Origin of the sequence: Alkalicoccus chagannorensis DSM 18086 (assembly GCF_000429725.1) — a bacterium.
In the GTDB taxonomy this organism is placed as follows: Bacteria; Bacillota; Bacilli; order Bacillales; family Salisediminibacteriaceae; genus Alkalicoccus; species Alkalicoccus chagannorensis.
On record NZ_AUCK01000025.1, the window covers coordinates 1 to 57,671 of the forward strand.

Below are 57,671 nucleotides of genomic sequence, written 5' to 3' on the forward strand. Positions count from 1 at the left end.
CCTCCGGTTTTGTTATGACTTGGTCGTTCTAGCTTAACCTGAAGGTATCCTTTTTTTATCGAGAAATCAAGACCGTACGGTCTTTATCATGGGTTGATCGTGAAAAGACAAGAGACGCCTGCGGGAAAAGCAAGGGCTGAAGATCCACCGCCGCTGTTTTTGCGGCGGTTAGCTGAAGCCTTGCCCGCGGCAAGCGATTGGCATTGGAAGGATCAATCCCCCTCGTACAGAAAGCCCTTACCAAAAAATGGTAAGGGCTTCTTTTGATTCTGGTTTTGTCCCAGCCTCTTCTGTATTCGTTCTCCTCAAGAGAGACGGCGTGCGCGGCTCGAGATCTTTCCTGTAGGAGGAGTGACTGTCGAACCGCCGGATCAGGAAGCGGCTTCTTTTTCGTTGTCTTCCTCGTTTTCTGCTTCCTCTTCCGGTTCGATTCCGACCCCATCCTCTGGTGCATCTGCGTGGAACCCTTCGTCGTCCAGCTCGAACTGCTGGACTTTTTCTTTCATGTCACTGGAGAGGCGGCTCAGCTGATTGGAAGACGCGGCCACTTCCTGCATGGAGGCCGTCTGTTCTTCTGCCGAAGCGGCAACCGTCTGGGTGTTTTCCGCATTCGTTTCCGCTTCCTGTGTGATCGTATCAGCAGCATGCTGGACTGCCTCCGCATGTTCCAGGCTCTCGTTCAGGACAACGGCGGCTTCGCCTGTACGGCTGGAGACGTGGTTCACCTGCTCTGCAATGGCGTGAAAGGAAGTTCCGGCTTCGTCCACGAGCGACACGCCGGTTTTGACGGAGGTACTCCCTTCTTTCATCGACACGAGCGCGTGATCAATTTCCTCCTGGATGTCGTGGATCATTTTCTCAATGTCCCCGGCAGCAGAACCCGACTGTTCTGCCAGGCGTCGGACTTCATCTGCAACGACGGCGAACCCTTTGCCGCTTTCACCAGCACGGGCGGCCTCAATAGCTGCGTTCAAGGCGAGCAGATTCGTCTGATCGGAGATGTCGGTGATGAGGGAGACAATCCCGCCGATTTTAGCGGATTTTTCATGCAGGGACGAGATGCGTGCCTCGGTTCTGCCGGTCTGGTCATCAATCGACTGCATGTGGTTCACGGTCCGCTGAATGATGTCCTGTCCTTGTGAAGCCTTGTCCCTGGCAGCTTCGGCTGCAGCACCGGCATCTTCGACAGCCTGCACCGCCTTCTGCATGGAACTGCTCAGCGCATGGGAGGCATGCTGGGTATGCTGCGCTGTACGGAGCTGTGTATCCGTTCCCTCTGCGACATCCTGGATGGCACTTGAGATCTGTTCCGACGCACTGCTCGTCTGGTCCGCACTTTGATGAAGGTGGGAAGAGGATTCGTTCAGTTCGTCGGACAGATGGTGGACATCCGTTACAAGTGATCGCAGACTGACGGTCATGTCATTCATTGCTGCAGTCAGCTGACCGATCTCTCCGTTTTCGGTCATGCCTTTGTTCGTATACGTCAAATCACCGCTGCTGATGCGTTCCGCCTGGTGGACGGTCTGCATGAGGGCCTGATTGACCCGGCGGCTGAACAGCCAGAAAAGCAGCATGCCGACAGCCGCAGCGGTTAGAAATGTGAGGACGAAGACGAGCCTGACCTGGTCAATGGACTGAAGCGCCTGTGCCCCTGCGGCATCCGCTTCCTCTGATAGAATCGTTTCCAGTGCCAGAATTTCATTGTATGTACTCTCCTGCAGGTCGTTCATCACCTGCACCTCGGATTCGGATTGCACCGTACTCTCTGTAAAACGCCGGGCCAGTTCATCAAACGTGTCCTTTTGCGCGGCGATGTCCTCGAGAAGGTCCTGCTGTTCGTCCGTGGTGATGTGTCCGGCAACGGCCTCAATATTCTCATCCAGGCGGGCATCCTGTTCCAGGTACGTTTCCTCATCAAAGTCACCAGTCAGCAGCGAGTCGCTGACGAGGATATACTGCGAGCGGAACAGCGCTCCGGTATCCGTGACGAGCACCGCCTGTTCTCCGCGGATATTCTGCTCTTCAATGTCCGAAGTGGTACTGATCAGTTCGGTGAATACGTAGGCAAGTCCTGCTGTAAACAGAAGCAGCACGACGGCAAACACGGCCATCATCTTTGCCCGGATTCCGGCCTTCCTCCAATACGTCATTCCTGGTTCCCCCCTTTGCCGCAGATAAGACCAACGACTTGTTTTTTCGTGAAACGAATGATTCTTTCTTATCATATCGAATCCTTTCCGTCCCTGCAAAGCTTTTTTTCTGCGTCGGAAAACCTATGCGCCTCTTCGTCACACGTCCGCGAGCTGCAAAGAAGCACGGGCTGATGGGCCATGATAAATATGAAGGTGGATGGAGGGTCGGCGGCTGCACAGCCAGCAAGGGCTGCTGTCAATAGGTAGCGGGTACGTTGATGACGGACTCGTGCACCCCTGTCCTCCTCGACAGGAGGTGGACAGGGGGGCGGATAGGAGAGCGTACGAGGATCCCACATGCCGGTGCCGCAGGAGGAGGCCGTTACGTAGGCGGGTTATCTTTGTTGTCGTGATAGGTGCTCAGCCGATGCAGTGTTTCTGAAAGGGCATACGGGCGCATGAAATAAAATCCCTGCATTTCATCGCATCCCCAGGAACGCAGCATGTGGTGCTCCCGCTGCTGTTCAATCCCTTCGGCGGTCACGCGGAGGCCGAGCTCATGCGCGAGCTGGATGGTGCTGCGGACGATTTTAGCATCTGCTTCGACGCCGGCCATCCGCTGGATAAACGAACGGTCGATTTTTAATTCATGGACTGGCAGAGAACTTAAATAACTCAAAGAGGAATAGCCGGTACCAAAGTCATCGATGGCGATCCTTACGCCGAGCGCCTCCAGTTCAAACAGCCGCTCTGTACTCGATGTATCGATGTCCGCTGCGACCGATTCGGTTATTTCCAGCTTCAAATACCATGGGTTCAGCCCGGTTGTTTCCAGGGTGCGCTTGATCATCTCGACGAGCCCGTGCTGATAAAACTGGCGGACCGATAAATTCACAGACACCTGCACCTTGTTATACCCTGCCTCATGTATTTTTTGCACATCGAGGCAGGCACGCTCGAGTACCCACTCGCCGATGGGAATGATCAGACCCGTAATTTCAGCCATGGGGATAAAGTCGCCGGGAGAGATCATCCCGAGTTCCCGGTGTTCCCAGCGCAGCAGGGCTTCTACCCCGATCACGTGCTCGCCGCATGCACTGAACTGAGGCTGGTAGTAGAGGCAGAACTCTTCGTTCTTCAGCGCGGTCTGCAGGTTGTTTTCAAGCATGAGCGTCTCATAGGAGCGCCGGTCCATTGAAGCATGAAACAGGACGGCCTGGTGGTTTTTTTCTTCTTTTCCGGCAGCCATCGCCATATCCGCCCGACTGATGAGTGTATCCAGGTCCGGCCCGTCCTGTGGAGAGCAGGAGATACCGATACTTAACGTCACGATCAGTTCCAGGTCCGATACGACGAAAGGCTGCTGGAATGCGTCCAGAATGCGTTCAGCTGTCAGCAGGGCAGCATCTTCATCGGCCTGCGGCAGGAAGACGATGAATTCAGCGCCGCTCCAGCGGGCGGCAATACTGTTGTCGGGCGTCTCTTGATTCAACCTGCCGGCAATCCGTGCAAGCAGGGCATCTCCGGTAGCCTGGCCGAAGCTGGCATTGATCTTTTTGAATCGGTTGACGTCGATAAACAGTACGGCGCTGCTCGGTTCTGGATGCTGATGGAAAAGCGGTTCCGCCTTCTCGTAGAGAAACTGCCGATTCGGCGTTTCGGTTAACGGATCGTGGTAGGCGAGATAGGAGATATACGCATCCGACTCCTGCTGAGCAGTAATATCCCGAAGGAGAATCTGCAGCACCTCCCGGCCTTCTAATGTCGTAGGAATCACCTTCATACTTACCTGACGCTCCGATCGGTCCCGGCGCTGCAGGGTGAAGCTGTACATGCTGGAAGGTACGCCTCCTGTCTCTGCCTCGTGGAGAAGACGGGCCAGGTCCAGATCCTCCGTCTGTATGTAGTCCAGCAGCCGGCGTATCTTCCTGTCCGGCAGCTGCAGCAGGCTTTCGGCGGATGGATTGGCATACTGAATCTGGTTCCGGACGACAAGCATCATGGCATCAGGGAGATTTTCCAGCAGCAGCCGGTATGTCTGCTCCCGCTGGCGGAGCCGCTGCATCTGATGAATCCGTTCCAGCTGGGCTGCAGCATGGCGGGCGAAAATGCCCATCATGATCTCCTTCGTCTCTTTATCCTCCATTGGCTGCGGATCCATCACCACCAGGATGCCCTGGGTCTCGCCGCTGTTGTCGATCAGCGGGCTGCCGATATAGGATTCGATGTTCCAGTCGGCAAGCTCCTTGTCCCGGGGGAACAAGGAGGCGGTGTTTTCGGTATAGCTGCAGAGCGTTTGTGTTTCGGTCACCCGTCTGCAGGGGGTGTGTTCCAGGTTGTATGTAAAGTTGTCGATAAAGACACCGTCGGCATAGCATACGATGGTTTCCATCGTTCCATCTTCTAAAAACTGGCCGATAAACGCGAATTTCTGGCTCATGACTTCCGCCATTTTTGTCAAAAGCTGCTCGAAAAACGTCTCTCCCTGATCGAGAGAAACGGTTTCATAAATGTCCTGGAGCATCCGCTGGGATGTTTCCGATGCAGGATGATTCGATGAATAGGCGCTCATACTGCTTTCCTCCTCTGCTGACATTCTCCGTCCTAGGTGGTCAGACCACTGACACATGATATCTTTTTTTGTATCGGTAGATGTCCGCTTGGATTTTAGCGCTTATATACAAAAATGACAAAGGGATCCATGATGTCAGTTCGTTCTATGTGCCCTGGAACAGAGGGGTCTGTTATAATAAGAGCCTCATGAAATAAGAGCGGATGACGGCAGGTCAGTACATAGAACGCGAGGGGAGATCAAACGTGGTTGATACTTGGCAGGTGGATACAATACTGCTGCTTGGGGCGCTGGTTCTTATCAGCGGCGTCCTTGCGGCGAAATTCTCGAATCGAATAGGCCTGCCCTCCCTGGTATTGTTTATTGCCGTAGGTATGCTGATTGGAAGTGACGGGCTCGGAATCGTCTACTTTGACAATCCGGAGATGGCGCAGATGGTAGGGATTGCTGCACTCGTCATTATTTTGTTTGAGGGCGGGCTGCAGACGAAGTTTTCGACGGTCCGCTCGGTTGCAGGACCGGCGTTGTCCCTTGCTACCCTCGGCGTGATTATTACGTCGGTGCTCGTCGGCGTGACGGCCCAGCTTCTTTTCGATATCACGTGGCTGCAGGCGATGCTTCTCGGAGCGATTGTCGGCTCCACGGACGCAGCGGCCGTATTTGCCGCTTTGAAAGAAAGGAATATTAAAGCCCGCATGGGAGCTGTGCTGGAAGCAGAATCAGGAACCAATGATCCGATGGCTGTTTTTCTCACGCTCGGCTTTATTGAGCTGATTCTGCTGCCGGAGACGACGATCTGGTCCTTGATTCCGTCTTTTTTCTGGCAGATGGGTGTGGGCCTGCTGATCGGACTTCTCATCGGAAAAGCAGGTTCCTTTGCCATTAATACAATCCGGCTGGACTCCGGTGGGTTATATCCTATTTTTTCTGTTGCTTTTGCGCTGCTTACGTACGGAACTGCGTCTGTCGTGGATGCGAGCGGCTTTCTCGCCGTCTACGTAGCAGCACTGGTCATCGGCAACTCGGAACTGACGTATCGGTACAGTATCTTTCAATTCAATGAAGGGTTCGCGTGGATGGCGCAGATTGTTATGTTTATCCTGCTCGGGCTGCTCGTGTTTCCTGGCGAATTGTTCCGACCGGACATCATGTTGAACGGACTGCTTCTCTCTGTCGTCATGATACTGGTCGCCCGTCCGGCAGCTGTGATGCTGTCGACCATCGGGGTGCGGATGCAGTGGCGGGAGCGGTTGTTTCTATCCTGGGCAGGTCTTCGCGGCGCGGTGCCGATCATTCTCGCTACGTTTCCGATTGTCGCAGGCGTAGAGGACAGCGAGTTCTTTTTCAACATTGTGTTCTTCATTGTCCTTACATCAGCTCTCGTCCAGGGAACGACAATTTCGCCGATCGCGACGAAACTAGGCCTGATGGGACCGAAAAAAGATACGCCGCACCATTCGATTGAATTGATTTCCATGGGCAAAGCGAATGCGGAAATGGTTCAGTTTAAAGTAGACGCCGATGCTGCTGTCGCAGGCATGAAGCTGAAAGATATCGATTTCCCTCAAAAAGCAAACATCAGTGCCATCGTCCGGGACGAGACGCTGATCACGCCATACGGGGAAACCGAGATTGATTCCGGGGATGTGCTCTACATCCTTGTCGCCTCGAAACAGGAGAAGGCGTTGAGAAAAGCATTAGAAGCCAAAAAGAAACGGTAAGGAAATGGACGTCCGGCAGATTCTCGACATCGAGAGAGCTGCCGGACTTTTCTATATTCCGGTCCATATTCACGCTAGAAGGCGGATTGCTGCAATGGAGGCTGGGACGCAGGCGCAGCCGGCTGTCTTTGCAGGAGCATGCATTGTCACTACCATCGTGTTTCCGTATACTAAGACCAGTACAGGAATGGAGGTGCTGGTATGGAAGAGCAAGGGATGGTGTATGTGTATACCGGGAACGGAAAAGGAAAAACAACCGCAGCACTCGGAAGTGCCCTCCGCAGTGCCGGGAGAGGCATGTCAGTGAAAATCCTGCAGTTCATTAAATCGCCGGAGCGGACCTACGGAGAACAAGCGGGACTTCAGGCTCTCGGAGTTGAGATGGAGCAGACAGGCATCGGGTTCACGTGGACGAAGACGCCGGAGGAGCATCGAGAGGCCCTTCGCCAAGCCTGGCCGAAAGCCCGGGACACCGTCATGAGTGGGGCTTTCGATGTTGTGGTTCTGGATGAACTGAACAACGCGCTTGCCATAGATTCGTTTGATGTCAGCGATGTGCTTCCCGTGGAAGAAGTGGTGGAGATGCTGGAAACGAAACCAGCGCACGTCCACGTAATTATAACCGGCCGCAGTGCCCACCCGTCTGTCAAGGCTGCGGCGGACCTCGTTACCGTGATGGAACCGGAGAAACACTATTATGACAGGGGGATTCCTGCGGTGAAAGGAATGGAATTTTAACATGAGGGCGCGGCCATTGATGATCCAGGGAACCCACTCGGACAGCGGCAAAAGCATACTGACCGCAGCGTTATGCCGGATTTTTGCAGAGGATGGATTCAGGACAGCGCCTTTCAAATCACAAAACATGGCGCTCAACGCCTATGTCACAGAAGATGGGAAAGAGATCGGACGGTCTCAGGGAATGCAGGCGGACGCAGCCCGTATTCGAGCGGATGTGCGCATGAATCCGATTCTGCTCAAACCAGCCGGAAACCAGCGTTCGCAGGTGGTTGTCCGTGGCACAGCCCTCTCGACGATGGAAGCCGCGGCTTACCGGGAAGATTTTTATGAGAAAGGAAAACAGGTGATTCAGGACGCCTATGAGTCGCTTGCTTCCGATGTGGATCGGATCGTACTGGAAGGGGCGGGAAGTCCGGTAGAGGTCAACTTGATGGAGCGCGAGCTGGTGAACATGTCGACAGCCGACATGGCGGATGCCCCGGTGCTGCTGGTCGCTGATATAGACCGGGGAGGCGTGTTTGCTTCGATTGTCGGCACGCTGGAACTTCTCCCGCCGGAACACAGACAGAGAGTGAAAGGGCTCATTATCAACAAATTCCGTGGAGATCCCGCTCTCTTCGCGGATGGAGTGTCCTGGCTGGAATCCTACACCGGCATACCGGTGCTTGGTGTCCTCCCTTTTGTGAAGGACCTCTATCTCGAGGAGGAAGATGCGCTCGGTTTAGCCTCTTATGAACGCAGGGTGGAAGGTATCGATGCGGCGATCCTGCACTACCCCTGGATATCGAACTACCATGATCTGGATCCATTCAAAGCGGAACCGGATGTCCAGATTCGTTTTGTTCAGAGACCGGAAGAACTTGGCGAGCCGGACCTGATTATCCTGCCCGGGTCCAAATCGACCATCGAAGATCTCTCCTTTCTTCATGAACGCGGACTGGTCGAGGCGTTAAAAAAGGTACCGGCGTCGACCCGGATGATCGGTATATGCGGCGGATACCAGATGCTCGGCAATACGGTCCGCGATCCGCAGATGCTCGAATCCAGCAGGAAGGAACGAGAGGGCATCGGCTTCTTCTCCACGATGGACACCGTCATGCTTCCCGAAAAACAGACGATTCGGACCACGGCAGCAGCAGCGGCCCACCCCGGCATCCGCTGGGAAGGGTACGAAATCCGCACAGGTGCAAGCACAGAGGAGGAGAAGCCGTGGCTCTGCCGGGAGGATGGAACCGTCATCGGATCCGTCCGTGGCAGGGTGTTCGGTACCTACCTGCATGATGTGTTCCACCAGGACGAGTACCGTCATCATCTTCTTGAAGACATTCGACAAGAGAAAGGGCTCCCTGCCCAGCCCCGATTTTCCTATGCATCCATAAGAGAAGCGTCGATCCAGCATCTGGCTGATACGACGAGAGAGTACTTGGATATGGCTGCCATCGAGACACTGATGACAGATGGAGGAGGAAACAATGAAAAAAACGATACCACCGTGGAGTGACGCAGCAGCAGAAGCAATGAAGCAGCGGCTGTCCCGGCTGATGAAGCCGCCGGGAAGTCTTGGGCGGCTGGAAGACGCCGCCGTAAAGCTTGCCGGCATGCAGGATAGCGTCTCGATTCAGGCAGATCCGGCAGAAGTTCTTCTTTTTGCCGGTGATCATGGCGTTGCAGCCGCAGGAGTTTCTCCCTATCCACAGCAGGTCACGACGATGATGCTGGAAAATTTCGCGGCAGGATCTGCAGCGGTGAATGTTCTGGCCGGTACGTCCGGCGTCCCCGTGACGGCCGTAGATGTCGGTTCCTCTGGAGAGCTGGTACCTGGCGTACGCGACCGCCGGATCCGCCGTGGAACGAGGAACCTCGCAGAGGAAGCAGCAATGACCATAGGGGAATGCCGGCAGGCACAGGAAGCAGGGGCGTCAGAAGTGCGCCGGCTTCAAGAAAAAGGCATCCGCCTCCTCCTGCTTGGGGAGATGGGCATTGGCAATACCACGTCGACAGCTGCACTGCTGTCTGCCTTGACCGGCCAGCCGGCTGCTGCGCTGACGGGTCCTGGAACCGGGTCCGAAGGGGAACAGCTGGAGCGGAAAAAACGCATCGCTGCGGCAGCCGCTGCCCGGGAACTGGGGAAACAGCCGGAGGAGCTGCTTGCCTCCCTCGGCGGACTGGAAACGGCTGCAGCGGCAGGGGCGGTGGAGCAGGCGGCGGCACTGCGTATACCTGTGCTGCTGGACGGGTTCATCATAACAACAGCTGCTCTCTGTGCCGTGCGGATGAACGAACGGACCGCCGACTATCTCCTGGCCGGCCACCGCTCGGCAGAACCAGGTCATGATGCCGCGCTTGCAGAGCTCGGTCTGGCCCCTCTGCTGGAGCTGGAGATGCGGCTTGGAGAAGGATCAGGCGCGGCGGCAGCCTACCCGCTGCTGCAGATGGCCGCTTCCTTGACGAAAAACATGGCGCTTTTTCCGGATGACTAGCGGGGCAGAAGGACTCTCTTTCACTGCTGCCATCACAGGGGCACGTGTCATCCCTGCTCTAGTACGGGCATCGAAAAAAGTGTCCGCAGCAGAACGGCTTCTGCCTGGGTGCTACGTCAACGATGGGGAGCGGGCGCCTCTTCCTTTTTCCGGCACGGTATATTATACTGATGGCAGCAGCAGAAAGCGTCACGCTCGTATATATAAGTAATCAGGTGCGGCTGAATCAGCCGTGAAAAGGGAAGCTGGTGCAAATCCAGCACGGACCCGCCACTGTAAATGCCGAGGATCAAGCAGCAGCAGCCACTGTGCCATGCATGGGAAGGCCGGCTTGAGCCAATGACGCATAAGTCAGGAGACCTGCCTGGTTATTGTTCAACACCTTCGGGGAATCAAGGTTGGTTGAAATGCCGGACAGAGGAGAATACTGCCTTCCTGTGCATTTTACCTTAGCGCTATTCCACCACGAGGGGGAGAGCGCTTTTTTGCTGACAAAAAAATGCAGGGGGAATAGAACATGAAGAAAATGGCGTTTAGTCTTGCTGGTGTTGTCGTACTCGCAGCCTGTGGGGCGGAAGAGAACAATGAGAACGAGAACTCCAATGAGATGAACAACGAAGCAGAACAGGCAGACGAAGAAAACAACGAGGATCAAGAGAACAATGTCAACAACGTAGACGAGGAAGAAGAGTCGAATCAGAACGACGAGAACAACCATAACGACCAGGACGAAAATAACGAAGCAGCGGACGGAGAGGAGACCGGCGAGTTCCCGATTACAGTAACGGATGACGGCGGCAACGAGGTAACCATCGACGAGGAGCCGGAATCCATCGTGACGCTGCAGCCAAGTGATACGGAAATTCTCTTCGCGTTAGGCGCGGGCGACCGTTTAGTCGGCGTCGATGAATTCAGCGACTATCCAGAAGAAGCGATGGACATTGAAACCGTTGGTGCGCAGGATATGGACGTGGAGCGTATTCTGCAGCTGGAGCCGGACATGGCGCTCGTATCCCAGTACCACCACGACAGCCACAGTGATGTTCTGGATCAGTACCGCGATGCCGGAATCGACGTGGTCGTGATCCAGAATGCGGAGTCGTTTGATGGGGTTTATGACACGATCGATATGCTCGGCAGTGTAACGGGGTCCGAAGAGGAAGCAGGAGACATCATCCAAGACATGCAGGAAACGATGGAGGAACTGGCTGCGCAGGCGGAAGACATTCCAGAAGAAGACCGCAGACGAGTCTGGGTGGAAGTAGGCCCGTCCCCTGAAATTTTCACGACCGGGCAGGGGACCTTCATGCATGAAATCATCGAAACGATCGGAGCAGAGAATGCCGCGGAAGACATGGAAGGCTGGGTCGAGATGACGGAAGAGGAGATCGTCTCCCTGCAGCCCGATACGATCATCACCACCTACGGGGACTTCGTTGAGGATCCGGTCGAAGAGGTGACAAGCCGTGATGGCTGGGACGACGTACCGGCTGTTGCCGATGAAGAGATTCACGATGTCGACAGCAACAAAGTAACACGATCCGGCCCGCGTCTGGCTGAAGGTGCCGAGATTATTGCCGAAGCCGTGTATCCGGATGTTTTCCAATAAAATTGTCTTGTGCTATGCCGGCAGTCTGCTGCTGCTGGCAGGCGTGATCACCTTCGGATTGTTCTATTCCAGCGTGGTGATTCCCGTTCCGCATATCGTCCACATCGTCGTGGAACGGCTGACAGGCGTGCAGCTTCTGGAAGAAGTACCTTCGTCCGAATACGCGATTATCTGGGATATCCGCCTGCCGAGAGTCCTGTTGGCCGCAGGCGTGGGTGCCTCGCTGGCAATCGCTGGAGCGGCTTTTCAAGGGCTGCTCCGGAACCCCCTCGCAGACCCGTATACGATCGGGGTCTCCTCGGGGGCTTCCCTCGGTGCGGTGGCAGTCATCTTTTTTCAGTTTACGATTGTCGGACTCGGTGCGTTTACGCTGCCTTTTATCAGCATTGTCTCGGGATTTCTCACATTGATGCTCGTGTTCGGGCTTGTACGGCTCAGCAGTAGAAGCATGGCCGTTGAAACGATCATTCTGGCCGGCATTATTCTGAGTGCGTTTATCGGTTCGATCATTTCCCTTATCATCTCTCTCGGCAGTCAGGAAGAGATGACCCAGATCATTTACTGGCTTTATGGCAGTGTGGCGATGCGTGGGTGGAGCTATGTCGGGCTGCTGGCTCCCTTTGTGTTCGCGGGCGGCCTGCTTCTTCTGACGCAGTACCGGGAGCTGAATGCGATGGCGTTGGGAGAAGAAGCGGCAGGGCATGTCGGCGTGCACGTGCAGCGCGGCAAGATCGTGATACTCGGAGGGGCTTCCATGCTGACCGGCGCTGCCGTCGCTGTCTCCGGTACGATCGGTTTCGTCGGTCTTGTGATTCCTCATATGGTCCGCCTGGTAACCGGACCGGATCATCAGCACGTGCTTCCGATTTCCATGATTACCGGCGCCGCGTTTCTCGTTGCAGCCGATATCATTGCCAGAACCATTATTGCACCGTCTGAACTGCCGATCGGTGTGATTACTGCTTTGATCGGCGCACCGCTGTTTGCCGTACTGTTGATTCGAAACCGGATAGGAAAGGGGAAAGCCGCATGATTGAAATCGACCGGGTAAACGGAGGCTATCAGGATGTTCCTGTTGTACATGATATTGATGTGAAGACAGAAGCAGGCACTTTTTTCGGCCTGCTGGGACCGAACGGCAGTGGGAAAACGACGTTGTTCAAGCTGATGAGCGGAGCGCTCGCCCCGATGTCCGGGGATGTCCGGCTTTCAGGAACGTCCCTGCTTCATATGACACAGCTGCAGCGGGCAAGGCGGGTCGCGGTGCTGGCACAGGAGACACACGTTTCCTTTGACTTCACTGTCGAAGAGATTGTCCGGCTCGGCCGGTATGCGTTTCAAAAAGGCGTGCTCAAGCGGATGAGCCGGGAAGATCAGGCGGCCGTGGAGGAGGCGCTGGAGGTCACGTCCACGACATCCTACCGGGACCGCCCGTTTTATCAGTTGAGCGGCGGGGAGAAACAGCGGGTACTTCTAGCCAAAGCATTCGTGCAGGAGCCGGAGCTGCTGCTGCTGGATGAACCGACCAATCATCTCGATATCCGGCACACGTTTGATATTCTGGACGTGCTGAAGCGCTGGCAGCAGGAGAAAGGCTTGACGATCTTCGCCATTCTGCATGACGTCAATATTGCAGCTCTGTACTGTGATCAAGTCGGTCTGATGCACGAAGGACGGCTGGTGGAACAGGGCACAGTGGATATTCTGCAGCGGAGAGAGCGGCTGAGCAGTATTTACGGGGTGGAAGCCTGGACGCAGCCCCATCCGGCCGTTGCCCGTCCCCAGCTTTTAATGAACCCGCCTGATATCAAGGAACGGTCGATGTCGCTGCTGGAAGACCATCAGCTGACCTGCACGGACGAGGTGATCCACCTCACTTTCCCCCGGCCGCTGCGCACGGTTTCGAATGGGGTAGCCGGGGAAGGAGTGCAGTGGATCCGTCATTTCGCTAATTTTCACGTGGATCATTACTATAACAGCATGTCGCCGAAAGAAGACGTCGAAACCTGGCTGGAAGCACTCGGGTGCAGGAAGGAACAGTCGCTCGGCATGATGACTGCGGTGCAGCTGTCGCAGGCGGAAATCTGCATGGAGACCTTGTTCGGTATTGACTTTTTGGTTATTGTCACCGCCGGTACAGGCAACGCTGTCGATATCACCAACCGTCAGCCGGAACTGGAGCCATGGCATGCCGGCACCATCAACACACTCGTCTTCTGTGATCTTCACTTGAGCGACGGCGGTTTAATGAATGCCTCGATGTCTGCTGTGGAAGCCAAAGTACGGGCACTGCAGGATGAAGGCATCATGGATCATGCTGCCGGGACCCCGGCGACCAGTACCTCGACCGACAGTCTCGTGATCGCCGCAACGCAGCAGGGAGAACGAACAGCGTATGCTGGATCCGGCACGGCTGCCGGGAAAGGCATCGGCCGGCTCGTCTATGAAACAACGCGAAAAGCCGTCCGTCGCTATAACGGAGGGAAGCCATGATGGGCGCAGCGGTACTTGTACCGGCTGCGCTTCTCGTCGATCTGCTGATCGGCGATCCGAAGCGGCTGCCGCATCCGGTGATGCTGATTGGTTCCTGCATCGGTTTTCTCGAGGCGAAATGGAATAAAGGAAGAGCGAAAAAAGCAAAAGGCCTTCTGCTCGTGCTGCTTGTGCTGAGTGTGGTATGGCTGATAACAGCAGGGATCGTCTGGGCGGCAGCGCTGCTTCATCCGGCTGCCGGCTGGACAGCCGCCGTCCTGCTCACTGCTTCCACGGTTGCGTGCCGGGGAATGAAGGAAGCGGCAGAGCGGACAGCGGTGCCGCTGGAGGAAGGGCGTCTGGAAGAGGCGCGTACTGCACTCTCTCATATCGTCGGTCGTGATACCTCCCGTCTGGATGAGGCAGAAGTTGTCCGGGGAGCTGTGGAGACGACGGCGGAAAACACCGTCGATGGTGTCACAGCTCCGCTGATGTTTGCGGCCGTGGGAGGAGCTCCGGCGGCAATGACCTATCGGGCGCTGAACACGCTGGATTCGATGATTGGTCACCCGGATGAACGGTTCAACGAATTCGGCTGGGCGGCAGCGAAGCTCGACGATGCCGCGAACTGGGTACCCGCCCGGCTGACGTTCCTGCTCATGCTGCTTCCGGCAGCGCTGCATCCGGGCTGGTCTGCCGCGCGGGCCTGGCGGGTCGTGCGTCGCGATGCGCGGAAGCATCCGAGCCCGAACAGCGGCTGGGTGGAATCGGCTGCGGCCGGGATGTTCGGCATTCAGCTCGGCGGGGTGAACTGGTATCGAGGCCGCCAGTCGGTGCGTCCGCATCAGGGGACTCCCCTGTATCCGCTGCGTCCGGCGTGGATTCATGCCGCTGTTCAGTGCATGTACGCCGTATCCATGTTGACAGCGCTGCTCGCGTTTCTGAAAGGATGGCTGTTATGAAAAAACAGACTTTGAGCCATGGAGGACAGCCTGACGTCATCCGTCGCTTTCACGGCACGAAGGAAAAGGTGATGTATGACTTCAGCGCCAACATGAATCCACTCGGTCCCCCTGCCTGGCTGTCCGAGCTGCTGACAGCAGCAGATGTTACTACGTACCCGGACCCTGGAAGTACCGAAGCTGCGGGGGCAGTCGCCGGGATGGAGCAGGTCAAAGAGGGGCAAGTGCTTATTACCAACGGAGGGGCAGAGGCGATCTTTCTTGCAGCGCGGCTCGTCATGGAAAAACCGGATCCGACGGTGCTGATTGTTGAACCTGCCTTCAGTGAATACGCAAGGGCATGCAGTCATTATCGAATGGCTGCGGCCCGGGTCTATTACAAGCAGCAGGAGTTTCCCCTCGAGGAGGTGCTCGCTGCGATGGAAGACGTAGACGCTGTTTTTTTCAGCCGGCCTCATAATCCTTCCGGTACGATGCTGCCGGCTGCTGATCTGAACCGCCTGCTCGAACAATCCAGACGGACCGGTACGTATTGTGTCGTGGATGAAGCGTTTCTTGATTTTGCCGAAGTGCCTGGAGCTTCGGCGGAAAAGCTGGCGCAGTCACCTTATGTGTTACTGCTGAAATCTTTCACGAAAATGTTCACGATTCCCGGTATCCGCACAGGCTGCCTGCTGGCATCAGAAGACATCATCTCGACCCTGCAGCAGTGGCAGCAGCCTTGGAGTGTCAATGCGTATGCGCAGGCTGCAGCGAGTGCTGCAGCAGCAGACACAGCATTCCCAGAAAAGACGAGAAGCTGGCTGACAGCAGAATTGGCGTGGCTGCATCAGGAACTTTCCAGCGATTACACGATATCCGGAACGAAAGTGAATTTTTACCTCCTTCAGGACCCCTTACTCGAAAACCATGACCCGCTGATCCGATTCTTGTTAGAGCGGGGCATTGCTCCGAGGCCGACACAAAGCTTTGCTGGGATCGAAGGAAAGGCCATCCGTCTGGCTGTTCGAAGCCGGGAAGAGAATCAAGTCCTGGTGAAGGCGCTGAAGGAATGGAGGAAGCGATGAGTATTCATTTTATCAGTGGAGGAGCAAGATCAGGGAAAAGCAGGTATGCCGAGGCATGGGCAGCATCCCTCGCTCCGTCCCCTTACTATCTGGCTACAAGCAGACCCGGGGACGCGGAAATGGCAGCGAGAATCGCTCACCATCAAACATCGCGGGGCAGCCTTTTTTATACGATTGAGGCTGCCTCCTATCCAGTCGTTCCGCTTCGGCATCTGCCTCCGCGTTCCGTCATTCTGCTTGACTGTCTGACGGTCTGGCTGGCTGGACGTCGACTCGATCAGGCAGCAGATGAAGTAAAGATGTGGCTGGCTGCGGCAGCCGGCAGGCAGCATGAGCTCTTGATTGTCAGTAACGATATCAATGAAGAGCTGCTGCCCGAATCAGAGGAGGTCCATGCCTACATGCAGACGCTGGCCTCTCTGCATCGACAGATTATTCACGAAGCAGCCTCTGTCGCACAGCTGCGCGCAGGTATTCCAACATACTGGAGGCGGGAAGCATGAGAGATGGGTGGATTCTGGCTGTGCAGTTTCTGACAAGAATACCGCTTCCGCTGCAGGCGGAGTGGCATCCGCAGAGCAGCCGCTGGGCGCTGCGGTTTTATCCGTGGATAGGGCTGTTGATCGGCGCTGTTACTGCGTTGGTGGCAGTCGCGTCTTCCGGGGTGGAAAGCTGGGTGGCTGCCCTGTTTGTGTTGACTGTCTGGTGTGGATGGAGCGGCGGACTGCACATGGACGGGGTGGCGGACACAGCCGATGCCTTCGGTGCCAATACTACGAAAGAACGTCAGTGGGAGATCATGAAGGATCCACATACCGGCGCATTCGGGGTGATGGCCCTTGTGTTCCTGTTGATGTGGAAACTCGTGCTGATCGAGCAGCTGCTCGCTGCAGGAAGCAGCCTCTGGATGCTGGTACTTATTCCAGCTGCAGCACGGGCAGCAGCCGGGGTGCTGTTGATCACCACACCATCCGGCAGACAGGAAGGACTGGCGGCAGCCTGGAAAGAGGCGCTGCAGCCTGTGGATCTTCTCTGGTTGACGCTTCCCTTTCTGCTGCTTGCTTTCTCCCTGCCGGTATCGATTCTCGCGGGCTCTTTCATTTTCTGGACGATGCTGATGCGCTACTGGATGATCCGGAGGTTCGGCGGAATCAATGGCGATCTGGCAGGGACATCGATTGAAGGAGGTGAACTATGGGGACTGATGATACTATGGAGCTTACTCTCCTCCGGCATGCTGTAACCGAAGCGAACAAAGAAAAGCGGTATGTCGGGTCAACCGATGTTCCCCTGGCAGAAGGGGCAGCCCTGGACGATGCTGCTGCAGTATTGAAAAAAGCATCGTATGATACGATGCTGACGAGTGACCGGCTCCGCTGTGTGCAGACAGCTGCCCTGCTGGAGAAGGAAGAGGCGGCCGAGGTGGATGCACGCCTGCGGGAGCTCGATTTTGGAGAATGGGAAATGAAGACTTATGAAGAACTGCAGCATCACGCAGCCTACCGCCGCTGGCTGGAGCAGCCGCTTCATCACGCCCCTCCGGGAGGAGAACATCCACAGGATCTTCTGCAGCGGACAGCAGCGCTGCTGGAAGAACGAGGCTCACCGGGGAAGCGTGTTCTGTTCGTCACCCACGGTGGGGTTATCCGCATCATGTATTATCTGCTGAAGGCCGGGAGCTCTTTCTGGGATACGCCGGCTGTACCGCGGCCGGGAAGTGCCGTGCGTATGACATTAAAGCGACAGGAGGGATCGTGGGTGTGCATGTCCTTATCGGAGGTTACTACGCAGGAAAACAATCCTACGCATTGGAATTGAACCCGGACAGCACGTTTATCGCTCCCGGGGAAGCCGGGACGACAAACGGGGCCGTGACAGGCATTGAATCGTGGATACGAGAAGGTGGTACTGCAGCGGCATTCTGGACCTGGATGGAGCAGCTGGAGCCGCAGCCGGAACTGCTTCTGCTCACTGAGACAGGCAATGGACTTGTCCCGATGGAGGCAGCAGAACGGCGGGTGCGGGATGAAATCGGACGGATCAACCAGGAAGCCGTGAAGCGGGCCGAGACCGTGGATTATATCTGGTACGGGCTGGCGGAACGGAAAAAAGGCTGAAACAAAAGGCTGCCCCGGTGTGGAGCAGCCTTGCAGGATTTTTTTACCAGTCAAAAAACAGCTTCAATACAAGCGTCGCGGCCGTGTAGCCGAACGAAGCGATCACAAACGTCGGCAGGTGAGCATCATCTTCGGAGGGCAGCTCGTTCTTGATGACGTTGAACATGATGGCGCCGGAAATGAACGCAAAAACGATGGCCAGTACAACCGCATTGTGCGGGGTCAGAATCGCAAACAAAAACCCGGTGAAGATCCCGGAAGGAAGAAGGAAGCGGCCGTACTGCCGGTATTTTTCCTCGTTTTCGCGGTACATGTCGTGGGCTACCGCCATAAAATGAAGACCGACAGCAGTGCTGTAGAAAATAAGCTGCGGCAGGGACTGATCAGCTGCAAACATAATGTAGGAAATGAGGCCGTTATACATAAAGAACAACAGGGCCTGCACGAAGAAGAACCGGTCTTTGATCGTCGCCCCTCGACGGTGACGGTACCGCTCTGCCAGTTTGTTCATGACGTAGAAAACGACAATGCCGATCAGGCCGAAAAAGTAGAGCTCGGACTCCATCGCGAGTTCAAACGCCGTCTCTCCGAACTCATCCTGTTCATGATGAAGCGAAGGCAGAATGTAAACAAAAATATACGAGACGGCAATCCCTCCGGCGAGCGACATCCAGCGGACTTTACTCAAAGAAGAACTGGAAATGATTTTATTGGCGAACACTTGAATAATAATGAAGAAGGCTACAACAATCCATACTGCCACTGACAATCCCGCCTTTAATCCCGGCTCTGTGAAAGCTCCGTGTTGTGTTGAGTGGTACAAGCATACGTGTGTATCCAGGAATCTCAAAAAAGTGATGCTGCGATACGGTTCTTTTGGGCGTATAAGGTGATATACGTTTTCATCGAAGGAGACGACGTCTAAACCTGCGGCAGGCGCCGTTCCGATCAACGCTGTTGGTCAAAAGAAAGAGACAGTGGATGCGGCAGACGCTGATGGAAGCGGCGTATACTCCTTCGTCCACTCTCTCTATCATCAATCTTCATTCAGTTTACTAAAAAAGATGGCCGATGCACAGTGCAGGCACCTTCTGATAATATTCGCTCGCCTCAGCTGGTACCGGTCGTGTAGAATAAAACTAGACGAAGAAAGCGGAAGGGAGGGACCGGGATGCTGAACTATGTGCTGCTTGTCCTGATTTTCTGGCTCATCCTTTTCGCACTGCTGAGGGCGATGGTGTTCGTCACGAAGCGACCGTGGGAGAAGGATCTGCTTTTGACTTTTTTTCAAGCCGTGATTCTGACGGTGCTGTGGCTGATCTTAGCGGCAAACGCCTGAAGGGCGACGCTGTCAGGCCGTGTGCTTTCAGCGGAAGGACGGCCCATGTTATGATGATTTGTAGAAACGGACGAAGGAAAGGAGTGCTTGTATGGCACAAAAAATGAACGTCGAGAGCTTTAATCTGGATCACACGAAGGTGGATGCACCATATATCCGCCTCGCTGGAAAAGTAGAAGGGACCGAAGATACTATCTACAAGTATGACCTCCGCTTCTGTCAGCCGAACCAGAACCACATGGATATGCCGGGGCTGCATTCCCTGGAACACATGCTGGCTGAATTCAGCCGCAATCATCACGACCGGATTGTGGATGTATCCCCGATGGGCTGTCAGACCGGGTTTTACCTCAGCATCTTCAATGATGACGACTATGAAGCGGTGCTCGACCTCGTCGAAAAGACCCTGCAGGATGTAATGGAAGCAGACGAAGTACCCGCGTGCAACGAACTGCAGTGCGGCTGGGCAGCGTCCCATTCCTTAGAAGGGGCAAAAGCCATTGCTTCTGACATGCTGTCGCACCGGCAGGAATGGACGAAGGTTTTTCAATAAACGTATCGAGGCACGTCTGTTGATTAACAAACATCATCCAAATACTATTTGTTATTTTTTCTATAAAACAACAGAAAGAGCTTCTTATTTGGAATACGGAGAGACGCTCTGCTTCCGCCGGGCGCTTTCCGGAGGGGACGGCCGGTCTGCCTCCGGCAGCCGGATCTTCGAATCGTCCTGATCCTCCCGGAGTCCCCGGCTTCGCGCCGCTCTTATTTAAAGGCTTTGTTAAAGCCTAGTGTTGTTATAACAAAAGTACGCCTGCGGCTCTTTTTTCTTCGCTTGCCCCGGCCTTCTTCGGGGGAAGCTGAAAGCTTTCTCCACGGCAGGTGAAGAAAGAAATACCGCAGCCGCTGCACCCAATACCTATTTCCCTGATAAATGGCTGATCAACAAACGTGGTATCGAGGGTTTCTATGGAGCACCTGCTGCAGCCTCGCAGGTGGATACAAGTATGCACGCGCCGGTAGGGTCTACTCTGCCGCGTGCTTGTTTATCATCCGAGCGTGACACACAAGTGACATCTGCAGACAGGCAGAGGCCTGTGCCGGCGGTTAGGGCTGGTTCCTGATGCAGGCAGAAGATCGTAAAGAGACGGACAGCAGACCTGCTTAATCACGATAAAAAGAGGGAAAGGAGAGAGAGACGAGGCGGAAGGACGTGAAGGAATGACAGCGAAGAAAAATACAGTTTTAGGTATTATCATCAGTATCATATGGTTTTTGACGGCGGATGTGACGATCGTCCAGATCGCGCTTGGCCTTTCCTTCCTCGTGCTCATTCCGCTGCTGCTGCATATTGCCGTACCGAAATGGTCGAATACTCGTCCTGAAAAACTGCTCACCTGGCTGTCTACCCGTTCGTTCATCATGGGGATTTTCGGGCTTGCCGCGATCACGTTGGACCAAGTCGTCCTATCGGTGACGGCGGCGTTCGTCTGGTTCGTGTTTACGATCTTCGTCGCCTGGTGCGGGGTCAACCGAGTCCGTCTGCGGGGGCTCTATCCTGCGGAGGAAACGATTATCGATGTCGGGCTCATTTTTCTCGGTGTCGGCGGGTTCTGGCTCGTCTTATCCGAAGGAGGCATCGACCGGCTTCTGCCGTATGATGAAGTGACGATGCAGCTGACGGCCGTCCACTATCATTATTCTGCGGCTGTTATACCTATACTTACCGGAGCCTTCGGCAGACTGCTCGTCACCGTCCGGCAGGATACGGGCCGTGCGTATCGTCTGCTGGCGATCGGAACGGCCTGCGGTTCCCCATTGATTGCTCTCGGAGTGATTCAGGGACCGCCGCTGGAACTTGTCTACGTAGGGATCTATTCCATTCTGCTCTACTGGCTCTGCATCTGGTGGCTGGTGTTTATTCCGAATATGACCGCGAGGGTGCGGATCTGCATTCTGCTTGCCTCCGCTTCGCTGATGATCTCTATGGGCGTGAGCGTGCTTTATGCCTGGGGAGCTACCTTTGGGAATCCACTTGTGAATTTGGCCGACATGTTCTTCTGGCATGGAGCGGTGAACGCGCTGGGCTTTTCTCTCTTCGGTGTACTCGGCTGGTATTTGTTCGGCTCGCTGCCAAAACGGCAGCGGATTGGGGATCAGGTGGCGGCCCCTGTAACAGAAAAACCGAAAGCAAAGGAGCACAAGTGACATGACGCAGCGATTGATTATCGGCATTTCCGGTTCCACAGGACCGATCTACGGCATCCGGCTGCTGGAAGTGCTGCAGCAGATGCCCGATATCGAGACCCACTTAATATTAAGTACGTGGGGAGAAAAAACGATTCAGATTGAAACAGACTATCGGGTCGAAGACGTAAAAAACATGGCTGACTATCTGCATCCTGCACAGAATATGGCGGCCGCCGTTTCAAGCGGCTCCTTCAAAACGGATGGCATGATCATAGCCCCGTGCAGCATGAAGACGCTGAGCGCCATGGCACATGGCTATACGGACAATTTAATTTCAAGGGCGGCCGATGTCGTGCTGAAAGAAAAGCGGCGGCTGCTCATTATGCCGCGGGAAGCGCCGCTGCACGACATTCATCTCGAGAATATGCTCAAGCTTTCCAGAATGGGGGCGGTGATTATGCCGCCGATGCCGGCGTTTTATCAAAAGCCCACTTCCATCATGGATATTGTCGATCATACGACGGCGCGGGCGTTGGATCAGTTCGACATTGATCATCAGCTTTCGTCACGGTGGCTGGAAAAATAGAGGCGGAAAAGTCCCGATCGAAGCAGGAGATCGGGACTTTTTGTATAAAGAGTACCATGAAGCAACCATTCTACTACTAGAAAGGCGGAATCACGATGTCGATCAAGGATACGCAAGCGTTGATTGAAGATATGATGCAGCGGCTTTACGAGGATGATTCTTTTCTCCCGGAGGAGTCGGGACAGACGAGAAAGCAGTTCTTTCAATCCAGTACCGAAATTCTTACCACGTCGGATAAGATTATCAAAAGCTCGATCCGCGTCTCGCGGGACAATCGGGAAATTGAACGAATTCCTGCCTATCGGGTGCAGCACAATAACATCGCCGGATTTTATAAAGGTGGTATCCGCTTCAGCGAGTTAGTGAGCGAAGAAGAAGTGGAAAATCTGGCCGTCCTGATGACGCTGAAGAACGCACTGCATGAACTGCCTTACGGTGGAGCAAAGGGCGGCGTGCTCGTGCAGCCGAAAGATTACTCCGTCCGCGAATTGAATATGATTTCCAAAAAGTATGTCCAGCGGTTTACGACGGACATCGGACCGACACACGATATTCCTGCGCCTGATATGGGAACGAATGAACAGACGATGGACTGGATGACGGGAGAGTACAAAACGATCAATCCCGGCAGGAACTATCTCGGTGCTTTCACGGGAAAGAGTGTCGCCAACGGGGGAGCAAAAGGACGCAGAGAAGCGACGGGCCGCGGCGTTTACCATTCCTATGAGTGGCTGGTGGATGACTGGGCGCGTGGGCATACGAAGGAAGAGAGCATTCCAGAAGGACCGCACCGGATGCAGGCTGCCCACCTCCGGAAGCTCGTCGAGAAGGCAGATAAGAAAGAGCCGATTCGTATAGCGGTGCAGGGATTCGGAAACGTCGGAAGTGTCGCCGCGGAAATGGCCTACCACTCGCAGAGACTGCTGCACTGCGTAACAGCGGTGAGCGACCACGGCGTCACGCTCTATCACCGCGAAGGACTGGATATCCCATCGCTTGTCTCTTACCAGCATACGCACCACCAGCTGCCCTCGACCGAAGAGGAGCTTCAGGAAGCCGGGGTCGAGGCAGAGATCTTCCGTCCGGAGCATATCGTGACGATGGATGTGAATGTGCTGATTTTTGCCGCGGTGGAAGATCAGGTCCTGGACCACAACAAAGAAGAGGTCAAAGCAGATGTTCTCGTAGAAGGAGCGAACGCACCGATTGATGGAGCAGCAGACCGCTGGCTGCATGAGAACGGCAAAGTCGTCATCCCGGATATTCTGGCGAATGCCGGAGGTGTACTCGTCTCGTACCTCGAGTGGAAACAGGACCGGATCACGCAGCTATTTACAGAAGAGGAAGTACTGGCTGATATGGAACGGCAGATGGAGCAGAGCTGTGAGAAAGTATTCGGCAGCTACTTTGGTGAAGGGCTCTCCTCGATCCGAAATACTTGCTACATCGAGGCACTGAAACGACTGTTTACGCTTCTTTACCGCCATGGCAAGTTGTTTTAACGCAGGTGCGGGGAGTCAGCATCCGGCTGGATGCATTCAATGAGGTTCCCGTCCGGATCTTCGAGCCACAGCTGCCAATTCTTCCCGATACCTCGTTTCGGCCCGGCTTTTATCGGCCAGCCGGAGGCGTCCAGCTGCTGCTTGATGCTCTCGATGTCCTCTGCAAGAAGACAGAGATGATGCGGGCCGATTTCGCCTTCGCGGCGGCGGTGCCGGACGCTGCCGCCGTGGAAGAGTTCAATATACTGCTGGGGGCCTGTGCGGATGTATTCAATCCAGGGGCTCCCATCCTCTGCCGGCACACTGAAAGCGTGATCCAGCTGCAGAACTTCGGTATAAAATTGAATGGACGCAGCCATGTCTCCGCTCGTAAAAGCCGTGTGGGCCGTTCCGATAATGCTCATAGTCGGTGTCCTCCTTTGACTGGATATACTGCCACAGACGGGCGGCGCTCCATTGGTACGGAAGCCGGAGCCCCCCTGCTGTGGGATGTCTTACATTATAGAAAACAGCAGGGCCTTCCTGCAAGGGCGTTTGCCGTAGGCAGATTCTGGGTATAAGAATTGGAGAGTATGAAAGAGAGAGGTGGAGCAGGATGGCGAAACTCAGAAAAATTGTCGTAGTCATTCAACTAGTCGTTGTAGCATGGCAGCTGATTCAGCGGCTGCGCCGATAATATCCTGAAGGAGGAATCGATGAATGAGCCGCATTGCATGTGTGATGACCAATATGTTTGAGGATTCAGAGTATACGTCCCCGCTGGAAGCGTTCGAAAAAGAGGGACATACGGTGACCGTGATTGAAAAAGAGAAAGGGAAAAAAGTGACCGGCAAAAATGGGGAAGCAGAAGTAGAAACGGATATGGGTATTGATGATGCCGATCCAGCTTCCTTTGATGCCCTGTTCATTCCTGGTGGATTCTCACCGGATATTCTGCGGGCAGATGACCGCTTTGTCGCCTTCTCCAAGCATTTTGTCCTTCATGACAAGCCGATTTTTGCTATCTGTCACGGCCCGCAGCTGCTGATTACAGCAGACGTGCTGTATGGACGGAAAATGACCGGGTTTGTTTCCATCCAGGTGGACCTGCGTCATGCAGGAGCTGTTGTGTTTGATGAAGAAGTAGTCGTCGATCACGGCCTCGTCACGAGCCGGACACCTCATGATCTGGACGCATTCAACCGCGAGAGCGTGAAGCAGCTGAAGGCCTGATCCCTCAATCTGTTCTGACGGAAACGAACGGAGCGTTCCATGAAAAGGCAGCCTTTCCAGCGGAACAAGCAGGCAGGGAGAAAGAGACGGCAGGCACGTCCGAATGAGCAAGGAGCCTGTACAAGGAAAAAAAGAAGCCGATCGGAAGACGTGTTCTTCGCTGATCGGCTTCTTTTTTCGCATGATAGGACTGTATAAGTTTTCATACAGTGTGACGGCGGCTCCATGCGCTGTTCGGGAAGAAACAAAGAACGTTTTCTTCCCTAAAAAAGCCTGCAGCGACTCCGCACGCCATTCCAACCAAAAGGCGCTTTGCGCTTTTGATCTAAACGTCAAACAACACGTACAAAAATAAGACGCTATGCCTGTCGAAGTCGCCGCCTTCTGCTCGGTCACACCAAAAAGCGTAGACCTTCCTCTTTTTTCAAGAGCGGCATAGGGTCAATCGGCCGCCGGTGACGCTTATTTTGAAGTATAGGAATATACACGTTTTCATACAGGAAGACGACGGCATCATGCGCTGCACGGAAAAACAGACGGAGGCGTGTTCCGTCCTTTTCTGCTCTGAGGGAACCGGGCAGCAGGCGTGTCCCGCCTCAGGCTCGCTCAGGAATCCGTCTGGAGGTAGTCGTTTAAGGCTCGCAGGTGAGGTGGAGCGTCTTCCGCGTCTTCCACCATCATTTCAATGAGTCTGACCCCCTCCGGTGCCGGGCGCTCCAGTACTTCCTGCAGCTCTCCTGCCCGCCGTACCGTGATTGTCTCGGCATCGGGCACGAAGGCTTCGGTGATTCTTTTATAATCCCAGGAAGGAATATCATTGTAGGCTGCATGGGGTCTGGCAGGGTGAAGGTTCCGTTCCACGCTGTAGCCGCTGTTGTTCAAGAGAACGATAGTCAGCGACAGCCCTTCCGTCTGCAGCGCACTGAGTTCCTGCACTGTCAGCTGAAAGGAACCATCGCCGATGAAGCACCAGCACCTTGTCTCCGGCGCCGCCGCTGCAGCTCCAACCGCGGCAGGGAGTGCGTAGCCGATACTCTGCCAGGATCCCTGGCTGAGCATCCGGGCTCCGGGTGGCAGCTGCACATACGGCATTCCATAGGAGAAGGAGCCGGTCTCGACGACGAGAAGGTCGTCGCTGCTGAGTGCATCTTCAATCAGAGGATAGTAGCTCGCTGCCCGCAGAGGAGCCGTTTCCTCCGGCAGGTGCCACTGCACGTGCCACTGCACGTGCCTTTCTCCCGGCGGCCGTACGACATTCTCTTTGTCGAGCAGATGGTCGAGTACCGCAGCAGCCGGAGCCCCTTCGATCCACTCGCCAAAAAGGGAAGTGTGGAAAGGCTGCAGGTCGATGCGTTTTGAATCCGGGAGGTCTGCCGTGAATTTAGCTGTATTGAAATCGGAGAGCAGCAGTCCTGCTGTAAGCAGGAGATCTGCCCCTTCCACCTGCTCCCGCACATCCTCCGGGCCGAAGCGGCCGCCGTACATGCCGATATACTGTTTATCCTGCTCGGGAAAGGCGCTCTTTCCCTGCAGGGTCTGAGCTGTTGGCAGCTGATAATGTCGGCTGAAAGCCGTGACGGCATCTTCCAGGCCGAACCGGGACGTATACATATCCACAAGCAGCACAGGGTTTTCTGCAAGGCGGAGCGATTCATGAATCCAGTCTGCGGTCTTTTCTGCATGTTTCGCCTCTATTGGAGCAGGGAAGGTCGGCTCCGGCATGTCGATCTCGGCTTTCGCTGTATCCTGAGGGATGTCGAGATAAACGGGCTGCCGCTGTTCCAGAGCCAGCTGAATGACGCGGGGAATCGTTTCGGCCGCATTCTCCGGTGTCACTTGCACAGCTTCTGCGCTTAATTCGCTGTGGATCCGCCGGAATACATCGAAATCGCCATTCATGAGCGTGTGGTGTGCCAATGCGTTCGCTTCCTGTGTGGAGGAAGGGGGAGAACCGACAACATGAATGATTGGAATGGATTCACTGGCGGCGCCGGCCATAGCATTCGCAGCACTTAAATCGCCGACGCCGAATGTCGTGAGGAGAGCGGAAGCTCCTTTGATTCTGGCATAGCCGTCTGCACTGTAGCCGGCATTCAATTCATTTCTGCTGACGATCATCCGAAGGTCGGGACGTGTTTCGAGTTCGTCAAACAGGGCGAAATTGTAGTCGCCCGGCACGCCGAAGACATCGAGGATGCCGGCATCTCTCAAGGCATCGAATAGAAGCGCCCGTACAGTGATTTTTTTCATGATCTACTCCTCCTGTCGCTGGTCTGGGTACCATCGGTTCAAGCCCTCGATCGCTTCGGGGCGCTTGTCTTCCTCCTCTGATATTGTATGCTTTCTTACACACGTTAAAAATCGCGCCAGAAGTGAAAGACTTCTGGCGCGGCGCGTTCCATCCGGAAAATGGAAGACACGTTGTTCTGGTTTATGAAGGGGCATGCTGTGCAGGCAAGGGTGTCAGGCCTTGTTCCAGTGTACCTTCATATCGACGCCTGCTGCTTTCAACGTGGTGAAAACGGGACAGCGTGCATCTGTTTTTTCCTGAAGTTCCTGAATGCGGGACTCGTCTTCACTCGTTTTTACATCAGCATGGACCGTCACGGTCTGGAAGTACGGGCGTACATCCGCCTGTCCCATCAGTCCGCGCGGATCGAGCTCTCCGTGAATATCAAAGTGGATGCTCTGCAGATCGAATTGGGTTTCTTTCGCAACCATATTAGCCACAACCGTTTCACAGCCGGCAAGAGAAGCGAGCAGGTTGCCAAGAGGGTCGGGTCCTTTATCGGCACCGCCCATGCTCGGCGGCTCGTCAATCGTCACATGATGTCCACCCTGTGTTTCCACCTGGGTTGTCATGTTTTCTGTAGAGCCGGTAACGCGGAATTCCATTTTATTTTCTGCCATCATAAAAACCTCCTGAAAAATCTCTCTCCGTCCATCTTCCCTTGAAGCACTTCCTCTAAACAAACATCGCTCTGGGCAGGGGATGGAATGTAGGGTACAATAGATATCGTTTGTGGTTTTTCTCTATACAGCGGTGTGCTGGCAGGTCCTTTAACAAGCCTGCGGTACACGCCGTTCCAAACAAAAGGAGCTCCGTGCTTTTGTTCTTTGCCGGGAAAGGAGGATGGTCTCATGTGGGAGACATTGAACGTGATCGGCACGATTGCGTTTGCAATGAGCGGCGTCAACGTTGCGCTGGAAGAGCGCTACGACTTGATGGGCGTGTATATATTAGGTTTCATTACGGCCTTCGGGGGAGGGGCAGTGAGAAATCTGTTGATTGGTGTACCGGTCGCAGAATTGTGGAATCAGGGAACCCTGTTTACGATCGCGTTTCTCGTGATGACTGGAGCCTTCCTGTTTCCGCACCTCGTCCGCTGGACCCTGCTGCGCCGCGGGGTGTTTTTTGATGCGATCGGCCTCGGTGCTTTTTCGGTGCAGGGAGCGCTGTATGCCCATTCTATGGGGCTGCCGCTCAGTGCTTCGATTGCCGCCGCCGCCCTGACGGGGACAGGAGGGGGCATGATCCGGGATGTGCTTGCCGGGCGAAAACCATTGTTTCTGCAGAAAGAAATTTATATTGCCTGGACGATCATTCCCGGCATTGTCGTCGGTATGGGCTGGGTCAGTCATCCGCTGGAACTGCTCGGGATCGTCCTTCTGGTCGTGGCCCTGCGGCTCTTTTCTGTACACTATCAGTGGTCCCTGCCGAGCCGGCTGCCTCCGAAGCAGCAGAGCTGACAACAAAACAAACCACCGCGCCGGCTGTCGGCGCGGTGGTGTCTGGGAGAGGAGCTGTCCACGGGACGGCTCCTTTTTCATTCATGATCGCGTGGCTTTTACAGGCTCATGCCATCAGGTGCGTTCGTCACGACGATGATGACTTTGCCTTCATCCAGCTTTTCTTCGAGTTCGTTGGCACGATCCTTAGAAAAACCGAGTTCTTCAAACTGGGCGCGGAGCTCATCGCCTTTCTTGCGGAAAACGTTCTTCGCTGCCGTACCGAAGTTCATGTCGTCGGTATCAACCGTGTTAGCATCTGCATTTTCCGCTACGCGGTCCGTGCGGTCGTCGTCATGAGTCAGGACATAAATGTCGTCTTCGGAAATGCTCTTTTCTTTCAATCCTGCTACGGCATCGACAACTTCCTGATCATTGTAAAACTCTTTATAAATCGGATTCATCTGGTAAAACGCCTCCTGTAGAAAATTTGGCAGCTCTGCTGTCCTATGGACGTATTTACCATCATTCAGCCATTTTCAAACCCATAAATTTATTCGGAAGCAGGAAGGTCGTCAATTAATTTTTCAGCCGCCCGTCTGTAGACGTTGCTCTGGTGAATCAGCTGGAGAATCAGCAGCACCTGCTGGACGTACGGATCGTATGCTTTCGCGTCCAGTTCGACTCCGGCAGCCTGTTCCTTCATCGCAGCCCGCGTGACTTCCGTTTTCTCTGAAGCGTCATGTGCAAAAGAGGAATAGAGGTCCCGCACACTGATATGTTCCTGTACAGCAGGGTGGGTCAGCATGTGGTGGATGTCTTTCAGGGCGAGCGCCCCTTTCAGTTCATAGATGAGGCCGATGAGCATCACGTGTTCTTTCGTATACCGCTTGTTTTTCGCAGGGGAGATCAGGCCGCCTTTGGCGTAGTTATTGATCATGGTTTTCGTCATGATCTTCTCTTTCTCGGCGCGTTTTAATTCCTGGTAGGTTAGTTCAAACAGCTGGATGACTTGATCCATATACAAATCGAGGTCCGGGAGCTGCTCCACATCAACATGGCGTTCCAGCGTCATTTCTTCTAGTTTTTTCTCGAGGGACATCATTCATTCATCTCCTTTAGTAGGAATCTGTCAGCTTGGTCTTCATGCGTACTGCTGCTTCATTATCCATTTCATGTATCACTTGCAAAAAATCGCTTCATCCTGTTATTTATAGTAGCAGAAAAAGCTGAAACATGTTACTATGTAGTTATTGAAACTACGTATGAACACAAAGGAGATACATATGAGCACACACACATTCACGAAAGAAGAAGAGGTCGTCAATTCCATTACGCATGCAGTCGGCATCGTCATCAGTATTGTCACGCTGATCCTTCTCACGGTCTATGCGGCTATGTACGGCACGACGATCCATCTTGTCAGTTTTATTCTTTTCGGTGTGACTATGCTGCTGCTCTACACCTCATCGACACTCCTGCACGCCCTGCCGAAGGGGCGTTGGAAAGACACCTTTGAAGTGATGGATCATGCTTCCATTTACTTTTTCATCGCGGGAACGTACACGCCCTTCCTGTTCATTGCTGTACAGGGACCCCTTGGCTGGACGTTGTTCGGCGTCGTCTGGGGAGCGGCACTTGCGGGTACGGTGCTGAAATTTTTCTTTGTGAAAAAATACATGTTCCTCTCGACGGCAGGATACATTGTCATCGGCTGGCAGATGGTCTTCGTATGGGATTCGATTACGGCATCGCTCTCCAGCACGGGACTTGCTTTTCTGATTACCGGCGGCATTCTGTACACGGTAGGGGCTGTCTTCTACATGTGGCGCGCATTCAAATACCACCATGCCGTCTGGCACCTCTTTGTTCTGGCAGGTACAGCGGCCCATATTATCTCCGTATCGACGCTGCTGCACATTAATTTCACGTGAAACAAACAGGCTGAAGTTCTGGTTCTTCCGGACTTCAGCCTGACGTTTGTTTTCTGGAAAAGCGGAGCAGCTTTTCTTCTTTCCTCATCGCATTAATTTCCCCGCCGATTAACAGAATAAGCGACGCAAGGTGAAACCAGAGCATGAGTGCAATGACCGTTCCGATCGTGCCATAAGTGGCGGAGAAATCCGCAAACTGATTCAGGTACATAGAGAAGGCATAGGAGAGGAGCTGCCAGCCGGCCGTCGCAGTGAGCGCTCCGATGTATACATCCCGAAAGCGGAGCCGCACGCTGGGACCGACCCAGTAAAGCAGCAGGAAGACGGAAAAGATCACAGTGGAAGTAAGGACCCATCGGAAAAGGTTCATATCGAAAATCACGAAATCCAGCGCCAGCCATTCCTGTACCTGAGATCCGATTCCCTGCAGAAAGAGGGCGAGAAGGATCACGATGAACATCCCGAGCGTCAGTCCGAGGGCAATGAACCGCTCAAACAAAAGAGAACGCTTCTCGGTCGTTTTATAAGCCAGGTTTAACGAACGCAGGATGGAATTCATTCCGAGAGACGCAGTCCATAAGGTGAACAGGGCACCAAAGGACAGCAGGCCCGGCTGATTTTGGGCTGTCAGGATGTCCCACTGGTTCTCAATCACTTCCAGCACACCGGGAGGGATGTAAATCTGCTGAAGCAGCTGGTACACCTGGGCGTAGGAAAACGGCAGGTAGGAGAGCAGGCTCACGACGACAATCAAGAAAGGAAAAATTGAGAGAAGCAGAAAATAAGCACTCTGCGCCCCGAGATGAATCAGCCCGTGCTCCTGGAAGCGGCGGAAGAATTCCTTGATTGCTCTCATGTGTGTCTCACGGCTTTTTTGATCCTCTTCAGTCCTTCTTTCACGGTATCCCTTGGACATGCGATGTTCATTCGGGCGAACCCTTTTCCACCTTCCCCAAAGCTGTGGCCGGGGTTCATCGCGACGGCCCCTTTCTCAAGCAGTGCTTTCTGGAGCTCGCTGTTAGACAACCCTGTGCCGCGGAAATCAAGCCAGAGCAGGTAGGTGGCTTCCGGCTGGAATGCTTTCACTTCCGGCAGCTCAGCCTGGAGGAAAGAATCGACAAGACGGATGTTGCCTTCCAGGTAGTGGAGCAGTTCGTTCAGCCAGTTTTCGCCATGCTCGTACGCCGCCTGCATCGCCAGAATACCGAACGTGTTCAGCGTGAAAAACCCGTTCTGCTTGTCGATTTTCTCCATCGCGGTTCTCCAGTCTTCTCTTTCCGTAATAATAGAGGAGGCCTGCAGTCCGGCAAGATTGAACGTTTTACTCGGCGCCGTAAGGGTGATGGTCTGACGGCTGATGGCTTCTGACAAGGCTGCTGCCGGCACGTGCACGTGCGGAGCAAAAACGAGATCATGATGAATCTCGTCTGCAATCAGAATCACCTCGTAACGGACGCACAATTGCCCCAGCTGCTGAAGTTCTTCTCTCGTCCATACACGGCCGACCGGATTGTGCGGAGAGCATAGAAGGAACATGCGTACCCCGGACTGAAAAGCCGTTTCGAGCTCGTTGAAATCGATGCTGTACGTCCCGTTCTCTTCGACAAGTGGACAGTCAACAACCTCCCTGTTATTATCTTTCACCATGGAGAAAAAGGGCGGGTAGACAGGGGACTGGAGGGCGATTTTATCACCGGGCTCCGTGAGAGCCTGAATTGCTTTGCCGATCGATGGCACGACCCCGTGGCTGAACTGGATCCAATCCAGGTCAACGCTCCAGTCATGACGGTGCTGCATCCAGTCACGGACAGCCTCTTTCACCCGCGTACTGATATACGTATAGCCGTACAGGCCATGGGCCGCCCGCTGTTGGATGGCCTCCATCACAGCTTCCGGAGGATGAAAATCCATATCAGCCACCCACATAGGGAGAAGCGGATGTTCGGTCTGAAAGACGTCTTTCGTTCTGTCCCACTTCACGGACAGTGTATTCGTTCGATCGATATATTCCTGAAAATAATGCATATACTCACAGCCTTCCCGCAGGTGCAACCGTCAAACGGCAGACCTGTACGATAATGGATTACAGGTTTCATTATACAGAAAGAAGGGGGAATCTGCTAAAATACGGAGGGGAAGAAGAAAAAGAGGAGAGAGGCACACCGCTGTTGTGTGCTGCTGATCCACGAAGGAGTCCTGTTTCATGTTTCGTATGTTAATCAAGCTGACGATGTTGTTGTTCGGCGTCCTCGTCGTTTACAGCATCATTCATGCGTTTTTGTTCGAGCTTATAGGGGGAATGGAGCTGATCACAGAAAGCCGGTGGAGTTCCCTGTTCTTTCTGCTGCAGATGGGAGGAATCCTCGCGTTTGTCACCATCTATTACCGCAATCGGCTCGCGCCTGCCGCTGAGGGGCAGCTGCCGGCACGTCCTCCGCTGACCGATGTATGGAAAAAGAGGCTGATCGGGCTTGGGGCTGCTGCCTTTCTCGCGTCGTATGTACTGCTGTTTCTGGCAGCTGTTCAAGGGTAACCCGGGAAGCACAGCAAAAAAACACCGCCGTCGTGGCGGTGTTTTTTGTTTCAGCGGATTCGCTGGCTGCACGCTGTTGGTCGGTGGTGAGGACGACGGTATAAGAGACCCAACCGGTACCTTTCAGGCGTACTTCCCAATGTGTTCATCAGGACCCTTGTCGTGGTCAGTCGCTGGAGCAGCTCAAAAGGCATTCTCCGCAGTTGCACTGGGTTCGTGTTGATCAGCAGGAATCTGCGTCATTTCAGCACGGGATTCGTTCACGTAGACGGGCGGAGTGATGGTTGAGCCTCTTATACTTTCGTCCTTAGTAACCTCTACCCTTTCCTGCATGGAAGTAAACATCGAAGTTGTTATTTTATTTTCCGCCGATTCGTTCCGAACTGATCGTCCTTCCTTGGTACTTGTTGTCAGATACAACGTAACGAAGCGACAACCTGCGGTGGGGGCTGAGCCGGCCTGTACGCAGGCGTACGCGCATCGTATCTACAGGAAGGGAGAAGGAACATCACGCAGGTGGACGGATGCTCTGCTGCAAACGAAAAGAGACGGAGCATTTTATATAACAGCTGGACGAAAACCCACCGGAAGAGCAGGATGCTTCCGGTGGGAGAAGGGAGTTCGTCCATGCGCCGTCATCAACGTGATGCGGTGCTTTTCGTGATTACAGGAGTGCCTCCGCAGCTGCCAGACCGGAAAGAACCGCGCTTTCGACCCTGGTGTATCCTGCCTCATCATCAGGGTAGAGAAACGCATCCCCGGCAAGGTAGAGCGGATAGCTGTCCAGCTGGTAATAAGGGGCATGATGTACGTGAAGTGCATCGGAATAACGCCATTTTTTCAGCTGCACATCATGGATGTCGGACGTCCAGATGGAAGAGACGGCCGCTTGCAACGCTTGTAAAATATCGTCATCCTCGTTTTCGAAATGAGATTTGCTCCACTCGGCGGTCATATAGACAGTCACGATTGGTTCTTCCGATATCCCTTTCTGATCGTTCGCGGCCGCTTTGGCAACACCTTCAGGCAGGCTTTGGTCCATGAGGCCATGGTCTCCGAACGCCTGCGGCTCTTTCAGGTGAAAGAGACCTGCAATGCATGGATCGTAATGAAAAGCTGCCAGGGCTGCACTCGTGTGCGTCTCTATTTCGAGAGAGGAACGCTCCAGCATCTCCAGCGTTTGAGGAACGGGGGCTGTCAGAATCGCTGCATCAGCCGTGTACAACTCCCCGTCTTCAGAAGCCAGCGTTAATCCGAAATCCTCGGATTCCACACGAATGATTTTTTCCTGCAGAATAACGCTGATGTCTTCGGCCATATGTTTCACGAGCTGATTCATCCCAAAAGAAGCACGGTAACGGGGATGGTCTTCTCCGAACCAGGGAGTGACATGCCCCTGCTTTTCCCAGTCATGCACCATGCGTTTGAACGCCTCAGACCGGGCAGTGAAAAATTGTGCCCCGTGGTCGGCTTTTCCACCGTCCATCCGCCGTGTGGCCATTCGTCCACCGACGCTGCGGCTTTTTTCAATAATAAAAGGGCGGTGACCGGCTTCTTTAAGCCGTCGAGCGGCAAACACGCCCGCGAGGCCGCCCCCAACTACTGCGATATCCATCATGTATTCCCCCTTTCCTGACCAGTACCCTGTTCTTGGCAGGAGGAAACGCCTTCAAACCATCGAAGGGAAGCCGGGAAGTTCGACGAGCCGATTCTATGAAAACCATCAGGGGACGCTGATGGTAAAGTTCGCCTGGATATGGCCTCAGCAGAGGAAACACGAGACGCCTGAGTAAGCAGTGCCCTCCCTCTGGTTGTACTCCTCAATTATTTCCCATGGGCCGGAGATGCAAGGAGCTCGCGACGAGAGAAAGCCTCAAATCATGACCTAGACAGCCTGTTTAAAATTGAGCGTGCCTGAGCAGATGCTGGTCCATTTGAACAACTTGCATGCTTGATAAGAAAGGCCCTCTCCATATTATGATGGTGAGGGCCTTTCCTTTTTATTGAGAGGAAGGCAGAGGAATCTGCCTCCTGTTAAAACCTCTGTCAGAGACAGGCGGCGTTATTCCATGTCGTCCTGATCTATCTGCCATGCCCCGTTACGACGCGGATCGCCGCCGCCGTAAATGCCGGTAACATCGCCGCCATCGTTTAAGGTCAGGCCAGTTGCTTGAATTCCCCCATAAAAGAGCGGCGAGGTATGACTGACAACCGAATACTGGTAATCCTCTCCGCGGAGACGTTCGACAGCTTCTGGAGAGATATCCTCATCTTCGACATATATAACATCATCCTCATTATAGAACCGTGGATGCTCAATGGCCTCCTGAAGGTTCATCTCTTCTCCATCTTCATTGATACCGTGCTGATATTGGAGAATGGTCTGAAGCAGCATTACAGGAATGCGGCGTCCTCCTGGAGAGCCTATTCCTAGTACAGGACGGCCTTTTTCTTCAAAAATCATCGGAGCAACGAACGTCCGCGGTCGTTTGCCAGGTTCAAAGTAGTTCGGTGATTCTTCGTTGTCACTAAAGTTATTCATTTGGTTATTCAGGAAAAATCCGTCTATATGGTAACCAGAGCCATAAAACTCCCCAAGAGAGTGAGTAGACGATACCATTCGACCATCCTGGTCAATAATGACAAAATGGGTCGTGTGCCGGGCATCGGCTGTCTCAGCAGGAGAGTCAAACAATTCTCCCGGAGCCGAAATGCCTTCGTACGACATGTTTTCCAGCAGCTCGCTGATGAAAGTGTCGTCGGTAAGAGCTGCGTGCTCTACGTCAGCAAATTCCGGATCACCGAGTGTATCAAGTCGACTGCTGTAGGTGACCTTGGCAATCTCATTGACAAGATGCATATAGCTGTGCAGGTGTTCCGGCTCATTAACCAGCTGCTGCATCGCAGTTGAATCCGAGTTGAGCTCTTCGCCTTCTGGAAGGTTTTCTTCAAGAATGGTTTCCAGATGGCCGGTTTCTTCTAACTGTTCAGCAAGCTGAAGGCCCTGTACAACGACGGCACCAGAGGAAGGGGAAGGACCGCCATAGACAGTCTGGTCTCCAATCTCAGCTTCCACGGGGTCCGTCACCTGTGTTTCATATGCGCTGAAATCTTCTTCCGTGAAGCCGAAAGCAGGATCCTCAGCAAGCGTTTCTGCCAGCTGGTCATAAAAGGCGGACGGGTCTTCCCGGATCAATTCGAAAGTCTCGGCGAGTTCTTCCTGCTCCAGCGTTTCATTCACTTCCAATGTCTGACCCTCCGGGAAGAAGCGATTAAAATCGTCCGCATCCATGTTCGCTTCCAGTCTTCGGGCAGCGTTTCCAGTCTGCTGGTAGAAGATATTACCTACGTCGAACCCTTCGCGGGCATAGTTGATAGGCGTATCAAAAAGTTCGTCCCACGGAAGCTCTCCCATTTCGCTGTGAGCTGTATGAAGTCCGTCTACCAGGCCGGGTACAGCTATCTGGTTATCTTTCAGACTGTTTCCGTTAAACAAGTCACTGCTCTCGGCTGCTGCTTCACGATAATCATAGGTCAAGGCGCCTTCCTCAGGATCATGGACCATCATCAGGCCGCCGCCGCCGATACCGGATCCGTATGGTTCTACGACGTTCAGCGTCAGCGAAACGGCTACAGCGGCATCAATCGCATTGCCGCCCTGCTCCAGGATTTCCATCCCTGCTTCAGCTGCTAGTGGGTGAGCCGAACTTACACCGTACACACCGATCGGTCCCGGAGTTTCTTCCATTTCCGTGTGCTGTTCGTTCTCGTCAGCATCTTCGTCAGGCTGATTTTCTGATTCAGGCTGCTCCGGCTCAATACTCTCCTCGTTACCTCCGACTTCAATGGTGTCTACCTGCCGATCTTCATAGGCGGAGCCGGAGTACGGATCACGAAAAGGGTCCAAGGCATTCGAGAAATAGACGTTCCATGCAATAAGCCCGACGAGCACAACGGAGGAAGCAATATGAGTCCACTTTAAATAAGGTTTGTAATTCATGAGGTCACTCCTTCATTAATCCAGAACGCCGGCGGCATCAAGGTCAATAACAAGCCGGTCGTTCTCCACATCCCAAAGATCCCGGTCCAGCTCTTTGCGCAGCGTCCGGAATATACGGTAATCATAGTACGGTTTCAAAGGACCCGCGGTTTCTCTAGGTATGGTATCTTGAATCCGCATCGGTACAAAGGAAAGCTCTCTGGATCCGTCTTCGAGAAAATCGAGTTGGGCAATAGCCGATTCTTTCGTACGTGACCATCCCTGGTCAAAGACAAAGTTGCCCAGGCTGTTGATAACAAGGGTATTGTTTCCGTCGTTCCCTTCCTCGATCGTGACGGGTTCCAATACGTGGGAGTGGTGGCCGATGATTAGGTCGGCGCCGTTATTAGCCAGGAAGTCCGCAAGCTCTTCCTGCTCTTCGTTATAGCCTACCTGGTACTCATCTCCCCAGTGGATGTGCACAGCGAGAATGTCGACGTCGTCCTGTACGTCATTCATCTGCGAGCGCAGTACTTCCAGTCCGACATATTCCGTTGTGAATACACCTGATACGGTGTCCGAGGCGCTGAATCCCTGCACAAAGACATCGGTAATCCCGACAATGCCCATCGTCGTATCATCGTCGATATCGTACGTTTTCACCTCACCGGCATTCAGCTCGTCTTCTTCAACGTTATCTTCATTTGTCGTCAGAAGGTCACCGATGCCGTGCGTATCAATCTCGTCTTCATGATCTTTAAAATGGGCAAGAGTCTGCTCAGCAGACAAACTTCCATAGTCAAGCATATGGTTGTTGGCCAGATTCACCGAGTCAAACCCTGCATCGATAAGTGCATCGATCGAGTTTGGTTCAGCGTAAAAATGAATATCTTTGTTGTAGAGTTCAGCTTCTTCAATAGCGTCCTCCGGGAGGCGGAACGTGTCAATGTCCGACTCGGAAAAACCAGCCTCCTGCAGGCCCTCTTCGCGGTAGATGGAGTTGGAAAGCTCCTCGATGTCGATATCGTCTTCCGCTATTCTCTCGTCGATTTCACTCACATCAAACTCGCCGATGACCGGGTTCTCAAAGTTTCCAGTCGTAAAATCCGAATCTTCAAAGAACGGCTCAACGTAGCGGAACACGCGGCTGATGTCTTCGCCCTGCTGGTTGGCTGCATCGAGTACGTGACGTCCCAGCAGCATATCGCCCACCATGGACATGCGGTATTCTACGTCATCCTCTCTCGTTTCTTGCGGTTCGCCGCCGGCCACAAACATGCTCCATCCGAATAGAGGGATGGACAATACGGCCAGGGTTATTAACGAATCGCGCAGGGCATGCTTTTTATGGCGCTGTTGAAACAGCTTCATTTTTTCATGAAAAGTAAATTCTCGCTTCGTCATGCTGGGTCACCCATTCTAAAATAAATGATAAACAGTAATAATGACAAAAGTGGCAAAGGCAATGATAAACGTGGAAGAGAACGTCGGCAGAATCCCCTGTTTCTGTATCGAGTTGGCGATGAGACCGGGGACGATAACCCCGATCCCCCGGAGCTCGAAGATTTCAAACCCGACAAGCGGATAGGAGAAGTCCCATGCCATTTTCAAGATGATGCCGACAGCAAGCATAGCGCCGAATTTTCTCCGGCCGTAAAGAACGGTAAATCGGCTGATCAGCTGGGTGACAACAAGGTATGTAACAATACTGATCGCAGCTACGACAAGCAGGTACATAATCTGATCAAACACGAGGGCCAGGTAGCCTGGGACAACAAGTCCAGCCGGAACAATACCGGTCTTCTCTGAATAGAGAAGGGAAAGAAGAACACCAATAACAATCGCAATATATAAGTCCGTTCCAAACAACGTATGACAGCTCCTTATTTTTCAGTTTCCGGTGACTCCGGATGAAACCGGCGCAGCACGGCGCCGGTTTGGTTGTCAGTTCTGTTCCGCGAGGGTTCTGCTTCGGCGGGGCGGGAAGGCTGCTGGCGTTTCGCTGCCAATAGCCTCCTTCATTGCCATTGCTTCGACTCCTTCGGCAATCTCTTCGCCGCCGCCGTGAATATTTCCGATACCGTACAAGATGGTTTTCGGAGGTAGCAGTTCAATGCGGCGGAGTACTTCGGAAGTGCTTTTCTTCTCTAAATTAATGAATTCTCCGGCCGGGAGGCGGCCCTCTTCATAGGCCTGCGCCACCGGACCGGCTGCGCGTCCGGTTGCAATCAGCGTATCGACTTCAAGATGCGGAAGGACTTCTTCGACAAACTGAATGGTCCGCTCCACCCGGTCGTCCCGGCAGTTCATCAGCACCGCTTTATGCTCGGCGTCGTAGTCAAGCTCCAGAATACGGTTCCAGATATTCTGCGTCGACGTTGCATCATTAGCGGCAAAGCCATTAAAGAACCAGCTCGGCTCTTCTTCCGGACCGAAAGTGTGGATGCGCATAGCTCCTGGATCGACCGGAGCGTTGACCATGCCCCGCATGGCTGTCTCCCGGTCAATATCGAGAATATCTGCCACAGCGAGGCCGATCGCAGCATTTTCGGCAAACATCATATAAGGAAACTGCTGGAGGTAGCTCTCGTCGATGCCTTCTGTCGAGAAAAAGACGGCTTCTGAATTCTTCTTGGCCGCTTCTTTCCTGAAGTAGTCTGCGTATTCATTTTCCGGAAGGACCACCCATCCGTTTTTCGGGATAGTACGGCTGAAGGCTTCCGCAATCTGATCCAGCGTCGGTCCCATGGAATCGAGGTGGTCCTCGATAATATTCGTGATGACCGTAATGTGCGGCTGGACGAAATGTTTCTCGAAGATGTATTGATATTCGGGGTTGACCGCCATACATTCAGCGGCAAACGTATCGACCCTTCGTTTGGATACGGCGTGGTTGATGATTTTCTGTTCAGATATGTTGGGACCCTGCAGGCTTCGTGTGATCGGAATCTCGTCTTCCTGATCCCAATAAAAAAGCCGCGGGGAGGTGCCGGTTGTTTTTCCGGCTGTCCGGTGACCCGCTTCTCTGGCGATTCCCATAATCAGCCGGGTGACCGTGGACTTGCCGCGGATGCCGTTAATGAGGATTCTTTTGTCAATTCGGTTGATGCTCCGCTGCATTTTTTTCCGCTCTCGTATACCTATATAGAGAACGAGCAGCCCAAGCAGGCTGACATAAACAACTTCATGCATGTTCTGATTACCTCCTGGTGGTTCGTCGGACCGGAAAAGCCGGTCATGTGTCTGTCTACTGTCTTTTGTTTCGACATAATCTGCTTTTTTCTGCGGGTACCTGCTTCATTATAACAAATCGAGCAGGAGGAAGGTATAAAAGCGCGAAACATTTTCATTATACCCTGTAACTGCTACACTGATACATGAATGTTGTCGAAAATAATGAAGCATCCTAAAAAGGGAGTACAGACATGGGACGAATTTTGTATATTACCGCCGTAAATAAGGAAAAAGAGGCCGTGGCCCGTTCAGTTCGATCGCCCGTCCACACTTGTGGATTCGGTCCGGTGCAGGCAGCCGTCCGCACAGCCTCGCTCCTCGCCGTCGAAAAACCGGATATGATTGTGAATGCCGGTATAGCCGGTGCCTACCCGGGCCGAGCGCAAATCGGCAGTACCGTACTTGCTCGTTCAAGTGTGCTGCCGGAACTCGGGGCAGAGAAAGAGGATGGTTTTCTTCCTGTGACGGAGATGGGCTTCGGACGGAACGAATGGCCGGGAGCCCTTGATTTGATAAAAGAGAAGCTGCCGTTTCAGCAGGGACAGATCCTGACAGTAATGACGGCTGCGGGAACGGAGGCAACCTGCCGGACCCGTATGGAACAATGGCCCGAAGCCGCCGCAGAGGCGATGGAAGGCGCCGGGGCCGCCGCCGCAGCAGCCGAAGCCGGCATTCCTTTTCTGGAACTGCGGACGATATCGAATACAGCAGGACCAAGATCAGAACAAGTATGGAAGCTGGATGAGGCGCTCGATGCGTTGGCGCACTCCTGCCGGCTCCTGGAGGAGGTACTACAGCCATGATGAAAAGCATCGCATTTTCCCCATGTCCAAACGATACATTTATTTTCCACGATCTCGTCCATAATCAGATTCCCGGGGTACAGGCCCCGGAAGAGATTGTGTATGCAGACATTGATAAAACGAATGGATGGGCTGCAGAGCAGACTGGGCCCGATGTCATGAAAATATCTTTCGCGGCTTTTCCTTATGCAGCAGAACATTATCAGCTGCTGCAGTGCGGAGGAGCACTCGGCAGAGGATGCGGGCCACTCCTGCTGGAGAAGGAACAGCCGGAAGAGAAAGCGTGGGGACAGAAAACCATCGCCGTGCCGAGCGAAAAATCCACCGCTTATATGCTGTTCCGCTTGTGGCAGAAGCAGCAGCAGTCCAGTCAGGCAGCGATTCAGGTGCTGCCTTTCGACGATATCATGCCGGCCGTCCGGGATGGCAGGGTGGACGCCGGGCTCGTCATTCACGAAGCCAGATTCACCTATCATCAATACGGACTCACGAAACGGGTCGACCTTGGCGAGTGGTGGGAGGCCGATACAGGCGCGCCGATTCCATTAGGAGCCATTATCGCCAAAAAGAGTGTGGATGCCGAACTGCTGGCAGCTGCAGTTCGGACGTCACTCGCGCAGGCGTGGGCAGATCCGGAAAAATCGCGGGCCTATGTGATGGAGCACGCACAGGAAATGTCCGAGCAGGTGGCCGACTCGCATATCGATTTGTATGTGAATGAATTCTCTATGGCGCTTGGATCGGAAGGGCGCTATGCGGTTGAAAACCTGCTGACAAGGGCAGCGGAAGAAGGGCTGGTCCCGGAGGTGGACTGGAATACTGTCTGGCATGGATCCCAGATTGAAAACGAGACGTAACGAGCCGGATCGCGGGAAAGAAGGATGGTTCTCCAGAGTGCCTCCAGCGTGGATTCGTCTTACAGCAGGAGCTGAGGAGCTGTCCCTGAGCGAAAAGCTGGAAGGATCAAAGAGGAAACCGTGATTTTCCCCTTTTATGGTTCGGAACGAGAACCGTCCTGTTTGTATTCCCGTATGTTGGTTCCTTTGTTCTCAGCTATAGAGGAAGCCCGGCTTCGGGCTTCTTTTTTCGTTGGGAAAACGTCGGAAGGTTTTTCGGCCGTGCGGGTGCGGACGGCCCAGCCGTTCTCATGCGGTTCGACCAGAACGTCGCGGTCCTGTAGTTCCGGAGAGGCGCTGCCATCAGAATCCGCTGATTCGATCTCACTCTGTGCCTGCTGGAGCAGCTGCTCTATCTCGTGATCGTCCGCGCTGTTGTACCATTTTTTCGCCTGCTCTGTTGCGATAGGGATGGCTTCTCCTTCCTCATAGCCTTCTTCCACCATCGTATTCGCGATGTCGACGGCTTTTTTTCGAACGGGGGTCTCGAGGTTTTTCAGAGAGCTTGGATAGTCGGTCATGTTCCACGGCATTGGTACGGCTCCTTTCCATCTTCTTTTCTATTTAACTCTTATTCCCGGTCTGATGGTGCATAAACGAGTTTATGCATGGAAGAGCAGTGGAATGAAACTAGTACATTCTATGAAAAGGGGAGATTGTATGGACCTGCAGCAAAGAGACGAGCTGACGAGCATCCTGCATGAATGTATGGAAACTTGTAATCACTGTTTTGATGCGTGCCTTCAGGAAGAAGATCCCGGGCATATGGTGAACTGCATCCGGCTGGACCGGGAATGTTCGGATTTCTGCGGCTACGTAGAACAGGCGCTGACAAGAGATACGCCGTTCGCAGAAGAGCTGCTCCGCACCTGTGCAGTTATCTGCCGGGCGTGTGCAGACGAATGCCGCCAGCATCATCACGACCACTGTCAGCGCTGCGCAGAAGTATGCGACCGTTGTGCAGCTATGTGTGAAAAGATTACAGCAGCATAAAAAACAGGTCCCGGACATCTCCGGGACCTGTTTTTTTTGGATGATAGGAATATATGGTTCTAAAATAAATGTTGGGGTAGAGGTTCATTTCCGTGGCATCTTTTCTTCCGTTTCAGGCGGACGCTTGCCAAGGGGCTTGCCCTCAACTCTCCTCTCTTTGCGAGGAGGATGTTCGGACTGCGCTTGATCCCTCTGGCGTCGCCGCCCTTCCCTCCTGAAAAGGGTTCGTTTTTGTTTTTTCTTTTCAAAGAGAATCATAGGTCCGCCATTTGAAGATCGTTTGAGCATTCCTGAGCCTAATCACCCCAACATGTGAATGAGAACTGAATATATACGGTTTTATACGGGGGTACGGCGGCGTTGTCTGCTGCGTGGGAAGCATGAAGCCCCGCGCTTTCCTCTAAGAACCTGCAGCAGCGCCGCCCGCTTGTCGGCTTATCCTACTCCTTCTGCCAGTCTGGGCGCCATTTTTTCAAAATAACGAGGGCAATCAAGGCGCCGGCAAGGGAGCTGATGAGGAAGCCGGGAACAAAAGCGAGAACGGCAGCCCCTTCGCCAAGGAAAATTCGTACGAGCGGAACAGCAGCGAGGGAGCCGAGGACGGCGGTTCCAAAGACCTCTCCCGCAGCAGCACTCCAGGTTTTCTTTTTCCAGCGGTAGGCAAGTCCCGCAAGAAGCGCACCGATCATCCCGCCCGGAAAAGCGAGCAGTGTGCCGAGACCAAGCAGGTTACGGAGCAGGCCGATCATGAAAGCGATCAAAACGGCCGGGCCAGGACCGAGCGTGACGGCAGCAATGACGTTCACGGCATGCTGCACCGGATACGCTCGAGCAACGCCGGCCGGGAACCAGATAAAGGCGGCACCGACGAGGCCGACAGCGGTGAGCATGGCCATGACCGTCAATTTTCGTGTAGACATCTTATCACCTCAAACAGCCATCAAACGCGGCAGTAGTTATGTCAAAAAGCATATCGTCTGAACCATGCAGCGTCAACTCACCAGCGGGCGGAAGGACACCGGATACAGGTCAGATACTTTCATGTGGGGCAGTAACCCTTCTTAAACGCAGGATGTTCACGCAGGGTGGCGCCGGCTCTCTCGGTAAAGACGTATACATGTTTATCACCAAAAAAGGGCGGGCACTCCAGGCAAAGGAGTACCCGCTTTCATGCAGAGTCCGGCTGCAGGCCGCCTCTTCATACATCCAAGTAGTTGACTTCCACTCGACTTTCCTGAACCTGCCCGGAAAATATCAGGAAGGGGAAGCTTCTACATCGACCAGTACTGCTGTCAGCACGAGCCGTTCCCGGTGTGTGCCGACATTCCGGTCGAACTCCCCTGTGCATGTAATCAAGTTCAGGCGCCGTTCATCCGATGGGCCGAATATCGTTTCAATCGGCGCATCATCATAAGGATATATTGCTTCGGATTCGACAGCAAAGGTCAGAATCGTGCCGTCTTCTCCTGTAACATAGATAGGATCTCCTGCTTCCAATTCGTGCAGATCGTAGAAGACAGCAGGGCCATTCATGTCATCAACATGCCCTGCAATAACAGCATTTCCCTGTGCCCCGGGAGCAGCTCCACCGGAAAACCAGCTTGTTTCCCAGCCGGTGTCCGGTACGGCCATCGCTCCATCGGGTTCAAGTCCCATGCCTTCGACCGGTGCCTCCACGTCAATGCCGGGAATAGAGATGGAGGCTGGTACCGTGCCGGAGGAGGTACTGCCTTGTACTTCGTGAACAACAGGACCGGAGTCAGAGGGGTTCTCCTGCGGCTCATCAGGAGAGCTCAGCAGGATCCGGTCCCCCCGCAGATCGGATGCAGAGGTCCCGGTAGTGAATTCTCCAGCGTTGAGCAGCGTTCCGGCGCCGGCTGCACAGCCGGCTGCGAGGAACACAACGGCGATCAGGAGAAGGTTAAGCCTGGACGCGGCTGCGGAGAAAAAAGAAGCCAACGAGTCCACCCGCCAGTAGAACCAGCGTGATTGGGAGCATCATGCCATTAGATGCCGAAGCACCGCCCATGCCTGTCTGCGGCATATCCGCCGGCATGCTGTGGGCATCGTCTGCTACGAGCACCACTTCCAGCTCATCCGCGTCAGCGCCTACTGCATAAGCCGAGTAGACGGTGTCTGCTTCAAGCGTTGTACCGGAAAGGTCCAGAACAGCATCTTCTGTACCGGCAGCCCGGATTTCCAGATCATACGTGTCCGGATCAAGATCGAGGTAATCGGTTACTGCAAAGAATTCTGCTCCTTCAAAGAGGGAGTCACCGCCGACAAGGCCGACATCCACTGCCGGTGCACCAGGGGACAAGTGACCGACTCGGATTTTCGTCATGCCGTCTTCGGTTGTGTTGTCATCTGCAAAAGCTTCCAGGCGGACGTTTTCAAGCAGATCCACCGCAGCGACGGTGTAATGCTGTCCTGCTTCTACTGTCAGGGTCTGTTCTACAACGGGATCACCTTCTCCGCCTTCACCAGCAGGGAAAACGGCGACTTCGTGATCACCGGCCGGAAGGGCGAGGTAATCTGTGATGTCCTGGAAGGCAGCGCCTTCAACAGCTGGGTCTCCATTGACGTACACATCGACTTCAGGTGCATCCGGTGAAGCATGGAGCACACGGACCATAGCGTCATCTCCATCATGACTGCCAGCAGCAGCGGCACCAGCGAAAAGACCAAATGAAAGAATAGCAACGAGCATCACAAGCAGACTTCTTTTCAGCATTCTTTACAACCCCTTTATTCTATTTTTGAAAGTTGAACAATTGTATACTTTATGTACACCTATTGTTCATGCTTTCTACTCTATTTAATACCACCATTTTTGGAAAAGAAACCTTTTTGCGCTTCTGTTTTATTTATGGAAAACTGTGTGAAGCAGACGGGAGTTGATATGCCTGGAATGTAGTCCATGTTACATGGACAGAAATGCATCCAAAGACCTTTGGAATGAAGAGGCAGAGATCGTGATGGAGGTATTTTCGTCCGGGAGCATAAGTATTCATTGCAGAAAAGCCGTAATTTCGTTAAAATAGTGAAATATCAGTCATCGGTGGAAGCACCGCTGATCCAATTGCATAATGATCGATATCTTATCAAGAGAGACGGAGGGACAGGCCCGTTGATGTCTCAGCAACCAGCCGAAGGCAAGGTGCTAATTCCTGCGGGCCCGGACCGCCTGTAAGATAAGAGAACCTACGAAAGCACTCTCTCTTCTTTATCTTGCAGCCCGGGATAAAGGAGATTTTTTATTTTATCTGGAGAAGAGGGATCGTATGACGAAACGACATCAGTTAGAAACCAGTCTCGTCCAGGCCGGCAACCGGCGGGATCACGTCACAGGAGCCGTCAATGCGCCGGTTCATTTTTCGACTGCCTACCGGCACGAAGGAATCGGTCAATCCACCGGTTTTGATTATTCACGAACAGGCAACCCGACAAGGCAGATATTAGAAGAAACGATCGCAGAGGCCGAAGGTGGAGCACGCGGACTTGCCTGTGCGTCCGGCATGGCCGCGATCCAGGTGGTTCTTTCCTTATTTGAGAGCGGGGATGAAATCATCGCGACGAGCGATTTATACGGCGGCACGTACCGCTTATTTGAAAACGGCTGGACCCGCTGGGGGCTTACGTTTCATTATGCGCACCCGCACGATCTCAACGCCTTCCGTAATGCGGTGAATGAGAATACGAAGGCGCTCTATGTAGAGACTCCGACGAACCCGCTGATGCAGGAGGCCGATCTGAAAGAGTTCGCCGCGATTGCGGAGGAATTCAATATCATGCTCATTGTTGATAACACGTTCTACACCCCGATTCTGCAGCGGCCGATTGAGGACGGGGCGGATATTGTGATTCACAGTGCATCCAAATATATTGCCGGACACAATGACGTGATCGGAGGACTGCTCGTTGCGGCGGACGCCGACATCGGCGAGAAACTCTTTTATTATCATAATAGTATCGGTGCCGTACTGGGACCGCTCGATTCCTGGCTCGTGATCCGCGGGATGAAGACGCTGCAGCTGCGGATGCAGAAACATGAAGAGAACGCAGCTGCGGTCAGCCGGTTTCTGGAAGCGCACTCCCTTGTCACCGAGGTGCTGTACCCGGGGCGCGGCGGGATGCTGTCGTTCCGAGTGCAAGAAGAGCGTATGGTCAACCCGCTTCTCCAGCGCTTATCTGTTATCTCCTTTGCGGAGAGTCTCGGCGGCGTTGAAAGCCTGATGACTTATCCCGCGACGCAGACGCACGCAGATGTTCCGGAAGAGGTCCGCATGGGACTCGGGGTAGACAATCAGCTGCTGCGTTTTTCTGTCGGCATTGAAGCCGCGGACGATATTATTAATGATTTAGAGCAGGCCCTGCATGCGGCCGCAGATGAGGAGGCATAATCCATGGAATTCTCGAAACAGACTTCGCTGCTCCATTCGAAATACAAAACGGACCCACACAACGGCGCGGTGAGCGTACCGATCCAGCATGCATCCACGTTTGACCAGCCGGACATTGATCAGTTTGGTCCATATGATTATGCAAGAGGAGGGAACCCGACTCGGGAGGCTCTCGAAGAGATTATAGCTGATCTGGAAAACGGCCGGCACGGATTTGCGTTTGCATCCGGTATGGCTGCTATTTCCAACGTGTTTATGCTCTTGTCTTCCGGAGATCATCTCGTCATCACCGATGATGTCTATGGAGGCACGTTCCGGCTGACGGACAAAGTGCTGCACCGCCAGGGGATTACGCATACGTTCGTAGATATGACGGATCCTGCTGCAGTGGAAGCGGCTATTCAGCCGAATACAAAAATGATTTACATGGAAACGCCGTCCAATCCGACGATGAAAATCACCCCTATCGATAAAATCGTGCAGCTTGCCCGCCGGCATGACTGTCTGACGGCACTGGACAACACGTTCCTGACGCCTGTCCTGCAGCGTCCGATCGACCTCGGTGTCGATATTGTCGTCCACAGTGCTACGAAATTCATCGGCGGCCACAGTGATGTAGTAGCCGGTCTGGCTGTAGTAAAAGACGATGCGCTTGCCGGGGAACTGCATTTCCTGCAGAACTGTTTCGGTTCTATTTTGGGACCGCAGGATGCATGGCTCGTCATGCGAGGCCTGAAGACCCTTCATACACGAATGGAAGCTTCTATGGCGTCTGCAGAAAAACTGGCTGAATGGCTGCTTACACGTCCGGAGGTAGAGCACGTGTACTATCCGGGTCTCGAAGGGCATGAAGGCAGAGAGGTGAATGAATTGCAGGCGGAAGGACCCGGCGCAGTGCTGTCTTTCCGCCTCAAAGACCGGGAGTCGGTGCGCCGCTTTGTTCAAAGTGTAGAGATTCCTGTGTTTGCGGTGAGTCTCGGTGCTGTTGAAACGATTCTTTCGTATCCGCCGACGATGTCGCACGCTGCGATGTCGGACGAGGAACGGGATGCGAGAGGCATTACGGACGGCATTCTCCGGCTGTCGGTCGGACTGGAGAAAACAGAAGACATCATGGAGGATTTCACCCGCGCCTTTCAGCAGGTTGCTTCTGTAAAGGAGAAGGATCAATGAGCCTAAAAGAAGCGAGAAAGAATCAGATTATCGTCGGAGACGGAGCCGTCGGGACTGTCCTGTTTCAGCGTGGTATACAAGGCTGCTTTGAGGAAATGAACCTCTCCGACCCCGAACAGATCACCTCGCTGCATGAGCAGTACGTTCGTGCCGGCTCGGACGTGATTCAGACGAATACGTATGCGGCAAATGCCGTCAAACTGGCCCGCTATCAGCTGAGCGATCATGTGAAGGAGATCAACCAGGCAGCCGTCCAGCTGGCGAAAGCCGCCGGGGCTCCCTACGTGATGGCGACGATCGGGGGAGTTGCGACGATGCACCAGGAAAAACTCCCGCTGACAGAACGCACCGCAGCGCTGATGGAACAGGCTGATGCATTGTTGGATACCGATGTGGACGGATTTCTTCTGGAAACATTCTATGACCTCGATGAACTAGGGACACTGCTCGATTACCTGCGGGAGAGAACAGATAAACTGATCGCAGCCGAAGTCACGCTCGGGGATATCGGGGTTCTTCACACCGGGATGCACGTGCAGGAGGCCCTGGCGTATCTGGAGGCACACGGGGCAGACGTCACAGGAATGAACTGCCGCATGGGCCCATACCATATTCTGCAGTCTCTGGAGGAAGTCCAGCTGCTGGAGCAGGCCGATATTTGCGTTTATCCGAATGCCAGTCTCCCGAACGTGCGGGACGGTCGTTTTTCCTATCAGTCGAACCCTTCTTATTTTGGGGATATGACACCGGCCCTCGTGGAAGAGGGGGCTTCCTGGATTGGGGGATGCTGCGGCACCACCCCCGACCATATCGCTGCTATCCGCAGAGCTGTAGATGAACATAACTTGAAGCCGGTGCGGACAAAGACGGTAAAAACGAAGGAAAAACATACTCCGCATCAGCAGAAAAAAGAAACAATCACAAAGCTGACAGAGACCAGCATAAACGAAACGTCCGTTATTGTAGAACTCGATCCGCCTAAAGCACTCTCCGGTGTTCCGGCCTTTATGGCGGGAGCGAAATCCCTAACCACAGCCGGGGCAACGGCCGTGACGCTGGCAGACAATTCGCTGGCACATTCCCGTATCGATAACCTGGCACTCGGCTCAAAAATTAAAGATGAGGGAGCCCGCCCGCTGCTGCACGTCGCCTGCCGGGACAGGAATATTATCGGCCTGCAGTCACACCTGCTCGGCCTTCACGAACTAGGGATCCGGGATATCCTCGCCATTACGGGCGATCCTGCGAAAGTCGGGGATTTTCCCGGTGCGACGTCTGTTTACGATATGTCTTCGATGGATCTGATCCGATTGATCAAGCAGCTGAACGAAGGGCAGTCCTTTTCCGGAAAAGAACTCGGGGCCAAAACGGCCTTCACTGTCGGCGCAGCATTCAATGCGAATGCCCGCAGACTCGACCGGGAAGTACAGCGGCTGGAGAAGAAAATCGAGGCAGGGGCAGATTATTTCATGAGTCAGCCCGTCTACAGCAGTGCTCGGATCGAAGAGGTTGCTGATGCAGTAAGACATCTTCCGGTGCCAGTGTATATCGGTATCATGCCGCTGGTAAGCAGCCGTAACGCGGAGTTTCTGCATCATGAGGTACCGGGAATCACACTGACGGAGGAAGTAAGGGAACAAATGCGCGGGCTCTCCGGTGACAAAGAGGCGAGTGAACAGGAAGGCATCAGGCTGGCGAAAGAACTGATTGATACCGCGATGAAGCACTTTTCTACCATTTACCTGATTACACCGTTCCTGCGCCATCATATTACGACAGAGCTCACGAGCCATATCCGTCTACAGGAACAGTCGGTGCGCAGCCGGTCACTGTAAAGGAAGAAGGGATTAGAATGAGAACATCATCATTTGAAGAAGCACTCGCTTCCCGCATTCTGCTGCTCGATGGAGCGATGGGAACCATGCTGCAGAACGCGGACCTTTCCCCGGATGATTTCGGGGGAGAGGCGCTGGATGGGTGCAACGAGTATTTAAATATCGTGTCTCCGGATGTCATCAGCCGTATTTATCATGACTACCTGGAAGCGGGTGCTGATATTATCGAAACGAACACGTTCGGTGCCACGTCGATTGTGCTGGCTGATTACGATAAGCAGGACGAAGCCTATGCCATCAACGTGAAGGCAGCCGAACTTGCCGTCAACGAGGCGGCCGCTTTCTCGACACCGGAAAGGCCGCGTTTTGTTGCCGGTGCGATGGGACCAACGACCAAATCACTGTCGGTGACAGGAGGAACCACCTTTCAGGAGCTTTCCGATACGTATTACGAGCAGGTGCTCGGTCTTATCGACGGCGGGGTGGATATCCTGCTTCTGGAGACGAGTCAGGATATGCGAAACGTGAAAGCGGCTTATACCGCGATAGAGCGTGCGCAGGAAGCACGGGGAAAAGTCATGCCGTTGATTGTGTCCGGGACGATCGAGCCAATGGGGACCACCCTCGCCGGCCAGAGCATCGAAGCTTTTTATATTTCGCTCGAGCACATGAATCCGACGGTTGTCGGCTTGAACTGTGCGACAGGACCGGAGTTCATGCAGGATCATCTCCGCTCCCTCTCGGACCTGGCTGTGTCCTATGTGCACTGCTACCCGAACGCCGGGCTGCCGGATGAAGAAGGGCATTACCACGAATCCCCGTCGATGCTGGCTAAAAAACTGGAAGGCTTTGCAGCAAAGGGGTGGCTCAATATCGTCGGCGGCTGCTGCGGTACGACCCCGGAACATATCCGGGTCATGGCAGAGACGCTTCAGGACTATCCGCCGCGCCGTCCGCAGGAAGCGCATCCGCACGTAGTATCGGGCATCGAGCCGCTCGTCTATGATGAAACGATGCGCCCGATTCTTGTAGGCGAACGTACGAACGTGATCGGGTCCAAAAAATTCAAGCGTCTGATTGCAGAAGAGAAATTTGAAGAAGCTTCCGAGATCGCGAGAGCCCAGGTGAAGCGGGGCGCCCAGGTCGTTGATGTGTGCCTGGCCGACCCGGACCGGGATGAAATGCAGGACATCACCGACTTCTTGTCCCAGGTCATCAACAAAGTCAAAGTCCCGCTCATGATTGATTCGACAGATGAGGCTGTTATCGAAGAAGCACTCACCTACTCCCAGGGGAAAGCTATTATCAATTCCATCAACCTGGAAGATGGGGAAGAGCGTTTTGAAGCGGTTGCTCCACTGGTTCGACGGTACGGAGCAGCAGTTGTCGTCGGTACGATCGATGAGGAAGGGATGGGTGTCACTGCGCAGCGGAAGCTCGATATAGCCAGGCGCTCGTTTGAACTGCTCACAGGAAAGTACGGCATACCAGCCAAAGACATCATCTTTGATCCGCTGGTGTTTCCGATCGGTACTGGGGACGAACAATACATCGGATCTGCGGAAGCGACCATTCACGGCATCCGTATGATCAAACAGGATATGCCCGACTGTCTGACGATTCTCGGCGTCAGCAATGTCTCGTTCGGGCTTCCGCCGCTCGGACGGGAAGTTCTGAACGCCGCCTTTACGTATCACTGCACGAATGCCGGGCTGGACTACGCCATTGTTAATACAGAGAAGCTGGAGCGGTACGGCTCCGTTTCAGACGAAGAAAAAGCCCTCGCGGACCGGCTTCTTTTCGACACGAACGATGCGACGCTGGCCGAATTTACGGCGTTCTACCGGAAGAAAAAACCGAAGGCAGAGCAGGCTGGCGAACATCTGACATTGGAAGAGCGGCTTGCAGGCTATATAGTCGAAGGAACGAAGGAAGGCTTATACGAGGACCTGGATCAGGCGCTGGAAGCATATGACGAACCGCTGTCCATTATCAACGGGCCGCTCATGGCCGGCATGGACCGTGTCGGAAAACTCTTCAATGACAATGAACTCATCGTAGCAGAAGTATTGCAGAGCGCTGAGGCCATGAAGGCAGCGGTAGCGCATCTGGAACCACACATGGAAGAGCAGGAAGATGACCGCGGCAAAGGGAAAGTCATCCTCGCTACGGTAAAAGGCGACGTCCACGATATCGGCAAGAACCTGGTGGAAATCATACTGAAAAATAACGGATTTTCCATCGTAAATCTCGGCATTAAAGTGACGCCGAATGAATTGATCGCTGCAGTAGAGAGAGAAGATCCAGATGTGATCGGGCTGTCCGGCCTGCTCGTGAAATCGACCCAGCAGATGGTGATCACCGCCAATGACCTGCGGGAGCGGGGAATTGATATCCCGATTCTCGTCGGCGGGGCAGCGCTGACACGCCGTTTTACAGATACAAAGATCGCTGGAGAGTACGAAGGCATGGTCCTTTACGCAAAAGATGCGATGAACGGGCTGGAAATTGCGAATCAGCTTGTGCAGGAAGAGTCGCGGGAAGAACTGGCCCGCACAACAACTGCCAAACAGGAGAAGGCAAAGGAGAAAGCTGCTGCGGATCTGCAGAAAAAAGAAGCCGCTGCGGCGACAGCGGTGGCAGAACGCCCGATGTCGGACGTATCTCAGCAGGTGCTGCTGTTTACGCCGGAGGATTATCAGCCGCATATCCTGAAGGATTATAAAATGTCGCATCTCCGGCCGTATGTGAATATGCAGACGTTGTTGAGCTCGCATCTCGGCCTACAGGGGAATGTGCAGCGGAAACTCGAACGAGGAGATGAGAAAGCAGTGCAGCTGAAAGAGCGGGTGGATGCGTTTTTTGAGCGTGCTGAACGAGAGAAGCGCCTGCGTGCAGACGGGATGTATCAGTTCTTTCCTGCTCAGTCGGAAGGGGATTCCATCTATGTGTACGACCCGGTCGATCCTGCACGCGTACTGGAAACCTTTACGTTTCCACGACAGCAGAAGGAACCTTATATGTGTCTCGCTGATTTCATCAGATCCGTGGACAGCGGGGAAATGGATCATGTCGGTTTTCTCGCAGTGACTGCAGGGAAGGGCGTGCGGGATCTGGCTGAGGAAGCAAAGGAAGCAGGCAGTTACATGGACAGCCACCTCATTCAGGCGGCGGCACTGGAGCTGGCAGAAGGGTTCGCGGAACGGGTGCATCAGCTGATGCGGGATAAGTGGGGATTTTCAGACCATCCTGACTTTACGATGCAGGAGCGATTTTCAGCGAAGTATCAGGGAGTTCGTGTCTCTTTCGGCTATCCAGCGTGTCCGAATCTCGAGGACCAGGAAAAACTGTTCCGTCTGATTCAGCCGGATCAAATCGGTGTCGAGCTGACGGATGGTTTCATGATGGAGCCGGAGGCAAGCGTGACGGCGATGGTATTCGCTCATCCCGAAGGACGGTACTTCGCAGTCTGAACCGGATCAGCATCGGGCCGTACGATCGGCGGGTCGCTCTCGCCCGGAGATTCATTGTCGAAAGGCGCTGGAGCTGTCTGCTTCCAGCGCCTTTTTTACAGGATAGGAATGTATAACTTTTCATACAGGGTGACGGCGGCATCGTACGCTGCGCGGGAAGAACGTAGAACCTGTTCTTCCCTTGAAAAGCCTGCAGCGACGATGCACGCCGTTCCGACCAAAAGGCGCTCCGCGCTTTTGTTCGGTTTTCATTCACATGTTGAACAGGCTCAGGAATGCGCAGACGTTTTTCAAATAGCGCACTTAGGATTCTCTTTAAAAGAAAAGCGCTGTTAAAGGCTGGTGTTGATATAAAAAGGACGCCTGCGGCCCCTTTTTCTTCGCTTGCCGCGGAGAAATCCTTCCGCTGTCCCTTCCTTTCGTCCGGGATGATCGTCACGCTTTCTTTTTCCGCAGGCGTCTCGAAACATCGCCTTGCCTACGCTTTTTTGATAGAAAAGGGGGAGAAAGAGATCATCTTTGTCTTTTCTATTCCAAAGCAAGAACGAAGCGGAAACCGGCGGAGCTCATCCACGGCAGGCATGCCGAGTGGAAGGGAAGGATCCTTATATTAACTAGAAATAGGAATAGCGCCTTTTATTTAAAGCTGCCTTGAAAATAGAACATAGGAGTTTCATCTATCATGGTGCAGTGAGGCTGCGTGAGTGTCTCTGTTCAAGCTTGATGTTGTTATTTGATGAAAGCAGCGATAGGCGGCGACGCTCAAGGGATAAGCGCAGTCCGAACATCCTCCTCGCAACGCGAGATGAGTGGAGGGCAGCGCCCCTTGGCAAGCGTCCGCCTGAAACGGAAGAAAAGATGCCACGAACATGAACCTCTACCCCAACATTTATTTTAGAAACCCTCCTACGCTGAAGCTTCTCCTTGCGCATAAAAAAAGCGCGTCGCCGGAGGAATGTCCGTGACGCGCTGAACGTTAATGCTGCCATGTCGGCTGCCTTACATACATGCATAGATGTTCTTCGTTTCCAATGTCTGCAGGAGTGTTCAATTACAATTCGGTTGTATCCGTCAGAGGCGCTTCAATGATATAACGGTCTGGTGCAGGACCGATAAACGTAAATGGATAGCAGGTGGTAAGCGTCAAGGTTGGTTCGTCCTTGTCGACAATGACACTGCGGTCTTCTGCGTCCGTAATCCACGTTTTATCAATTTCATATTCATACTGCACGCCTTCAAACTGAATATACATCTTGTCTCCATCTTCCAAATCACCAAGTTCACGGAAGACCGTATCGCGATGACCGGAAAGAACCGTATGACGGAGGCCGTCTGGAGGAGTTGTGAAATCACCTTCGTGATAACCGACGCCCTGGTCCAGCGTCTCATCATCGGTGCCCCAGTAGATTGGATATTTCATGTCCAGCTCTGGAATCATGAGCCATCCGATATCATCGCCGTTTTCATACTCGTCGTAAGAACGCGGCTCCGGTTCCTCATTTTCAGCGCCCTGCGGATCAGCATTGTTCTCGTTATCCGCTCTGTTTTCTTCCTGGCTGCTGTCAGCTGCATTCGTGTTGTTCTCGTTGTTCATGTTCGCATGGTTATACCCGTTCTCTGCATTGTTCCCGGATTCGTTCGTGTCATCTTCCACGTCCGATACTTCTTCCCGGGCGAGTTCTTCTTCCTGCACAAAGACATCACTTTCGCTGAGGGATTCTCGTCCGGATGAACTTTCCGTTGCCCACGTATAGCCGTTCCAGCCGGCAAAAGCGAGCCCGGCTGTCAGCAGAAAAGTCGCTGCTGCTTTTCTCATCGGTGCACCTCCTGGTGAAAGACAAAAACTGCCAGTCAGGGGAGAAGGGACTCTCCCCGTTGACAGGCAGCATTGACAAAGCGGGACATGGTAACAGATTTACTTGCTCTCTGTTTTCATGTTGTTACGTTAACAGACTTTGTTTACGCAGTTGCAGTTTTCTTACGCATAAACATTACTGCACCAGCTGCGGCAAAGAGCAGGCCTAGCAGCATTGCAGTTGGATAGTTTGTTGCAGTTGCCGCCATTTCGTTACCATGGTCTTCATCATTGTTGTAGTTGTTATTATAGTCGTTATTGTGGTTGTTGTCATTGTTCCAGTCATTGTTGTTGTTGTAGTCGTCGTTATTGTTGTAGTTGTTGTTGTTGACGTTCACGTCGTTGTTGTTGTCAACGTTCATGTCGTCATTGTTGTTTAGGTCGTTGTTGTCATTGTTGTAGTTGTTGTTATTGTTGTTGTTGTTGTTGTTCATGTCGTCGTCGTTGTTCCAGTCGTCATTGTTGTTGTAGTCATTGTCATTGTCCATGTTGTCGATGTTGTTGTCGTTATTGTCGTTGTTGTCGTGCTCATCTGCCAGAGCAGAACCGAAAGAAAGGCCGAACAGCAGGAATACGCTTAGTAGTAGCATTGTTATTGATTTCATAAAAGAAATCCTCCTTTAAATTTTGTGTTCTCCATGTCCGCTGGTAATCACTTTCCCGAACAGCAGATATTGAAACGTCTAAATAGCAGAAAATGAGAGAAAATTCAAGAAACACTGTCACAACAGGAAAAAGCCGGGGGAATTTTTTTGTACATTATTCTCTCCTTCTCAAGTGACAATAGATAGCAGGGTCAGGTGGTACATAGAGAGAAAAACTTTACAGCAGGCACGCCGGCCAATCATCTAGTTATAGGCAGAAACCCGTGATAGAATAGAAGCGGCAGGCAAGAACTTTGAGTGAGAAGGAGTGTTTGTAATGGGAAAGACATTGATTTTCGGGCATAAAAGTCCGGACACAGATACGATTTGTTCCGCGCTGGTCTATGCAGATCTGAAGACGAAACTGGGAGAAAATGTGGAGGCGGTGTCCCTCGGCAGCCCAGGGGCTGAAACAACGTTTGCCCTGAATCATTTCGGCGTCGAAGCGCCTCGGCAAATCGACAAAGCCGCTCCGGAAGCGGATCAAGTTATTCTCGTGGACCACAATGAATTCCAGCAGAGTGTCGATGACATAAAAGAGGTACAGATTACCGAAGTGATCGATCATCACCGGATTGCCAACTTTGAAACAGAAGGACCGCTCTACTACCGTGCCGAGCCTGTAGGGTGCACCGCTACGATTCTGCACAAGCTGTATAAAGAGCATGGTCAGAAACCTGCTCCCGAAATGGCTGGTCTGATGGTTTCTGCGATTGTTTCGGATTCTCTTCTATTCAAATCTCCTACTTGTACTGAAGAGGATATACAAGCGGCAGAAGAGCTTGCTGAAACGGCAGGGATCCAGGTGGAGGAATATGGTCTGGAAATGTTGAAAGCCGGAGCTGACATGAGCAGCAAAACGGTAGATGAATTGCTGAGTATGGACGCAAAAGAATTCACGATGGGTTCCCACACGGTGAAGGTGGCTCAAGTCAATGTTGTGGATACGGACGATGTTCTGTCCCGCAAAGAAGAGGTTCGAAGCAGAATGCAGGAAGAAGTGAAGGCGAACGGCTATGGTCTGTTCGCACTGGCAGTGACGGACATTCTGTCTAATGACTCTGTCCTCGTTACAGCTGGTGAGCAGGAAGAAGCTGTCCATACCGCATTCAATGTCAAGCTGGAAGATCATGAAGCCGTTCTGGAAGGCGTTGTTTCCCGCAAGAAACAGATCGTCCCGCCGCTGACAAGCGCACTATCCTGATGAAACAGCTGCAGGCAGGGTGACGTGACCGCACGCGTGATTCCGTGATCGGCACCTGATCGGCACCTGAACGGAATCGACGGCCTTTCCACAGAAAGGCTGCATGGCGCCGGAGGTAAAGTATCTTCCGGCGCCATCGTTCATTTTAGTTGGCTGCACGCCGTTACGGGCAGCTGGCGCTCCGCACTTTTGTTCAAAAAATACGGATAATGGGTTTCATCCGGGTGGTGAAGGGGTAATGAAAGCTGAATCAGCTGTGAAGGAGAATGTACGTATGG

Annotated in this window: 52 protein-coding genes and 2 riboswitches (1 of these 54 running past the window's edge); of the genes, 31 read left to right on the forward strand and 21 right to left on the reverse strand. The window is 53.6% G+C overall.

Annotation, left to right across the window (positions count from 1 at the left end; all coding sequences use genetic code 11):
• Positions 1–371: 371 nt before the first annotated feature.
• Positions 372–2,153, reverse strand: a complete 1,782-nt coding sequence (locus G477_RS0111580; protein ID WP_026698087.1) for a methyl-accepting chemotaxis protein — start codon at positions 2,151–2,153, stop codon at positions 372–374.
• Positions 2,154–2,517: 364 nt separating this feature from the next.
• Positions 2,518–4,707: a sensor domain-containing phosphodiesterase gene (locus tag G477_RS0111585; protein ID WP_026698088.1), complete on the reverse strand. Its 2,190-nt coding sequence runs from the start codon at positions 4,705–4,707 to the stop codon at positions 2,518–2,520.
• Between the two features lie 245 nt (positions 4,708–4,952).
• On the opposite strand from G477_RS0111585, the gene G477_RS0111590 reads away from it, so the two are divergent.
• The 13 genes from G477_RS0111590 to G477_RS20565 all read left to right on the forward strand — a co-directional run bounded on the left by G477_RS0111590 (position 4,953) and on the right by G477_RS20565 (position 17,876).
• Positions 4,953–6,428 (forward strand): potassium/proton antiporter, encoded by a 1,476-nt coding sequence (locus G477_RS0111590; RefSeq protein WP_035211924.1) that lies wholly within the window; start codon positions 4,953–4,955, stop codon positions 6,426–6,428.
• Positions 6,429–6,629: 201 nt separating this feature from the next.
• Positions 6,630–7,166: a cob(I)yrinic acid a,c-diamide adenosyltransferase gene (gene cobO / locus G477_RS0111595; RefSeq protein WP_026698090.1), complete on the forward strand. Its 537-nt coding sequence runs from the start codon at positions 6,630–6,632 to the stop codon at positions 7,164–7,166.
• Between the two features lie 19 nt (positions 7,167–7,185).
• Positions 7,186–8,670 carry a cobyric acid synthase gene (locus G477_RS19460; protein WP_084406236.1) on the forward strand — a complete coding sequence of 495 codons (1,485 nt, stop codon included), beginning with the start codon at positions 7,186–7,188 and terminating at the stop codon, positions 8,668–8,670.
• Positions 8,642–9,649: a nicotinate-nucleotide--dimethylbenzimidazole phosphoribosyltransferase gene (gene cobT, locus G477_RS0111605; protein ID WP_035211926.1), complete on the forward strand. Its 1,008-nt coding sequence runs from the start codon at positions 8,642–8,644 to the stop codon at positions 9,647–9,649. Before G477_RS19460 ends, cobT begins: the two co-directional genes overlap by 29 nt.
• 196 nt (positions 9,650–9,845) lie before the next feature.
• A riboswitch (cobalamin riboswitch) is annotated at positions 9,846–10,031 on the forward strand.
• A gap of 135 nt (positions 10,032–10,166) precedes the next feature.
• On the forward strand, positions 10,167–11,258 hold the full coding sequence (locus tag G477_RS0111615) for an ABC transporter substrate-binding protein (protein WP_026698092.1): 1,092 nt from the start codon (positions 10,167–10,169) through the stop codon (positions 11,256–11,258).
• Complete coding sequence (locus G477_RS0111620) at positions 11,224–12,291, forward strand: FecCD family ABC transporter permease (protein WP_026698093.1); 1,068 nt, start codon at positions 11,224–11,226, stop codon at positions 12,289–12,291. The genes G477_RS0111615 and G477_RS0111620 overlap by 35 nt, the downstream gene beginning before the upstream one ends.
• Entirely contained in the window at positions 12,288–13,751 is a 1,464-nt protein-coding gene (locus G477_RS0111625) for an adenosylcobinamide amidohydrolase (protein WP_026698094.1), read from the forward strand. The genes G477_RS0111620 and G477_RS0111625 overlap by 4 nt, the downstream gene beginning before the upstream one ends.
• Positions 13,748–14,692 carry an adenosylcobinamide-phosphate synthase CbiB gene (gene cbiB / locus G477_RS0111630; RefSeq protein ID WP_084406230.1) on the forward strand — a complete coding sequence of 315 codons (945 nt, stop codon included), beginning with the start codon at positions 13,748–13,750 and terminating at the stop codon, positions 14,690–14,692. Before G477_RS0111625 ends, cbiB begins: the two co-directional genes overlap by 4 nt.
• The gene (locus G477_RS0111635) at positions 14,689–15,759 is read left to right on the forward strand and encodes an aminotransferase class I/II-fold pyridoxal phosphate-dependent enzyme (RefSeq protein WP_035211930.1); all 1,071 of its coding nucleotides are present in this window, start codon (positions 14,689–14,691) and stop codon (positions 15,757–15,759) included. Before cbiB ends, G477_RS0111635 begins: the two co-directional genes overlap by 4 nt.
• On the forward strand, positions 15,756–16,262 hold the full coding sequence (locus G477_RS0111640) for a bifunctional adenosylcobinamide kinase/adenosylcobinamide-phosphate guanylyltransferase (RefSeq protein ID WP_035211942.1): 507 nt from the start codon (positions 15,756–15,758) through the stop codon (positions 16,260–16,262). The genes G477_RS0111635 and G477_RS0111640 overlap by 4 nt, the downstream gene beginning before the upstream one ends.
• A complete protein-coding gene (gene cobS, locus G477_RS0111645) occupies positions 16,259–17,002 on the forward strand; it encodes an adenosylcobinamide-GDP ribazoletransferase (RefSeq protein WP_026698098.1) in 744 nt (247 codons plus the stop codon). The genes G477_RS0111640 and cobS overlap by 4 nt, the downstream gene beginning before the upstream one ends.
• Positions 16,954–17,577, forward strand: coding sequence for a histidine phosphatase family protein (locus G477_RS19465; protein ID WP_084406231.1), 624 nt, complete (start codon positions 16,954–16,956; stop codon positions 17,575–17,577). Before cobS ends, G477_RS19465 begins: the two co-directional genes overlap by 49 nt.
• The gene (locus tag G477_RS20565; protein ID WP_156897342.1) at positions 17,520–17,876 is read left to right on the forward strand and encodes a bifunctional adenosylcobinamide kinase/adenosylcobinamide-phosphate guanylyltransferase; all 357 of its coding nucleotides are present in this window, start codon (positions 17,520–17,522) and stop codon (positions 17,874–17,876) included. Before G477_RS19465 ends, G477_RS20565 begins: the two co-directional genes overlap by 58 nt.
• Before the next feature lie 43 nt (positions 17,877–17,919).
• Here the strand turns inward: G477_RS20565 and G477_RS0111660 are convergent, their stop codons facing one another.
• Positions 17,920–18,639, reverse strand: coding sequence for a hypothetical protein (locus tag G477_RS0111660; RefSeq protein WP_051287965.1), 720 nt, complete (start codon positions 18,637–18,639; stop codon positions 17,920–17,922).
• Positions 18,640–19,047: 408 nt separating this feature from the next.
• Here G477_RS0111660 and G477_RS21220 point away from each other — a divergent pair, with 408 nt between their 5' ends.
• The 5 genes from G477_RS21220 to G477_RS0111690 all read left to right on the forward strand — a co-directional run bounded on the left by G477_RS21220 (position 19,048) and on the right by G477_RS0111690 (position 23,493).
• The gene (locus tag G477_RS21220) at positions 19,048–19,215 is read left to right on the forward strand and encodes a hypothetical protein (protein WP_156897343.1); all 168 of its coding nucleotides are present in this window, start codon (positions 19,048–19,050) and stop codon (positions 19,213–19,215) included.
• Positions 19,216–19,306: 91 nt separating this feature from the next.
• Positions 19,307–19,768, forward strand: a complete 462-nt coding sequence (locus tag G477_RS0111670; protein WP_026698100.1) for an S-ribosylhomocysteine lyase — start codon at positions 19,307–19,309, stop codon at positions 19,766–19,768.
• A gap of 668 nt (positions 19,769–20,436) precedes the next feature.
• Positions 20,437–21,423 carry a YndJ family protein gene (locus tag G477_RS0111680; RefSeq protein WP_026698101.1) on the forward strand — a complete coding sequence of 329 codons (987 nt, stop codon included), beginning with the start codon at positions 20,437–20,439 and terminating at the stop codon, positions 21,421–21,423.
• 1 nt (position 21,424) lies between these two features.
• Positions 21,425–21,991 carry a UbiX family flavin prenyltransferase gene (locus tag G477_RS0111685; protein ID WP_026698102.1) on the forward strand — a complete coding sequence of 189 codons (567 nt, stop codon included), beginning with the start codon at positions 21,425–21,427 and terminating at the stop codon, positions 21,989–21,991.
• Between the two features lie 95 nt (positions 21,992–22,086).
• On the forward strand, positions 22,087–23,493 hold the full coding sequence (locus tag G477_RS0111690) for a Glu/Leu/Phe/Val family dehydrogenase (RefSeq protein WP_026698103.1): 1,407 nt from the start codon (positions 22,087–22,089) through the stop codon (positions 23,491–23,493).
• On the opposite strand, the gene G477_RS0111695 is transcribed toward G477_RS0111690, so the two are convergent.
• Positions 23,490–23,897, reverse strand: a complete 408-nt coding sequence (locus G477_RS0111695; protein ID WP_026698104.1) for a VOC family protein — start codon at positions 23,895–23,897, stop codon at positions 23,490–23,492. The two genes, G477_RS0111690 and G477_RS0111695, sit on opposite strands and share 4 nt — an antisense overlap.
• Positions 23,898–24,192: 295 nt before the next feature.
• On the opposite strand from G477_RS0111695, the gene G477_RS0111700 reads away from it, so the two are divergent.
• Positions 24,193–24,705 (forward strand): type 1 glutamine amidotransferase domain-containing protein, encoded by a 513-nt coding sequence (locus tag G477_RS0111700; RefSeq protein ID WP_026698105.1) that lies wholly within the window; start codon positions 24,193–24,195, stop codon positions 24,703–24,705.
• A 606-nt stretch (positions 24,706–25,311) separates the two neighbouring features.
• Here the strand turns inward: G477_RS0111700 and G477_RS0111710 are convergent.
• Entirely contained in the window at positions 25,312–26,955 is a 1,644-nt protein-coding gene (locus G477_RS0111710; RefSeq protein WP_051287967.1) for an alpha-keto acid decarboxylase family protein, read from the reverse strand.
• 213 nt (positions 26,956–27,168) lie between these two features.
• Positions 27,169–27,615, reverse strand: coding sequence for an OsmC family protein (locus tag G477_RS0111715; RefSeq protein WP_026698108.1), 447 nt, complete (start codon positions 27,613–27,615; stop codon positions 27,169–27,171).
• A 231-nt stretch (positions 27,616–27,846) separates the two neighbouring features.
• On the opposite strand from G477_RS0111715, the gene G477_RS0111720 reads away from it, so the two are divergent.
• Positions 27,847–28,455 (forward strand): trimeric intracellular cation channel family protein, encoded by a 609-nt coding sequence (locus G477_RS0111720; RefSeq protein WP_026698109.1) that lies wholly within the window; start codon positions 27,847–27,849, stop codon positions 28,453–28,455.
• A 98-nt stretch (positions 28,456–28,553) separates the two neighbouring features.
• On the opposite strand, the gene G477_RS0111725 is transcribed toward G477_RS0111720, so the two are convergent.
• On the reverse strand, positions 28,554–28,898 hold the full coding sequence (locus tag G477_RS0111725; protein WP_026698110.1) for a YflT domain-containing protein: 345 nt from the start codon (positions 28,896–28,898) through the stop codon (positions 28,554–28,556).
• A gap of 89 nt (positions 28,899–28,987) precedes the next feature.
• Entirely contained in the window at positions 28,988–29,539 is a 552-nt protein-coding gene (locus tag G477_RS0111730; protein ID WP_026698111.1) for a DUF1836 domain-containing protein, read from the reverse strand.
• Between the two features lie 181 nt (positions 29,540–29,720).
• On the opposite strand from G477_RS0111730, the gene trhA reads away from it, so the two are divergent.
• On the forward strand, positions 29,721–30,368 hold the full coding sequence (gene trhA, locus G477_RS0111735) for a PAQR family membrane homeostasis protein TrhA (protein ID WP_156897344.1): 648 nt from the start codon (positions 29,721–29,723) through the stop codon (positions 30,366–30,368).
• Between the two features lie 34 nt (positions 30,369–30,402).
• Here trhA and G477_RS19475 read toward each other — a convergent pair whose 3' ends face one another.
• Together G477_RS19475 and G477_RS0111745 are read right to left on the reverse strand one after the other, a co-directional pair.
• Positions 30,403–31,224 carry a YihY/virulence factor BrkB family protein gene (locus G477_RS19475; RefSeq protein ID WP_051287969.1) on the reverse strand — a complete coding sequence of 274 codons (822 nt, stop codon included), beginning with the start codon at positions 31,222–31,224 and terminating at the stop codon, positions 30,403–30,405.
• Entirely contained in the window at positions 31,221–32,393 is a 1,173-nt protein-coding gene (locus G477_RS0111745) for a MalY/PatB family protein (RefSeq protein ID WP_026698113.1), read from the reverse strand. The genes G477_RS19475 and G477_RS0111745 overlap by 4 nt, the downstream gene beginning before the upstream one ends.
• 178 nt (positions 32,394–32,571) lie before the next feature.
• Between G477_RS0111745 and G477_RS0111750 the strand changes: the two genes are divergently transcribed.
• Entirely contained in the window at positions 32,572–32,901 is a 330-nt protein-coding gene (locus G477_RS0111750; protein WP_026698114.1) for a hypothetical protein, read from the forward strand.
• Positions 32,902–33,565: 664 nt separating this feature from the next.
• Here G477_RS0111750 and G477_RS0111755 read toward each other — a convergent pair.
• The 5 genes from G477_RS0111755 to pgsB form a co-directional block, all read right to left on the reverse strand.
• Positions 33,566–34,516, reverse strand: coding sequence for an NAD(P)/FAD-dependent oxidoreductase (locus G477_RS0111755; RefSeq protein WP_026698115.1), 951 nt, complete (start codon positions 34,514–34,516; stop codon positions 33,566–33,568).
• 447 nt (positions 34,517–34,963) lie between these two features.
• Positions 34,964–36,901, reverse strand: coding sequence for a gamma-glutamyltransferase family protein (locus tag G477_RS0111760; RefSeq protein WP_026698116.1), 1,938 nt, complete (start codon positions 36,899–36,901; stop codon positions 34,964–34,966).
• 15 nt (positions 36,902–36,916) lie between these two features.
• On the reverse strand, positions 36,917–38,284 hold the full coding sequence (locus G477_RS0111765) for a CapA family protein (RefSeq protein ID WP_026698117.1): 1,368 nt from the start codon (positions 38,282–38,284) through the stop codon (positions 36,917–36,919).
• Between the two features lie 15 nt (positions 38,285–38,299).
• Entirely contained in the window at positions 38,300–38,749 is a 450-nt protein-coding gene (gene pgsC, locus G477_RS0111770) for a poly-gamma-glutamate biosynthesis protein PgsC (protein ID WP_026698118.1), read from the reverse strand.
• A gap of 75 nt (positions 38,750–38,824) precedes the next feature.
• Entirely contained in the window at positions 38,825–40,072 is a 1,248-nt protein-coding gene (gene pgsB, locus G477_RS0111775) for a poly-gamma-glutamate synthase PgsB (RefSeq protein ID WP_026698119.1), read from the reverse strand.
• 233 nt (positions 40,073–40,305) lie between these two features.
• Here pgsB and mqnB point away from each other — a divergent pair, with 233 nt between their 5' ends.
• A complete protein-coding gene (mqnB, locus tag G477_RS0111780; protein ID WP_026698120.1) occupies positions 40,306–40,917 on the forward strand; it encodes a futalosine hydrolase in 612 nt (203 codons plus the stop codon).
• Positions 40,917–41,774, forward strand: a complete 858-nt coding sequence (locus G477_RS19480; protein WP_035211949.1) for a 1,4-dihydroxy-6-naphtoate synthase — start codon at positions 40,917–40,919, stop codon at positions 41,772–41,774. Before mqnB ends, G477_RS19480 begins: the two co-directional genes overlap by 1 nt.
• Positions 41,775–41,908: 134 nt before the next feature.
• Here the strand turns inward: G477_RS19480 and G477_RS0111790 are convergent, their stop codons facing one another.
• Positions 41,909–42,346 carry a DUF2188 domain-containing protein gene (locus tag G477_RS0111790; protein ID WP_026698121.1) on the reverse strand — a complete coding sequence of 146 codons (438 nt, stop codon included), beginning with the start codon at positions 42,344–42,346 and terminating at the stop codon, positions 41,909–41,911.
• Positions 42,347–42,473: 127 nt separating this feature from the next.
• On the opposite strand from G477_RS0111790, the gene G477_RS0111795 reads away from it, so the two are divergent.
• Complete coding sequence (locus tag G477_RS0111795) at positions 42,474–42,806, forward strand: four-helix bundle copper-binding protein (protein ID WP_026698122.1); 333 nt, start codon at positions 42,474–42,476, stop codon at positions 42,804–42,806.
• A 440-nt stretch (positions 42,807–43,246) separates the two neighbouring features.
• On the opposite strand, the gene thiW is transcribed toward G477_RS0111795, so the two are convergent.
• The 3 genes from thiW to G477_RS0111810 form a co-directional block, all read right to left on the reverse strand.
• Positions 43,247–43,726, reverse strand: a complete 480-nt coding sequence (gene thiW, locus G477_RS0111800) for an energy coupling factor transporter S component ThiW (RefSeq protein ID WP_026698123.1) — start codon at positions 43,724–43,726, stop codon at positions 43,247–43,249.
• Positions 43,727–44,060: 334 nt separating this feature from the next.
• Positions 44,061–44,765, reverse strand: coding sequence for a class F sortase (locus G477_RS19485; RefSeq protein WP_051287971.1), 705 nt, complete (start codon positions 44,763–44,765; stop codon positions 44,061–44,063).
• The gene (locus G477_RS0111810; RefSeq protein ID WP_051287973.1) at positions 44,728–45,540 is read right to left on the reverse strand and encodes a DUF4397 domain-containing protein; all 813 of its coding nucleotides are present in this window, start codon (positions 45,538–45,540) and stop codon (positions 44,728–44,730) included. Before G477_RS0111810 ends, G477_RS19485 begins: the two co-directional genes overlap by 38 nt.
• A 364-nt stretch (positions 45,541–45,904) precedes the next feature.
• A riboswitch (SAM riboswitch) is annotated at positions 45,905–46,007 on the forward strand.
• A gap of 83 nt (positions 46,008–46,090) precedes the next feature.
• On the opposite strand from G477_RS0111810, the gene G477_RS0111815 reads away from it, so the two are divergent.
• Genes G477_RS0111815 through metH form a run of 4 tightly spaced genes read left to right on the forward strand, consistent with a single transcriptional unit; the run spans position 46,091 to position 53,690 of the window.
• Positions 46,091–47,209 carry a methionine biosynthesis PLP-dependent protein gene (locus G477_RS0111815; RefSeq protein WP_026698125.1) on the forward strand — a complete coding sequence of 373 codons (1,119 nt, stop codon included), beginning with the start codon at positions 46,091–46,093 and terminating at the stop codon, positions 47,207–47,209.
• A 3-nt stretch (positions 47,210–47,212) separates the two neighbouring features.
• On the forward strand, positions 47,213–48,382 hold the full coding sequence (metC, locus tag G477_RS19490; protein ID WP_035211933.1) for a cystathionine beta-lyase: 1,170 nt from the start codon (positions 47,213–47,215) through the stop codon (positions 48,380–48,382).
• Entirely contained in the window at positions 48,379–50,217 is a 1,839-nt protein-coding gene (locus tag G477_RS0111825) for a bifunctional homocysteine S-methyltransferase/methylenetetrahydrofolate reductase (protein ID WP_026698126.1), read from the forward strand. Before metC ends, G477_RS0111825 begins: the two co-directional genes overlap by 4 nt.
• Positions 50,218–50,234: 17 nt before the next feature.
• Entirely contained in the window at positions 50,235–53,690 is a 3,456-nt protein-coding gene (gene metH, locus G477_RS0111830; RefSeq protein ID WP_026698127.1) for a methionine synthase, read from the forward strand.
• Between the two features lie 1,051 nt (positions 53,691–54,741).
• On the opposite strand, the gene G477_RS0111840 is transcribed toward metH, so the two are convergent.
• Both G477_RS0111840 and G477_RS21460 read right to left on the reverse strand, forming a co-directional pair.
• Complete coding sequence (locus tag G477_RS0111840; RefSeq protein WP_035211938.1) at positions 54,742–55,506, reverse strand: class D sortase; 765 nt, start codon at positions 55,504–55,506, stop codon at positions 54,742–54,744.
• Between the two features lie 143 nt (positions 55,507–55,649).
• Entirely contained in the window at positions 55,650–56,150 is a 501-nt protein-coding gene (locus tag G477_RS21460; protein ID WP_051287976.1) for a hypothetical protein, read from the reverse strand.
• Between the two features lie 316 nt (positions 56,151–56,466).
• Between G477_RS21460 and G477_RS0111850 the strand changes: the two genes are divergently transcribed.
• Together G477_RS0111850 and G477_RS0111855 are read left to right on the forward strand one after the other, a co-directional pair.
• Positions 56,467–57,393, forward strand: coding sequence for a manganese-dependent inorganic pyrophosphatase (locus tag G477_RS0111850; RefSeq protein ID WP_026698130.1), 927 nt, complete (start codon positions 56,467–56,469; stop codon positions 57,391–57,393).
• A gap of 274 nt (positions 57,394–57,667) precedes the next feature.
• A protein-coding gene (locus G477_RS0111855) for a TetR/AcrR family transcriptional regulator (RefSeq protein ID WP_026698131.1) crosses the window boundary here: on the forward strand, positions 57,668–57,671 show its beginning. It continues 554 nt past the right edge of the window; only the first 4 of its 558 coding nucleotides appear in the window; it begins with the start codon at positions 57,668–57,670; the stop codon falls past the right edge of the window.

Bases quoted from the DNA above. Each gene is read 5' to 3' on its own strand.
- G477_RS0111580 (WP_026698087.1), bottom strand. From the start codon at position 2,153: ATGACGTATTGGAGGAAGGCCGGAATCCGGGCAAAGATGATGGCCGTG.
- G477_RS0111585 (WP_026698088.1), bottom strand. From the start codon at position 4,707: ATGAGCGCCTATTCATCGAATCATCCTGCATCGGAAACATCCCAGCGG.
- cobO (WP_026698090.1), top strand. From the start codon at position 6,630: ATGGAAGAGCAAGGGATGGTGTATGTGTATACCGGGAACGGAAAAGGA.
- G477_RS19460 (WP_084406236.1), top strand. From the start codon at position 7,186: ATGATCCAGGGAACCCACTCGGACAGCGGCAAAAGCATACTGACCGCA.
- cobT (WP_035211926.1), top strand. From the start codon at position 8,642: ATGAAAAAAACGATACCACCGTGGAGTGACGCAGCAGCAGAAGCAATG.
- G477_RS0111615 (WP_026698092.1), top strand. From the start codon at position 10,167: ATGAAGAAAATGGCGTTTAGTCTTGCTGGTGTTGTCGTACTCGCAGCC.
- G477_RS0111625 (WP_026698094.1), top strand. From the start codon at position 12,288: ATGATTGAAATCGACCGGGTAAACGGAGGCTATCAGGATGTTCCTGTT.
- cbiB (WP_084406230.1), top strand. From the start codon at position 13,748: ATGATGGGCGCAGCGGTACTTGTACCGGCTGCGCTTCTCGTCGATCTG.
- G477_RS0111635 (WP_035211930.1), top strand. From the start codon at position 14,689: ATGAAAAAACAGACTTTGAGCCATGGAGGACAGCCTGACGTCATCCGT.
- G477_RS0111640 (WP_035211942.1), top strand. From the start codon at position 15,756: ATGAGTATTCATTTTATCAGTGGAGGAGCAAGATCAGGGAAAAGCAGG.
- cobS (WP_026698098.1), top strand. From the start codon at position 16,259: ATGAGAGATGGGTGGATTCTGGCTGTGCAGTTTCTGACAAGAATACCG.
- G477_RS19465 (WP_084406231.1), top strand. From the start codon at position 16,954: ATGGGGACTGATGATACTATGGAGCTTACTCTCCTCCGGCATGCTGTA.
- G477_RS21220 (WP_156897343.1), top strand. From the start codon at position 19,048: ATGCTGAACTATGTGCTGCTTGTCCTGATTTTCTGGCTCATCCTTTTC.
- G477_RS0111670 (WP_026698100.1), top strand. From the start codon at position 19,307: ATGGCACAAAAAATGAACGTCGAGAGCTTTAATCTGGATCACACGAAG.
- G477_RS0111680 (WP_026698101.1), top strand. From the start codon at position 20,437: ATGACAGCGAAGAAAAATACAGTTTTAGGTATTATCATCAGTATCATA.
- G477_RS0111685 (WP_026698102.1), top strand. From the start codon at position 21,425: ATGACGCAGCGATTGATTATCGGCATTTCCGGTTCCACAGGACCGATC.
- G477_RS0111690 (WP_026698103.1), top strand. From the start codon at position 22,087: ATGTCGATCAAGGATACGCAAGCGTTGATTGAAGATATGATGCAGCGG.
- G477_RS0111695 (WP_026698104.1), bottom strand. From the start codon at position 23,897: ATGAGCATTATCGGAACGGCCCACACGGCTTTTACGAGCGGAGACATG.
- G477_RS0111700 (WP_026698105.1), top strand. From the start codon at position 24,193: ATGAGCCGCATTGCATGTGTGATGACCAATATGTTTGAGGATTCAGAG.
- G477_RS0111710 (WP_051287967.1), bottom strand. From the start codon at position 26,955: ATGAAAAAAATCACTGTACGGGCGCTTCTATTCGATGCCTTGAGAGAT.
- G477_RS0111715 (WP_026698108.1), bottom strand. From the start codon at position 27,615: ATGGCAGAAAATAAAATGGAATTCCGCGTTACCGGCTCTACAGAAAAC.
- G477_RS0111720 (WP_026698109.1), top strand. From the start codon at position 27,847: ATGTGGGAGACATTGAACGTGATCGGCACGATTGCGTTTGCAATGAGC.
- G477_RS0111725 (WP_026698110.1), bottom strand. From the start codon at position 28,898: ATGAATCCGATTTATAAAGAGTTTTACAATGATCAGGAAGTTGTCGAT.
- G477_RS0111730 (WP_026698111.1), bottom strand. From the start codon at position 29,539: ATGATGTCCCTCGAGAAAAAACTAGAAGAAATGACGCTGGAACGCCAT.
- trhA (WP_156897344.1), top strand. From the start codon at position 29,721: ATGAGCACACACACATTCACGAAAGAAGAAGAGGTCGTCAATTCCATT.
- G477_RS19475 (WP_051287969.1), bottom strand. From the start codon at position 31,224: ATGAGAGCAATCAAGGAATTCTTCCGCCGCTTCCAGGAGCACGGGCTG.
- G477_RS0111745 (WP_026698113.1), bottom strand. From the start codon at position 32,393: ATGCATTATTTTCAGGAATATATCGATCGAACGAATACACTGTCCGTG.
- G477_RS0111750 (WP_026698114.1), top strand. From the start codon at position 32,572: ATGTTTCGTATGTTAATCAAGCTGACGATGTTGTTGTTCGGCGTCCTC.
- G477_RS0111755 (WP_026698115.1), bottom strand. From the start codon at position 34,516: ATGGATATCGCAGTAGTTGGGGGCGGCCTCGCGGGCGTGTTTGCCGCT.
- G477_RS0111760 (WP_026698116.1), bottom strand. From the start codon at position 36,901: ATGAATTACAAACCTTATTTAAAGTGGACTCATATTGCTTCCTCCGTT.
- G477_RS0111765 (WP_026698117.1), bottom strand. From the start codon at position 38,284: ATGACGAAGCGAGAATTTACTTTTCATGAAAAAATGAAGCTGTTTCAA.
- pgsB (WP_026698119.1), bottom strand. From the start codon at position 40,072: ATGCATGAAGTTGTTTATGTCAGCCTGCTTGGGCTGCTCGTTCTCTAT.
- mqnB (WP_026698120.1), top strand. From the start codon at position 40,306: ATGGGACGAATTTTGTATATTACCGCCGTAAATAAGGAAAAAGAGGCC.
- G477_RS19480 (WP_035211949.1), top strand. From the start codon at position 40,917: ATGAAAAGCATCGCATTTTCCCCATGTCCAAACGATACATTTATTTTC.
- G477_RS0111790 (WP_026698121.1), bottom strand. From the start codon at position 42,346: ATGCCGTGGAACATGACCGACTATCCAAGCTCTCTGAAAAACCTCGAG.
- G477_RS0111795 (WP_026698122.1), top strand. From the start codon at position 42,474: ATGGACCTGCAGCAAAGAGACGAGCTGACGAGCATCCTGCATGAATGT.
- thiW (WP_026698123.1), bottom strand. From the start codon at position 43,726: ATGTCTACACGAAAATTGACGGTCATGGCCATGCTCACCGCTGTCGGC.
- G477_RS0111810 (WP_051287973.1), bottom strand. From the start codon at position 45,540: ATGCTGAAAAGAAGTCTGCTTGTGATGCTCGTTGCTATTCTTTCATTT.
- G477_RS0111815 (WP_026698125.1), top strand. From the start codon at position 46,091: ATGACGAAACGACATCAGTTAGAAACCAGTCTCGTCCAGGCCGGCAAC.
- metC (WP_035211933.1), top strand. From the start codon at position 47,213: ATGGAATTCTCGAAACAGACTTCGCTGCTCCATTCGAAATACAAAACG.
- G477_RS0111825 (WP_026698126.1), top strand. From the start codon at position 48,379: ATGAGCCTAAAAGAAGCGAGAAAGAATCAGATTATCGTCGGAGACGGA.
- metH (WP_026698127.1), top strand. From the start codon at position 50,235: ATGAGAACATCATCATTTGAAGAAGCACTCGCTTCCCGCATTCTGCTG.
- G477_RS0111840 (WP_035211938.1), bottom strand. From the start codon at position 55,506: ATGAGAAAAGCAGCAGCGACTTTTCTGCTGACAGCCGGGCTCGCTTTT.
- G477_RS21460 (WP_051287976.1), bottom strand. From the start codon at position 56,150: ATGAAATCAATAACAATGCTACTACTAAGCGTATTCCTGCTGTTCGGC.
- G477_RS0111850 (WP_026698130.1), top strand. From the start codon at position 56,467: ATGGGAAAGACATTGATTTTCGGGCATAAAAGTCCGGACACAGATACG.